Genomic DNA, 57,671 nt, shown 5'->3' on the forward strand with positions numbered 1-57,671 from the left:
GAAGGGATTCACCCCTATGATATCGGAACCATTTTGGACAAGTTGGGAATAGCTGTGCGTACTGGGCACCATTGTGCACAACCCATCATGGATTTTTATCAGATACCAGGTACGGTAAGGGCCAGTTTTAGTTTTTATAATACCAAAGAGGAAGTGGATGTGTTGGTTGAAGGCGTTAAGCGCTCCAAGAATATGCTTGCGTAACAAGAAGTTATCTTTCTCTTAAAGCTTTTGATTGACAATTGTCCGAATCGTACTTTTGAACAAAACGTATAAATGACCATAACAGAAATACAGGAAGAGATTGTAGACGAATTTTCCATGTTTGATGATTGGATGCAGCGTTATGAGTATATGATCGAGCTCGGGAAATCCCTTCCATTGATTGAAGAACAGTATAAAACGGATGACAATATCATAAAAGGGTGTCAGAGTAAAGTGTGGGTACATGCCGAATTGGATAACGACAAATTGGTTTTTACAGCAGATAGCGATGCCATAATCACTAAAGGAATCATAGCCATCTTGATTAGGGCTTTCAGCAACCAAAAACCACAAGATATAATAGACTCCGATACCGAATTTATAGATGAAATTGGGTTAAAAGAGCATTTGTCCCCTACTAGGGCCAATGGTTTGGTAAGTATGGTAAAGCAATTGAAACTTTACGCTATAGCCTATCAGACCCAATTAAATTAACACAATGATGAGCGAAGAAATTACCATAGATACACAGGAACTCGGAGAGAAAATCGTAAGAGTGCTCAAGACCATTTACGACCCGGAAATACCAGTGGATATTTACGAATTGGGATTGATTTACGATGTCTTCGTAAATGAGGATAATGACGTTAAGATTTTAATGACCTTGACATCACCAAACTGTCCAGTAGCCGAAACTTTACCAGTGGAGGTGGAAGAAAAAGTAAAATCTTTGGATGAATTAAAAGATGTTGAGGTAGAAATCACTTTTGACCCTCCTTGGACCCAAGAGTTAATGAGCGAGGAAGCAAAATTGGAATTGGGAATGTTATAAGAGAAATAAGATATCAGACCTCGGATATCAGAAATTAATATTTAATGAATAGGGGGTTTGAACAGATTATTTCTTGGAAGAAAGCAAGAAACTTAAACAAAGAAATCTACGAATTAACCAGACAAGTAGCTTTTTCCAAGGATTTTGCTTTAAGAGATCAGATTAGAAGAGCATCTATTTCAATTTCTTCTAATATCGCGGAAGGTTATGGAAGAAAGACAAATAAAGAGTTTATTTATTTTTTGAATGTTGCCCAAGCTTCTTGCTACGAAGTAAAATCTCAACTTTATTTGGCAATGGATGTTGAATATGTAAATAATGCTGAATTTGAAAAAGTTTATGGAATTTGTGAGGAGATTTCCAAAACCATTTATGGTTTGATTAAACACCTAGAAAGCAAAATCTGACAACTGATATCTGAATTCTTATGTCTGATATAATAAACAGAGTAGCACAAAGTAAACTGATAACCTTTGATCTTGAGGAAATATATCCAGAGGGTCATAGAGAAGAATTGGATATTAAAGGCTGGTTGCAAGAAGGTATAATTCTAAGAGAAAAGGACTTTAGAAATGCTTTAGAAGCACAGGATTGGGCCAGCTATAAAGATACCTATGTTGCTTTAACTTGTTCCACTGATGCCATTGTTCCTGGGTGGGCGTTTATGTTAGTGGCATCCAAACTACAACCCTATGCAAAAAAGGTAGTCGTTGGGAGTCTGGAAGATTTAGAAACATCACTGTACCAAAGTGTGCTCGCAGACCTGGATATTTCCGAATTCAAAGACAAGCCCGTTATCATTAAAGGATGCGCTAACAAACCAGTACCAGAGAATGCTTATATCATGGTTATGGTCAAAATACAAGAGGTTGCAAAAAGCGTGATGTATGGCGAAGCTTGTTCAGCTGTCCCTCTTTTTAAGAAGAAATAATTCTCCTCGAACATAAATGTGACATTTCTTAATTTTGCGTTTCTAAACACAAAACTCCATTCTATGAAAAAACTACTTTATGCAGTTACTGCATTTCTTGCAGTAATAGCGGCGCAAGCTCAAACAGAAGAAGAACTTAAGGCTCAAATTGGCCCAAAAAAAGATTCAATAGCTGCCATTCAAGGTCGCGTAAATGCTCTCCAATCTCAATTGGATGCATTACCAGGTTGGAAAATTGGAGCCTTTGGAACTATTGGAGGAAGTCTTTCCGGATTCAATAATTGGTTTTCGCAAGGTATTCCAAACAACAATTCAGGAACGATTGGCTTTACGGTCAATGCTTTTGCCAACCAACAAGAGGAAAAATTCTTTTGGAGAAACTCGGCCAACGTTAACTTAAATTGGGTTAAACTTGATGACAAAGACGACCCGAATGATGATGATGGGTTTCGGGAGTCAACCGATGTATTCAATATCTCCTCGCTTTATGGGTATAAACTAAGTGATAAGTTCGCTGTTTCTACCCTAGGGGAATACAGGACTACCATCTTGAGCAACTTTAATGATCCCGGGTATTTGGATGTTGGGGTCGGGGGTACCTGGACACCAATTGCAGACCTTGTTGTGGTAATCCACCCCTTGAACTATAATTTTGTATTCAGTGATGAGGATACCATTTTCAACTCTTCTTTGGGAGCAAAAATCGTGGCAGATTATACAAAACAGATTGGTGCAGTAAGTTTTAAAACAAACCTGTCGATGTTCCAAAGCTATGAAAGCGGAGACTTAAGCAATTGGACCTGGACAAACTCTTTTGCCTACACCTTATGGAAGGTCATAGGCGTTGGATTTGATTTTGGATTGCGAAACAACAAACAAGAGACATTGAATTACATCGTCAACAATGCACCAACACCAGATCCAACGGCAACGTTTGACACCATCGACAATGAATTACAAACATATTGGACACTGGGATTGAGCTATTCCTTTTAACAGAATACCAATAAAACTAAAAAAGCCCTCAAGAAATTGAGGGCTTTTTTATGGGGTTATATACGAAATTTGGGGTGTTTTTAAGCCATGTTATAAGTAGGTTAAGTTTATAGCAGATGTGGATGTAACACTATCACTTAAAAACAGTATGAAAGTAATTTTTCTGTGGTTAGGGCCTAAATTTTTGTTGTGAACAGCCAAAAAGATGTGGTAGAAAATGTTAACGATTGTATTTCATCGGGAAACTAAAACACATCGTCTTATGCAACATTAATGTAGATTTTGAGATTCTATCCATCAAATTGTTGTTGTCATGGTTTTTAAGAAGAGATTTTCGGTTTAACCATCGAATCTTTGTTACAATTTGAAACCCTAGTGTTAGTGATATTTTACTTTTTCCATCACATTGTATTGAGCTAAGCTGCCTAAAAAAAAGGTACCTTTAATAACTTAATATTTTGGAGATGAAACAATTGCACCTCCTTTGCTTGTTCTTTTTTACTTCGCTGTTATTTTCGCAATCGAAAATAGATAGCCTGCAACAAGCGTACACCAATACAGCCCATGATACGGTAAGAATAAAGATTCTTCAAGAACTATTTGGAGAGTATAGATACGATTCCATAACAAAAGCAAAAGCCACAATTTTAAGTGCTATTGCGCTTTCAAAAGAAACAGGAAATACCCGTTTGCAAATTGAGGGCCTAAACACATATGCCGATTTTTTAGGTTCCCGGTCAAGTTATGATTCTGCAAGTGTGGCTTATTATAAAGCACTTCAATTATCAGAAAAAATAGATTATCACAGTGGTCTTTTTGAGTCTCTGTCGGGTCTTGGAAACTTGTTTTGGAGAAAAGGAAATTTTGAAAAAGCCACGGAATTTCATGCAAAAAGTTTTGAAAAAGCCCAAGAATCAAAGGGCCAAGAAGATGTTGTCCACTATTATAACAATATGGCAAATATTTATGCAGAGAAAGGTGAATATGTCAAAGCAATGGAGTTATATATCAATGCAGCGGAAGAACATAAAGCAAAAGGGAATATAAAAGATTATGGTATCATTTTGGGAAATATTGCATTGATTCAAAGAAGGCTTGAGGATTACCCAAAGGCTATAGCATACCTTGAACAAAGTGACAGTATTTTCAAGCTGGTTGATTACCTGCCTGGTAAGGCCTTTGTGGAGTACAGTCTTGCAGTGATATATAAGAACAATGGTAAGTTGAACGAGGCTCTAAAATATAATAGGAAAGCACTTAAAAGTTATGAGATATTAGGCAATGTAAAAAGACAGGCTTATGCTCAATACACAATGGGAAGCATTAATTGGGAGCAAAAAAACTATGAGGGAGCACTGGTAGATTACAAAAATGCACATGACCTTTCCCTTGTAATTGAGGACTCTGTCAATGTAGGGTATTGCCTTAAGGCTATTGGAGATGCATATTATAAACTGAATAACAATATTGAGGCCAAAGAGAATTTGATAATGGCATTGGATATAAGCAAAGCCGTTCAACTAAACTTAATAGAGATGGATGCATGCGAATCGCTTGCTGCTATTTATGAAAGTGAAAAAAACTATGTTGAGGCACTGAAATATAAAAACATGTTCATTAAAGTGAAGGATAGTTTTTATGCGAAAGAGAAAAGAGGTTTGGCCGCTGAAATTGAAGCCAAATATCAGAATGAAGAAAAAACAAAGGAAATTTCATTGCTTGAATCGGATAAAAAACTTCAATCTCTTCAACTTGCTAAACGTGTAAATGAGCGCAATGCCATTATCGCATTCACAATTATCTTGCTGCTATTGGCCGGCCTATTGTACAATCAATATCGCATTAAACAGAAAACCAATAAGGAGTTAAGGGAGTTGGACAAATTAAAATCCAATTTCTTTGCCAATATCTCCCATGAGTTTAGAACGCCACTAACCCTTATCAAAGGACCCATTGAGCAATTGGAACAGAATCCATCCGAGGGATTGCAAATGGAGAGTATTAAAATGATTCGAAGAAATACCAATCGCGTACTGCAATTGGTGAATCAGTTGTTGGATCTGTCAAAAATTGATAAAGGCAATCTTAAACTGGAACGAACCGAAGGGGAAGTTTTTAAATGCTTGCGTGGCGCAGCAGCTTCTTTTAACTCACATGCGGCCCAAAGAGGAATTGACTATAAGGTGCAGATTCCACATGAACTTTTATGGGCCTCTTTTGATAGGGATAAATTGGAGAAAATTGTCTACAACCTTTTGGGCAACGCATTTAAGTTTAGTGATGACGGAGGTACAATTTCCATTTCTGTTAATTATTTGATGGATGAATTGAGATTAGTTATTTCAGACACTGGCAAGGGCATTCCTGAAGAAAAACTTCCCTTTATTTTTGATCGTTTTTATCAAGTAAATGGCGGAACAACGAGAGAACAAGAAGGCTCCGGAATAGGACTTTCTTTGTCAAAAGAATTGGTAGAGCTAATGGACGGAACCATAACCGCCACTAGCGAGATCAATAAAGGAACAATTTTTACGGTAGCACTTCCCATCCAAAAAATAAAAACAGGAACCTTAAAAAATACACCTCCTTTTCAAACTGATTCAAGTGAGGTTAAGGATAAGAAACCCTATGAGTTTAATCAGAAAGGTTCGGGGACTTTACCCACACTTTTACTTGTTGAAGATAATCCCGACATGTCTCATTTTATCAAAGAACACATTCAAAACTTGTATAATGTTCAAGAGGCCTCAAATGGAAAAATGGGGTTAGTAGCTGCAAGGAAAAATCCGCCAGACCTAATTATTACAGATGTGATGATGCCCAAAATGGATGGTGTAGAACTTTGTAAGGCCCTGAAATCTGATTTGAACACAAGTCATATTCCCGTAGTCATGTTAACTGCTAAGGCAGGCATTGAAGACAAGATTGAAGGTTTGGAAACAGGAGCGGACGATTATCTTACAAAACCCTTTGAACCAAAAGAGCTATTGGCCAGGGTCAAAAACCTTATTGAGCAAAGAAAAAAGCTTCGAGAACTTTTTGTAAAAAGCGAATCAACTATTGATCCAAAAAAAGTAACCACTACATCACTTGATGAAAAATTCATGGAACAGGTTTTGACCTTGCTTGAGGAGCAACATGTTGATTCTGATTTTGGGGCTTTGCAGATGCAAGAGGCTTTGGCCATGAGCAAGACCCAACTTCATAGAAAACTAAAAGCACTTACCAATGAAGCTCCAGGGGAACTGCTTCGAAATTTTCGATTAAAAAGGGCAGCTCAACTTCTCTCTAGAAAAGCGGACACAGTTACACAAATTGCCTACGCAGTTGGCTTTAACAACCTCTCCTATTTTGCCAAATGCTTTAAGGAACTCTATGGAGTATCTCCTTCATCCTATTAAGTAGCCGTTACCTGCCATCGTTTAAGTTATATCTCCGAAAGTGGAACCTTAGTGTTATCATTTGGCACCCTACTTATAGCACTAACGCACAGTAAAATCTAGTTTTGAAATGTAAAATGTTCCCCAAATTTTTAATATAAAATATGAGCTATGTATGTAAAAGATCATATTCCTTATTGGGGAATCTTAATGCAGTTTTTAAAAGGAGCACTTATTTCCTTTTTGACCCTTACCCTGCAGTCTTGCAGCAGCGGAGATGATGCTAATTCGGGTGGAGAGCCAGGATCTGTAACCGGAATCGTGAAAGATGGAGATGGCAACGTGTATCCTGGTGCCAGAATAACACTTGTAAAGGGTAACGAAACCTCGATTCGATCCACTGGCGTTGATGGAAAGTTTTTGATAAAAGGGAAATCAAATGGAACCCATGACCTTACGCTTGACCTACCTCTTTCCACCAAAGCGGTTTCTAGCGCTTCGGTAACTGTTCAAATATCAGAAAACAATGAATCCAAAGTAGATTTTGTTATTCAACCACAACCCGTCAAAGCCCATTTGAATTTTGGCAGTGTACAGATATTGGAAGAGATTTTGGATGAAAATGGAAATACACCAATAGCCTCTAACGAACCTCTTTATGCCGCAAATATTTTTGATCAGCCTTTGGGATTGCTTACCGCAATTAAAGCTCCTGATGACCATCATGTAACACTTTCCGAATTCAAAATGGCTAAAGGGGAATTAAATGTGCATTGTGAAGGTGATAGCGCTATTATCAATGTTGCTTTAGAAGGCATGATTCCAAATGGCACTTATACATTTTGGCTTGCATATTTGAACAAGACCAGAAAAGTTAGTGAGACTATTGATTTTATGAATGATTTTGTGAATCAAACCAATCCGCCAATTGGTGCTTCAAATGGAACTGAGAATATTGCAGTTGCCGATGCGGGAGGAAATATAAATGTTGTTTTGGAACATACTTCTTGCATTCTTACCGATGAGGTCGCATTGGTCATACCCATTCTGTACCATATAAATGGAAAGACTTTTGGCGGAGGTCATGTGCCAGACCCGGAAGAAATGGTGCATATGCTGGCATATTTTCAATAATGATATAGAAAAGAACACATAAATTTTAAAAAATGAAAAAACTAAAAAACACTTTGTTTTACATAGCACTACTGTTTGTTGGTATTAGCTGCAGCAGTGATGATGAATCGAACCTTTCAATTACGGCAAATGCTCAAAGCTTTCAATTGAATGGAGTAAATAATTGTGACCTTTCAGGTGGTACTGGAAGCACTTTTGTTATGACCATTCCATACACTTCTTCTGATGGTGTTGACATCCAAAAACTTCAAATAAAGACCAAAGTTTCAGATGGAGGTTCAGAGAGTAAAACAAACACACAGTTTACAGACAATGGCACTAGTATTGTCTGGGCTACTTGCTTTCGTTTTGGTTCTCAAACTTGGGTAGAATTCGAAGTGACATTGGAAGGTTCCGGGAATTCTTCAAGCAACACAACAACTGTGCGAATAGACAAACCGGCCGGAGCAAATTAAGGCTTATTCCAAATGTTCTGGATATAAGAAATTATTATATGGAAAACGGGTCACATGAATGTAGCGCACTTCATCATAGACTCGTTTTCTAAAATCATCCAGGTTCTCTTTATTCAATGCTGAAATAAAAAGGGCTCGGTCACCTATTTTGTTGAACCAGGTCTTTTTCCATTCTTCTAAAGTGAAATGAGATTTGGTTCGTTCGGTAACTAAATCATCCTCGTCAATGGTTTCGGGTTGATACTTATCAATTTTATTGAAGACCATAATGGATTTTTTGTCCGAACTTTTGATTTCATCCAAAATTTGGTTTACTGAAGCAATGTGTTCTTCAAAGTTAGGATGGGAGATGTCCACAACATGCAATAGCAAATCTGCTTCCCGAACTTCATCCAAAGTACTTTTAAAACTCTCTACCAACTGGGTGGGTAACTTTCTAATGAATCCAACAGTATCACTCAATAAAAAAGGTAAGTTGCCAATAACAACTTTTCGTACCGTAGTATCCAAGGTTGCAAAAAGTTTATTTTCCGCGAAGACATCACTTTTGCTAATGACATTCATTAGAGTAGATTTACCTACATTGGTATACCCTACCAAGGCAACTCGAACCAACGCACCACGGTTTCCGCGTTGCGTTTCCATTTGACGGTCAATTTTGGTGAGTTTCTTCTTTAGCAATGAAATTCTATCACGAACGATTCGTCTATCCGTTTCAATCTCAGTTTCACCAGGACCTCTCATTCCGATACCCCCTTTTTGTCTTTCCAAGTGTGTCCAAAGACCAGTCAGTCGTGGTAACAAATACTCATATTGAGCCAGCTCTACTTGGGTACGAGCATAGCTGGTTTGCGCCCGTTGCGCAAAAATGTCCAATATTAAGCTTGTTCGATCTATGATTTTACACCGAAGTTGCTTTTCAATATTTCGTTGTTGCGCAGGGGAAAGTTCGTCATCAAAAATCACCGAGCCGATTTCATTTTCTTTTACAAATTTTTCCACCTCTTCCATCTTCCCACTTCCAATCAAGGTCTTGGGATTGGGAACATCCATACGCTGCGTAAATCGGTTGAGAACTTCTCCCCCGGCTGTATAGGTGAGAAATTCCAACTCATCCAAATACTCCTTTACCTTGTGTTCATCCTGGTCCCTATTGATTACCCCAATGAGCACTGCCTTTTCATAATTTGTAGCCTTCTTTTCTAGCATTGAATCAATTAAAGTGCAAATCTAAACAATGTTTACGAAGCTGTTTTGTACATTGGATGTTTATAATTTTATAAATGTATCACTAAACCATATTTACTTTGAGTATTCTTGAAGACCAGTACACTATCGCTTTCTACAACCTGGAGAATTTTTTTGACACTACTGATGACCCACATACTTTAGATGATGACTTTACACCTAAAGGTAGAAAAGGATGGGATGAAGAAAGGTTCAGAAAGAAATCAAAGAAAATGGCCAAGGCCATCTCTCAAATAGGATTGGAAGAAAGTGACTTCCCTCCAGTGCTTATTGGCATTGCAGAGGTGGAAAATAAAAAGGTCATTGATGCCTTATTGGGATCAAAAACATTGCGTGTTGTAGATTATGATTATGTGCATTTCGATTCTCCGGATGAGCGGGGAATAGATACGGCCTTAATATATCTTCATCAACATTTTAAGGTTTTAGATTCGGAAACAATTCCACTTCTAATTGAAAGCGAGAATGGAAATCGAGATTACACTCGAGATATTCTTTATGTGCATGGAGTGTTGCACCAAGAAGAGGTTCATGTTTTTGTAAACCATTGGCCATCTCGAAGGGATGGTGCCGATGAAACTAGCTACAAGAGAATCAAAGCAGCAGAAACCATAATCAGAAAACTAAATACTCTGGATTCGGAAAACCCAAACTGCATCATTATGGGAGACTTTAATGATGACCCCAATTCTGAAAGCATTCAAAAGTTGATGGGAACAGGACTGTTCATCAATCCTATGGAAAAGCTTTTATCACCTGACTCAGGTAGTGCAAATTATAAGGGGGAATGGAGTCTCTTTGACCAAATCTTGATTTCCCATAGTTTTTTGAATTATGAGCAAGGCACGCATAGCTTTAAAAAGGCCAATGTTTTTTCACCTCAGTTTTTAGAAGAATGGAAAGGCAAGTATAAGGGGAATCCATTTAGAACATTTGTTGGGAAAAAATACTTGGGAGGGTATAGCGATCACTTTCCGGTTTATGTTACTTTAAAGGAAAACAGGTAGCATTTAAACGAAGGAAAAATACTACACAACATAATAAGGTATTTTCACAACAGCTCAACTTCGAAAACTACGTAATTCATCGAAATAAAAGGGGTTTTTGTCGATAGATTTTTGATTCGATAATAGATTTGTAGTCCAAATCCTACTTAACCTCTATTATGGATTGCAAAAAATTGACATCGGGCACAGGAGTTTTTTCATCCCTTATTTTATTCTTTTTAAGCAGTTTTGTTGCTTTCGGACAGTCCGATACCAACAAGCGAAATATTAAGTCAGCATATAATAAGCATAGACTATCCACATTGATTTCTGAATTGAAATCCGAGCATAAGATTAAGGAAGTCCAAATTAACAATGTACTTAAAAGCAAAGATTGGAAGCAACTTGAAGTAAGCAAGGATGGTACGGTAGTGGCACTTAAGGATGTTGGAACGGACGGTACACCGCTATTTTATACTACCTTAAATGACCCATCAAACCAAGTTTCAAGGGCGCAGACATTGTATTCAAATGGGCTTTTGAATCTGGGTTTGGATGGAAATGACTTAGAGGTAGGTGTATGGGATGCCGGTAGCGTATTGATTTCCCATCAAGAGTTTGATAGCAGGGCAAGCAGCGTTGACAATTCAAACGAAGTAAGTCTTCATGCCACCCGGGTAGCAGGAAACCTTATCTCATCTGGAATAAAACCTAATGCAAAGGGAGTCGCCTATGCCGCTGAGGTATTGTCACATGATTGGACGAGAGACAAGATTGAAGTAGCTGAAGCCGCTGCAAACGGTTTGTTGTTGAGCAATCATTCTTATGGAATAAAATCAGATAGAGTTCCGGATTGGTATTTTGGATCATATATAAAAGTATCCCAGGATTGGGATAAAATTATGTACAGTGCACCTTACTATCTTATGGTGTCCGCTGCAGGGAATGCGCAAAGGTCATATGATAATGACTTACCTAACTATGGGCAGACCGCTGAAGGATTTGATCTTCTATTGGGATTTGCTACGTCCAAAAATGGACTTACCATTGCTGGGGCAAATACCAAGATTGGAAATAATGGCGAACTTAAAGAAGCCCAGGTTGCCGGCTATAGTAGTTTGGGTCCAATTGATGATGGGCGAATTAAACCTGATTTGGCTGGGGATGGATCTTCCATATTTTCAACAAGCTCTAATAGCAACTCAAGTTATGACACTTCTATGGGGACATCAATGGCTACCCCAGGCGTGACCGGGTCACTGCTTTTGCTGCAACAGTATCATGAGGAATTGTATGATGCATACATGAAAGCAGCAACCTTGAAAGGATTGGCTTTGCACACGGCTGATGACGTTAATGTCAAAGGTCCAGATTACAAAATGGGCTGGGGAGTCATGAATGCTAAAACAGCTGCGGAAGTCATTCAAAACAAAGACTACAGTAGCTTAATAAATGAGGAAAGCCTAAACGAAGGCGAGACCTATGAGATTACAGTTGAGACTAACGGATTGGAGCACCTAATGGTCTCCATTAGCTGGACAGACCCAGAAGGAGAATTCATAAATCGCGGAGATTTGAATAATATGACGCCAGCACTTATCAATGATCTTGATCTTAGGGTTACACAAAATGGGCAAACTTATTTACCATGGAAATTAAATCCTGCAAAGGCAAATGATGCTGCCTTGATAGGCGATAATAACGTTGACCCTTATGAACGGGTAGAGATTGATAATGCCAATGGCGAATATATCATTACCATAAGCCATAAAGGGATGTTGAAGCTGGGAGCACAAGACTTTTCGTTGATTGTGTCCGGAGCACAACTTACCAACTGTACTGCAGACAGTCCATCTGATTTTGGATTACTATCGGCAACAGAAGATTCTGCCACAATTTCATGGAATGGCACTGAAGACACACTTTATGAGGTAGAGTATAAGGCTTTAAATGAGACTGCTTGGCAAAGCAAGATGATTTGGGAAGGTGATTTTACACTTTCAGATTTGAAAGTGGGCACAACCTACCAAACTAAGGTTCGAAGTATCTGTACCGCAAACATAATGTCAGATTTTAGCGATGAGGTGCAGTTCATTTTTAAAGGATTAGAAACCGAAATTTTTGCCTATGAACCACTTTCTTTTAATGAGGAGTTGCAGATTTCTGTATACCCAAATCCCGCAACAGAATGGTTAACTCTGGATGCTAAACTGTCCGCAGATGCAGTGTATTCAATTGTAACTACCTCTGGAAACTCAGTTCAAAGTGGTGGGGCCGATGCATCGATCAATGTTTCTGGCTTATCTTCTGGACTGTATGTTTTGGTTGTTCAAGATTACGCTGGAATCAAAAGCACCAAGTTTTACAAGAATTAAATGAAAACCATTGCAATCGTTCCAATACCCATAAAAGTTTAAAAGCTTGAGTGTTATACTTTTTTGATTTCATCTTCTGCGAGAAGGTCTTCGTTGCGCAAGCGCAGAAACACCTGTGCTGTAGTGACTACATCTAGTTCGCAATAGGTAACTATTCTATCAAGATCATTGTCCTTATAAAAAACGTCTTTTACCATACTTCCATCCATATCTTCTTTTGGGGAAGGAATGCCCAGTACATGGGCCATTAATTTTAGGGAGGTATAATGTTTGAAATCACCAAACTTCCAGAGTTCCATGGTATCTAAATGAGGAACTTCCCAGGGCTTTTTGCCAAATAAGTTCAATTTATAGGGCAATTCAATAGCATTGATAACCATTCTACGTGCAATGTAAGGGAAGTCGAATTCTTTACCATTGTGAGCGCACAAAAGATGTTTTGCTTTACTAAAATGCTCTTCAAGCAATTGTTTGAATTCTTCTAATAATTGTTCTTCTACTCCAGAAAAAGAAGTAACCCGAAAGTTTTTGACATCCCCTTTGAAGGTGAAATAACCAACTGAAATACAGATAATTTTCCCAAATTCAGCCCAAATACCAGCTCGATTATAGAAATCTTCTGCACTGATTTCTTCTTTGCGTTGGTATTGTGATTTTAAATCCCATAACATCTGGGTGTTCTCATCCAGATTATTGAAGTTAGGTTTTTGAGGAACTGTTTCTATATCCAGGAAGAGAATATTTTCTAAAAGTAGTTTTTTGAGCATATTGGAAAATACTAATTTAAGGGATATTGCGATTGCCTGATCTAATAAATTGTATCTTGTAATTGACAAATGCTATGAAATTGAAAACTTGGATAAGGTTGGTATTGGTACTTTCCCTAGCCGGATGTTCTAATGATGACCAACCGCAAGACAGCAACCCAATAGTTGAAAAGGGTAGTTTTGTTGCGGTAGGGGAGGATTTAGATCAAGTCTTTCAATATAATTATAATGCCGTTTCTGAGACGGGAGTTACCTTCGATCTTACGCAAGAACTTGGTGTGGGAGTCGATTTTTTAACCCTGGAACAAGCGGGAGATGTTTTATCTTTTTATACTTTTTCGGAGGGTCGTTTTTCCTTATCGACCAAAAACATACAGTCTGCTCAGATACGAAACTACCCGGATTTTTATACCAATACTGTTGGTCGTTCAATAACTTGGGGAGTAAACAAAGATTCAAAAGCTTTTTTTGGTTATTTGGGACCAGTTGGTTCTAGAAATTTGGGAATTCTCGAGTTGGACCTGGAAAACTCCACTGAAAAGGAAACAACCTTGGATTTTAATGTTAATGATGTTTTTGCGCCCTTATTATATGAGAATATATTGTACGTTTCTTATGTTGACGGACTTGGAAACTATAAATTAACAACATACGATACTGAAACAGGTGCCAGTAACACAATTGACTTTCAAGGTACGCCGATAAGTCTGTTGATTTCGGATGTGGGTGATTTAGTTATTTTTAAAGGACAACCTCAAACCGAATTGGAAAAATACGATGCCAAAACGCTTATATTTTTGGAAAGGATATCGTTTAATACGAGTTTTGGATTCTTGCCTGGACCGCTAGAGGACACTTTTCTTGCTGGAGATAAGCTTTTTTTTAATTTGGCCTATCCACAACCCTCAAGGTTTGTCACAACACCTTCAAGTTATGACCTCATAAGTCAAGAGATGACAAGTGCGGACTTATTTACAATTGTAAATAAGGTGGAAGAAGATATTGGGCAATCATTGCAAATTACTACCCAGGTCTACGATGTTTCTGAACAAGTTTTTTTGCTGGGGTATGGAACTTTTGATGATGCTATAGTTGGAGGAGTGTTCCAGATTTCTTTGGAAGGGGAATTACTAGATAATATTAGCCTTCCATTCTTTCCTTCTTATTTTGTGAGAGATTAGATCAAAAGAGGGATTGCTGTGGCGAGGGACTTTCATGGCCTAGAAGCCATTTCTTTCGGTGGAGTCCACCTGCGTAACCAACCAAATCTCCATTACTCCCGATAATTCTATGACATGGAACGACGATCCATAGCGGATTTTTGCCATTGGCAGCGGCTACAGCACGAATAGCTTTAGGGTCACCCAACCTTTTAGAAAGTGCCAAATATGAAAGGGTTTTTCCGAAAGGGACCTCTTGGAGTGCTGTCCAAACTTTTTGCTGAAACGGAGTGCCCGAAGGATTCAATTTTAAGTCAAATTGTGTGCGGTTGCCCTCAAAATATTCTTGAAATTGGCGAACAGCATCTTCCAAAACTTGTGGAACGGTACCTAAGGGTATTTTTTCTTCTAAAACACTAACAGCAGCTAGCCCATTTTTATCACCTTTGAACTCCGCATAACCTATAGGTGTTTCTAAATAAGCGACTTCCACTATTTTATATCATTTTTAACTTCAATAATCCCTGCACGCTTTGCTCGTAGCTGCCAGTTCTTTCTAGCGAGCATTTGCAGGTCCTCTACATTATCACTTTCGTCCATTATTTCAAGACCAAGCAGTGTTTCAATTACATCTTCCATGGTCACTAAGCCGCTTACAGAGCCATATTCGTCCACTACCAAAGAAACATGATCGCGCTGTTCTACAAATTTTTCAAAAAGCTCTGGAATTGGTTTGTTTCGATTTGTGACCAGAATTTCTCTTTTAATGGTGTTTAGGGTTTCTTTTCCTTTTTTGTTGATGATAGCTTCTAATAATTCGTCTTTTAAGAAGAAACCGGTAATATTATCCATTCGGTCCTTGTAAAGTGGAATTCGCGAAAACCGAAGGGGTCGGTTGGTTTCAAAGAATTCCTGAATTGTAGTGTCTTCGGAAGCGATTTTCATTACTGTTCTTGGTGTCATTACGTCTTTCGCTAGGATTTCATCAAACTTTAAAAGATTTTTAATGACTTTGGACTCTGATTCCTGAAAAACTCCTTCTTCATGGGCAATCTCTGTCATTGCAGTGAAATCTTCGCGGCTCAGTACACTTCCGTGATGCCCTTTTTTACCAATGAGCTTCGTAAACAACTGCAACATCCAAAGTAGTCCCGTCCATTTCAGGATAAACACCATTATTTTTAGTGCTTTAGAAGTAAAATTCGCCAACTTTTTCCAATAGGTAGCCCCAATTGTTTTGGGAATTATCTCGGAAGCTACCAGAATTAAAATGGTCATTATAGTTGAAACTACCCCTACCATCAGGTCTTCCGTAAATTGAATACCGAAAAAGCTCCGAGTTTTGGTGCCGTATAATTCAACATAGGCAACTTTTGCTTGCACCCCCACCAAAATGGCGCCCACGGTATGGGCAATTGTGTTAAGGGTTAAAATGGCAATAAGTGGTTTATCTACATCTTTTTTTAACCCTTCAAGTTCAGCTGCATATTCCTTGCCTTCCTGTTTCTTGACATTAAGGAAGGTTGGTGTAATGCTCAAAAGAACCGCTTCCAAAATGGAGCAGAGAAATGAAAAGAAAATAGAAATGAAGGCGTAAAAAAGGAGAAGTCCCATGCGTTTTATCTAGTTGTACTAAGTTAATGATTACGAATGAATTCTAATTGTTCAATGCTTTATAAAAAACCTGATGCAATGCCGTTCGTATGTTGAGGTCATAAAGTTTTCGATGTTCTCTTGATGGATAAACCCTATTAGACAAGAAAATAAATACCAATTGGTTTTCAGGGTCGGCCCAGACGAAAGTCCCGGTAAATCCAGAATGTCCGAAGCTTGACATACTGGCCAAAGGTGCCGGATATGCATCTTTCAAAGGCAAGGTGTCGTTTCCGATCAACGGTTTGTCAAAACCCAATCCTCTTCGATTTTCGTTTTCTGGGTATTGGATATTTATGAATTCTTGAACGGTCTCTTTAGAAACAATCTGTTTATTATCTGCCGAACCATAGTTTTGATAGAAAAGCATAATTTTAGCCATATCTTCAGCTGAGGCAAACAAACCAGCATTTCCAGAAACTCCCCCCATCAACGAAGCGTTTTCATCATGAACCCATCCTTGTACCAAAGTTTTTCGAAATAGGGTATCCTGTTCCGCAGGAACAATTTTGTTTGGAAAGTTTTTGTTCAGAGGGTTAAAACCAAGTGTCTCACATCCCAAGGGGTTGTAAAATGTTTTTGACAAATAGGTTGCATAATCCATTCCAGTCAATTGAGAAATTAATTCTGGAAAAATTAGAAAAGCAAGGCCAGAGTATTTGTATTTTTTATCCTGTGATACTTCGGATCGATTTATGATGCGATACATCTTTTTTGGAAAACTATTCTTGATGAATAGACCATTATATGCTTGTCGCTGGAATTTTTTACTCTGAGTTGATCGAATGAATCTCTTTTTTACTTTACCGTTTTTCATCACCTTACTCAAAAAGACGATATAAGGAACCAAACCTGCTTGATGGCTCAGAATCTCACGAAGCGTCAAGCTTTTTTTGTTTTTTTGTTTTGCCCAGGGGTTCCAATAGTCACTAAAAGGGGCATCCAAATCCAGTTTTTTCTCATCGACCAATTTCATTAATGCTGGCAAGGGGCCGGTAATTTTGGTCACAGAGGCCAAATCATAAATATCATTCAAAGCTACAGGTTGAACACTATCGTATGTGTGATAGCCATATGCTTTGTGAAAAATGATCTTGTTATCTTTTGCCACTAGTATTTGGCCCCCTGGGAAAGCCTGTTCGTGAATTCCCAATGTCATTATGGAATCCACTTGGTGATTGATGAGCATTTCATTCATTCCCATTTCACCAGGAGTTGCGAATTCTAGATTAGATTGTGAATAGCCCAGCTTTATAAAAGCAAGACATAAAAGAAAATGGATTGGCTTTTTCATTTGAGTTATAAAGTTAACCCAAAACTCGAATAAAATCTTTGGCGAAGTAACTCGCAATGATGTTCGCTCCAGCTCTTTTAATGGCGATTAATTGTTCCATCATTACAGCATCATGATCGAGCCATCCTTTTTCGGCTGCTGCTTTGAGCATGGCGTATTCACCAGATACTTGATAAACTGCTACAGGAACCTCAACCTCATTTTTGATTTCCCGAACAATGTCCAAATAGGCAAGACCCGGTTTTACCATTACAATATCCGCACCTTCGTCGATATCCATTTGGGTTTCGCGAATGGCTTCAAATCTGTTCGCAAAATCCATCTGATAGGTTTTTTTATCCTTAGGCACATTGGCAATATCTACAGGGGCAGAATCCAAAGCATCTCGAAAGGGGCCGTAGAATGCGCTGGCATATTTTGCGGAATAGCTCATGATTCCCGTGTTTTGGAACCCTTCATCTTCCAGAGCTTCGCGAATAGTGAGAATACGGCCATCCATCATATCACTTGGTGCCACAAAATCGGCTCCGGCTTGAGCATGGGAAACACTCATTTCGGCTAAGATCTCTGAAGTTTCATCATTCAAGATTTGACCTTCGGCAACAATGCCGTCGTGTCCATATGAGGAATAGGGGTCAAGGGCAACATCGGTCATGACCAACATTTCAGGACAAGCATTTTTTACTGTTTTGATGGCTCGCTGCATCAATCCATTGGCGTTTAGCGCCTCTGTTCCCACATTGTCTTTGAGATTGTCTGGGACTTTTACAAAAAGCAATACGGCACAAAATCCCATTTGCCATAATTCTTTGATTTCTTTTTCTAAATTGTCCAAACTCAGTCGATAGTAGTTTGGCATCGAAGGAATTTCTTCTTTAATTCCCTTTCCTTCTACAACAAAAAGAGGAACTAAGAAATCATCCGGGGTAATTACAGTTTCACGAACCAAACGTCTAACAGATTCAGATGCGCGAAGTCTTCTATTTCGAATTAATGGATACATAATTTTATATTTCTATTTCACCAACTAGATAGGGCATGGCCCTTCCAGAAATTTTTACTCGTTCGCCTAAAAATTCACAAATCAAATCCCCTCCACGTTGTGAAAGCTGCTTGGCGGTCATTTTAGTCTTACCCAATACATTGGTCCAGTAGGGAGTTAAAGTGGTATGGGCCGAACCGGTAACTGGATCTTCGGGAATACCACATTGAGGGGCAAAAAAGCGGGAAATAAAGTCGACGTTTTTTCCTGGTGCAGAAACTATAACTCCCCGGCAATCCAACTGATCGAGTAGATGAAAATTGGGAGTTATTGCCTCAACTTCTTCCTGGGAATTATAAATCAGCAAATAGTCTGTTTTTCCTTTTATGGTTTTTATTGGTGTTAATCCAATGGCATTATCAATTTCCGAAACGTTCCGAATGGCGATAGTTTCATCGGCAGGAAAATCCAAAGTGAGAAGACCATCTACCGACTTGTCAACAATTAGCTCACCACTTCGTGGTGAATGGAATCTAATGGTATTTTCAGAATGGCCATAATAATTGAAAATGACAAACGCAGTCGCCAAAGTAGCGTGGCCACATAAATCGACTTCCACCTCTGGAGTAAACCACCTAAGTTCATAGCTATCTGCACTTTTTACAGCAAAAGCGGTTTCGGCAAGATTGTTTTCTTGTGCGATTTTTTGCATGCCATCTGAATCGAGCCAATTTTCTAAAATACATACAGCAGCGGGATTACCGCCAAAGACATGATCGGTAAAGGCATCAATTTGATATATTTTTTGTTTCATAGGTCGGTTTGTAACAAAACTACTGATTAAACCCAATCCTTTGGGTTTTGTAATACTTGAATCAACTTTTCTTCATCGCTGCCCTTTTCAGGATGATGATCATACTTCCATTGGACATGGGGTGGCAGGCTCATTAATATGCTTTCTATGCGTCCGTTAGTCTTTAAACCGAACAATGTTCCTTTATCATGGACCAAGTTGAATTCTACATATCTTCCACGTCTGACTTCTTGCCAATCCCTTTGTTTTTGGCCGTAGGAAAGCTCTTTTCTTTTTAGAACAATTGGTATATAAGCTTCTAAAAAACTGTTCCCCACTTCAGTTACAAAGTTATACCAATCTTCCATTTGCATGGAGTCTGATGTTTTGCAATAATCAAAGAATAGTCCGCCGACTCCCCTTGCCTCATTTCTATGTGAATTCCAGAAATACTCATCACAGCGTTTTTTGTAATCGGGATAGAATTCAGAATTGTAGGATTCACAGGAATTTTTACAAATGGAATGGAAGTGTTTTGCATCTTCTTCAAAGAGGTAGTAGGGAGTCAAATCTTGACCGCCGCCAAACCATTGATCTACTATATTTCCTTCTTTATCATACATTTCAAAGTAACGCCAATTAGCATGTACGGTTGGTACCATTGGGCTTTTTGGATGAAGGACCAAACTTAGACCGCAAGCAAAAAAATCGGCGTCAGCTACTCCAAAGTAGTTTCGCATGCTTTGGGGCAAAGCTCCATGAACCGCTGAAATGTTAACTCCACCTTTTTCAAAGACTTTACCATTTTCGATAACTCGAGTTCTGCCACCACCGCCTTCCGGTCTTTTCCATAAATCTTCCTGAAATTTGGCCAATCCGTCTATCTCTTCGAGCTTTGCTGTTATGCTATCCTGAAGTTGCTGTATGTAGTTATAAAACTTATCTTTCATTTATCCTCAATTATATAAACCAATTGGTTTTTTAGTAAAGTTAAATCCGTTCTTGCGTTGATTTTTACAGCGTCTGAGGTCATTTCTCTTAAGGTGTCCACAACCTGACTTTCTATTTTTGTCAAGCACTCTTTGAACATGAATCGACCTACTTCATTGTTGTGTAGGTCCATCATTCTTGACAATTCTCGATTGGGAAAGGCTGCCTCGTGCCAATCCGTTATTTTCTTTGTCCATGTTAAAACTGATTCAACCTTTTTTTTCCAGCTAAAACATTTTTTTGCAATTAAATAATTCCAAAAGGCATGTCTAAAAGCATTGGCCGGACCGTTTTTGTAATGTTCTCGTCCATAGAGCTTGGTTGAGATGGCCATACATTTGTTGGTTGCTGAAATCGTAGGAAACACATAAAGAGGAGATATAAAACATAACTTGACCAAAGTCCAAAAGCTTTTTAAACTTATCCTGTTCCATATTTTCAAAATGTTGGTCATTTTAAATCAGGATTTTCGAGTTCATATAATTCCATGTCCAAAATCTTTCCATTGCCAGTTTCGTGTTCTTTCAATAATGTTCGTCTCCATTGAAACCCATTTTTCACTGCTATTGTTTTACTCCCAATGTTGCCGTCGTGCACTATGATTTGCAATGTCTTCAATGTTATGTCCCCGAAACACCAAGAAATCAAATGTTTTATGCAGGTTGTCATTATTCCTTTGCCCTCATATTGGTAACCAATACAGTAAGCCAACTCACCTTGATTTTGCTGGAAATTCAATTCTTTTACATACATCAACCCAATAATGGTTCTATTTGTATTTTCTTTTAGAGTAAAAAGAAACTCTTCCTTTGCTACAAATTCTTTCACCTTTTTAGAAACAAAAAACTGTGCTAGCGTTGGGTTAAGATTTTGTTCTACGGTTTTTGGAAAATAATCTTTAAGTCTTTCTTCATTGGAAACCACAAAGTCACAGATGCGCCAAGCATCCTTTTCTTGAATGGGGCTTATGCTGTAGTTTTCAAATTGGATTTGCATTGCAAGATGTAAAACTTATTCTGAGTATTCTTTCACAGCATCGATAAAAGCCTTGGCATTTTCTATTGGAATATGAGGTAAAATGCCGTGGCCTAAATTTGCCACGTATTTGTTCTTACCAAACTCACGAATCATTTGAGTGACCATCCTTTTAATTTCCGAAGGAGGAGAGAGCAATCGGGCAGGATCAAAATTTCCTTGCAATGTGATGTTGCCGCCAGTAAGATAACGCGCATTTTTAGGCGAACAAGTCCAATCTACGCCAACAGCGGAAGCACCGGATTGAGCCATTTCACGAAGTGCAAACCAACATCCTTTTCCAAAGACGATTACAGGCGCTTCATCTTTTAAGGCGTCAACTATTTGTTGAATATACTTCCAGGAAAACTCTTGATAATCTATGGGAGAGAGCATTCCTCCCCATGAATCAAACACCTGCACTGCATTAACACCTGCTTTTACTTTCGCTTTTAGATAGGCTATCGTTGTGTCCGTTATCTTTTGAAGTAACTGATGGGCCGCTTCCGGCTCCGTAAAACAAAACCCTCTTGCTTTATCAAAGCTTTTGCTCCCTTGCCCCTCCACACAATAACATAAAATGGTCCAAGGAGAGCCAGCAAAACCAATAAGTGGAATTTCATCTTCCAATTTTTCCTTGGTTTGGGAGATAGCGTCCAATACATAGCCCAAAGATTGTTGGATATCCGGAATGATAACGCTTTCCAAATCTTTTTTAGAGCGAATGGGATTGGGCAAATAGGGTCCAAAATTAGGCTTCATTTGGACTTCGATGTCCATTGCCTGTGGAATCACCAAAATATCACTGAATAAAATGGCAGCGTCCATTCCATACCTTCGAATGGGTTGAACGGTTATTTCTGAGGCTAATTCGGGTGTCTGACAACGGGTGAAAAAATCATATTTTTCCTTTAAAGCCATAAATTCTGGGAGATATCGTCCAGCTTGACGCATCATCCAGACTGGAGGTCTGTCAACGGTTTCACCTTTTAAGGCTCTCAAAAACAAATCGTTTTTAATCATGATGTTTAAAATGTTTTATGACTTGTACCAACACGTTTTCTACCGTTGGTTTGTTAGCAATTATAATTTGATCAGCATGTTTTCTGGCTTCTGCGGAGGTTGTCGCTCCAATGCAAAAGGCCAGGTTTTGCTCAATGTGGTTTTCTTGTGAATAACTGTGAACCCCGCTTGGACTAAAGAAAAGGACCGCATCAAAAGTTCTATTGAATTTTTTTGGCTTGAGATGAGTCTTGTATGTCCGAAGTTCTTTATACCGAACATTATTTTTTTCTAATAATGCTGGCAGCTCATCTCTTCTTAGGTTTCCTGTAAAAAACAAAAAATCATCTTTTCTGCAATTTTCTGCTATAAATTCACCCAATTCTGCTGCATTTTTGGCTGTTTTTATAACTTTTACACCATTTTCTTCTAAAAAGAATTTTGTTTTATCGCCTACACAATAAGCTTTATATTTCGAAAAGTTGGACTCGTTAGAATTACTTAGAAAAGCCTTAACGGAATTTTTGCTTGTGAAGATTAGATTTGAATAATCGGTTGGAATTTCAAAATCGAGGAATTCAAATTCAAGCGCATTGTACTCCACAAAACCGATATCCGAATTCAGTAATAATTCTTTTTGAGACGGTGTGAGTATTTTAGTGGAGAGCACTGTTTTCATTTCGTAAAGCCTCCATTAATTTGTTTCCTCCCTTATCCAAAATTTCATTGGCGCAGGTTTGTCCCAGATCTTTTGCTTTGGACAGTGGAATATTCTTTTCAACACCTATTTTTTCTTTCCCATCCAGGGAAAACAAAACCCCTTTAAAATAAACTGATTGGTCTTTTATGGTTGCTAAGGCCCCAATTGGAGCCGTACATCCACCTTCAAGAGTTCTTAAAAACTCGCGTTCAATTCCTGTTGCAATTTCAGAATCGGAATGATTGAGTTTTTGCAAAGCTTGTTTGGAAAAGTCATCATTTTCCTTAGAAACCACGACCATGGCACCTTGTGCGGGTGCTGGAACCATCCAGTCAAGTACCAAGGCATCTTTTGGAAGTAATTTTATCCGTTGTAAACCAGCTTGTGCGAAAATGGCCCCATTCCAATCGTTCTCAATGAGTTTTAGAAGACGGGTGTTAACGTTCCCTCGTAAATCTACTACTTGATGATTGGGATATTTATGTAACCACTGTGCTTTTCTTCGTAAACTTCCTGTTGCAATTGTGGAAGGTTCATTCGGTTCCAAAAACCCCAACCCTTTATGAACAAGTATATCGTGTGCTATAGCTCTTTCCAAAACTGCCACTTGCACAACCCCCTTTGGTAATTGTGTAGGAACGTCTTTCATAGAGTGCACGGCAATATCAATCTGACCTTTTAGCAATGCAATGTCCAGCGTCTTCGTAAAAATTCCGGTAATCCCAAGTTCATAAAGCGGTTTGTCCAAAACTTGATCTCCTGTCGACTTTATGGGAATCAAAGTGGTGTCATAGCCAAGTTCTTCAAGTTTGCCCTGAACGGTATGCGCCTGCCACAAGGCAAGCTCACTATCGCGAGTGCCGATTCTTATGATTTTGCTCATTGCGAATCGATTTCTAACTTAAACACCTTTTGGATAAGCGCCAAACTATCTTCTGTATCAACCTCCGAACTCTTTAAATGGTTTGCAAATTGTTTGGTGATTTTTTGAATTATGCGCTCAGAAATAATCTCTGCTTGATCTTGATTGAAATCAGATAGCTTTTTAGAATGGAAGTCAATTTCCTCGGCCTTCATGGTCTTCAACTTTTCTTTGAGGGCATTAATAACGGGGGCAAATTTCCTGGTTTCCAGCCATTTCAAAAAATCCTTTTTAACCTGCTCTATTATTGTCTCGGCCTTGGGAATAAATGCCTTTCTTTTGGCCAAAGTATCATCCGTTATCTGGGAAAGTTGATCTAGATGGACAAGCGAAACATTATCGAGTTCCATTACATCATCCGATACATTTTTCGGAACAGACAGATCTAAGATGAGTAGCGGTTTTTTGGGATAAATCAGAGCTTTAGAAACAGTAGGCAATTGCGCACCAGTGGCCACTACCAAAATATCCGTCTTCCGGATTTCTGTTTGAAGGTCGCCATAATCCTTTACCGTAAGTTGAAACTTTCCTGCAATGGCCTCCGCCTTTTCTCGAGTTCTATTGATTAAGGTGATATGGGAATTGTTCGAATGTTTGATGAGATTTTCGCATGTGTTCCTACCTATTTTTCCAGTCCCAAAAAGAAGAATGTTCTTTTCGGAAATATTGGAAACGTTATCCAAAATATATTTTACTGATGCAAAAGCTACCGATGTCGCACCCGAAGACAATTCCGTTTCATTTTTAATACGCTTGCTGGCTTGTATCACAGAATTGCATAAGCGTTCTAAAAACGGATTGGCCATTTGATGTTTTTTAGCTCGATAAAACCCCTGTTTGATCTGGCTAATGATTTCAAAATCTCCCAAAATTTGGCTGTCAAGTCCTGTCCCGACCTTGAACATGTGAGAAATAGCATCATGATTTTTATAAACATATGCCACTTCCTGAAACTCTTCGACACTTCCTTGAGTCTGGTCGCAGAGCATTTTTATAAGTTGAAAGGGATGTTGGGCGAAACCATAGAGTTCAGTGCGATTGCATGTGGAAATGACAAGAAGACCGTCAATGCCCAACGCTTTGGCTTGTATCATTATTCGATCTATGGCCGGAATATCCAAACTGAATTTTCCCCGAACCTCGGCATCAGCTTTTTTATAGCTAAGGCCAACGGCATAAAAAGAATTATGTTTTGAAATATGATAACTCCTCATAAAGGATTAAAAATCGCACCACAAAAATAGACGCACTGTTATACAAAAAATAACGCTAGAGGAACAATTAATAACTGCTCCCGTACTTTTAGATGTGTTTTTAATCAAAAAATTGCATAAACACCGCATTTATTGATATTTTTGATGAGGAATTGTCTAATTTAGAATGGTTACAAATAAATTGTTTTGATTCTTTTGAATAGTATTTAATATGAAAAGTATCGCCAAAGGTTCATATGAGGAATTTTTAATCGAAGATGGATTTTATGTGCTTAAAATTCAGAACGATAGCCAAGAAACAGAGATGGTTGAAAGGGAGATCAATAGCTCTTATATACAGTTTCATTTTTGTTTAAAAGGGAGGGGACAATTTCAATTTAATGAAGGTAATTATCAACTTGAGGTCTCCGAAGAAAACTCCCTCTTGCTCTACAATACCCAAAAAGACCTACCGCTTAACCTTCGAGTTTCACCAAATTCATGGTTATTATCCGTTATTATGACAATACGGCAATTTCACTCACTTTTCTCTTCAGAAGCAAACTATATTCCATTCCTCAGCGATGGGAACAAAGAGAAAAAATACTATTCCCAGGAGGTTGTTACCCCGACCATTGCTGTGGTGTTGAGTCAAATCATGAACTACAACCTACACCCTTCTATCAAAGAATTGTATATAAAGGGGAAGATATATGAATTGATTTCTCTGTACTTTAACAAAACCCCGGATGCCGACCTGGAACAATGTCCATTTTTGGCAGATGAAGATAATGTTAGGCGAATTCGGATGGCCAAGGAAATTATGATTTCTCGAATGGCCGAACCTCCTACGCTGGCTGAGCTTTCCAAAGAAATTGGGCTAAGCTTGAAGAAATTAAAAGAAGGATTTAAACAAATTTATGGAGATTCGGTTTATGGTTTTTTGTTTGACTACAAGATGGAGTATGCCCGAAAAATGTTGGAAACTGGAAACCATAATGTGAATGAGGTAGGACTAAAAGTTGGATACAGCACCGCGAGCCATTTTATCACTTCCTTTAAAAAGAAATATGGCACTACACCCAAAAAATATTTAACTTCAAGCGCTTAAAACCACACCATGCGCCCAATAAAGTTCTCACTGCTAGCCTTTTGTTTCGTTTTGATTGTCAATGCCCAAGAACCTATCAATATACAGGAAGGGGCAAAAATGCCAGACCTTGTATTGGTCTTTACCAAAACAGCAGGTTATCGACACCAAGCTATTGAAAAAGGCGCACGTACATTACGGCAAATAGGCAGAACCAATGGATTTATAGCCCTTCAAAGTGAATCAGCAGAGGATTTTAATGCTTTAAACTTGAGGAATTTTAAACTGGTGATTTTTTTAAATACTACCATGGACGTCCTCAATGCCCAACAGCAAAGGTCTTTTGAAGGCTATATTAAAAATGGCGGAAGCTTTATGGGGATTCATGCTGCAGCAGATACGGAATACGATTGGCCATGGTATGGGAAATTGGTAGGAGGATATTTTGAAAGCCATCCGGAACAGCAAAAGGCCAAAATTGAGGTGGTGAATAAAAACCACCCTGCCACAGCGCATTTAAAGGACGAATGGATACATTTTGATGAATGGTACAACTATAAGAACTTAAACCCAAAGGTAAATGTGCTTATGAAATTGGATGAATCCAGCTATAAGGGAGGAACCAATGGAAGTAACCATCCCATAGCTTGGTATCATGAATTTGATGGCGGAAGAGCTTTTTATACAGGATTGGGTCACACAGAAGCTTGTTATGATGATTCGGATTTTAAGCAACACTTACTTGGAGCCATTGAATGGTGTTTAAGGAGAAAGTAAGGTCGGCCTCGCCACAATAATCCCAATATTGCTTTTAATTTTTTTGAGATAATCCACTAGGGGTTCTTTGGTAATTCTTACCGACCCGGAAATGGAAGCATGGAGTAAATGTATTCTTCCATCAGCTTCACGAATAGCAATTCCTGTGTGGGTTACATCAAGTCCTTTTATGGAAGTGGCTAAGGCAATAATATCTCCTGATTGAATCATGTGTTCGTTACTCGCAATTTGATCTTGAACTAAAATGCAAAGACTTTCTTTAGCCAATTCAGCTTCTGCTTCGAGAATGGCAGCATAGTTTTCTTCCTGTTTTAAAAAAGGGTAGAGATTTCGATGTGTGCCCATAAAATTAATGGCCTTTTTGTGCTCAATACCACCTAGGTCAGTGGTTATATCTTTGACCAATCCTTTTTGTTCGTTATTGCGAATCCAGTCGGTAAAGTAATGTAAGCGAGAAGAGTAGCCATTTAACACGCCATTTCTATACCGAATGGTTTCTAAATTATTCGTGAAGTTAACAAAATCAATCTGTTCTTTTTTTATCATTGACGTAAACGCCAAAGCATTCTCAACAAAGGTGGTGCAATCCAGTCCTCTAAGGTTGATTACCAAGGTTTCGGTTTCACCTACTTCCAAGGTTTTTTCAACATATGGAATATCCAAAAATAATTTGCCAACGAATACTAAACTGTCCCCCAGGTTTTCTCCGTTAATCTGGCGCAACTCATCCATTCTAGAAACGAAAAGTGAAGAATCTAAAGGAGTACACGTTATCTGCGCATTATTGGAGATTGAGAAAGCGAGAAATAGGCAAAATATGATTCTCTGAAGCATCTGACTTTGAATATATCTTTCGAAATTAGGATTATCTATGAAATTATAAGGAAACAAATTAGGGAATCAAATGTTAAATCATATTCAAGTAGTATTTTTATCGCCGCTACTAACAAAACTGTTCTCTCTGCTATGAAAGGAGTATTATTGGTCAATTTAGGTTCCCCTGACAGTCCAACTGCAAAAGATGTAAAACCCTATTTGGATGAATTTTTGATGGATGAACGCGTCATCGATACTCCAAAATGGCTTAGAAACATCATTGTAAGAGGTATTATTCTTCAAACCCGACCTAAAAAATCTGCAGAAGCATATGCCAAAATATGGTGGGAAGAGGGTTCGCCTTTAATTGTTATTTCAGAAAGATTTACAAAAAAGGTCCGCGAACAGACGCACATGCCAGTTGCCCTAGGTATGCGTTATGGTTCCATGAGCATTAAAAATGCACTTCAAGAATTGAAAGATAAAGAGGTTAATGATGTGCTGTTGGTGCCTTTATATCCTCAGTATGCCATGAGCTCTTTTGAGACGGTCGTTGTAAAGACCATGGAGCAGCAACAGGCCCATTTCCCAGAAATGCATCTGACTACATTACCAGCTTTTTATGGCAATTCAGATTATATAAAAGTATTATCTGATAGTATTTCCGAAGGGCTTAAAGACTTTGAATACGATCATATCCTATTTTCATATCACGGTATTCCGGAACGACATATCCGAAAATCAGACCCGACCAAGTTTCATTGTAAAATTGATAACAGTTGCTGCACAACTAATTCTGTGGCCCATCATACCTGCTATAGGCATCAATGTTTTAATACCACGGAAAAGGTAATATCGCATTTGGGATTATCAAAAGACAAGACCAGCATTTCTTTTCAATCCAGATTGCCCAATGACCCCTGGCTAAAACCATTTACTGATTTTGAGTTTGAGCGATTGGCTAAAGAAGGCAAAAAAAGATTGGCTGTTATTACCCCAGCGTTTGTAAGTGATTGTCTGGAAACTTTGGAAGAAATTGCTATGGAAGGCAAAGAACAATTCCAAGAAGCAGGTGGGGAAGATTACATTCACATTCCGTGTTTGAATGATAGTGAAGCTTGGGTTTCACTAATGGTTAAATGGGTCAACGAATGGGAATCCACCGAAACTTTGCCGGTGTAAATGGCAAAAATATCTTCAGATCAATTAGGCGTTGAACCCATCGGAAAATTGCTGATAAAACAGGCAGTACCAGCCTCTATTGGCATTTTGGTCATGTCGCTTAATGTTCTGGTTGATTCAATTTTTGTGGGAAACTGGATAGGTTCAATTGCTATAGCGGCCATTAACGTTGTACTTCCCGTTTCATTCTTTATTGCAGCCCTTGGAATGGCCATTGGCATAGGAGGATCCAGTATTATTTCCCGTGCATTGGGTTCCGGAGAAAAAGAAAAGGCGCTTAAAACATTCGGAAACCAAATTACCCTAACAATTTTGGTGACCACCAGCATGGTGGCATTGGGACTTTACTTTGTAAACGATCTTATTCCTGCTTTTGGAGGTAAGGGCGCAATTTTTGATCCAGCAAAAATCTATTACACGATAATACTTTATGGGGTGCCATTCTTGGCACTTTGTATGATGGGCAATACCGTAATCAGGGCTGAAGGGAAGCCAAAATTTGCGATGATTGCGATGATTATCCCATCCGTCGGCAACTTGTTTTTGGATTATTTGTTCATTTATGTTTTTGATTGGGGAATGCACGGAGCGGCTTGGGCAACCACCGCTGGGTATCTGCTGTGTTTTGGATACATCCTGTACTTCTTCCTTTCAAAAAACTCCGAACTAAAAATTGGAATTCCTCATTTTGGATTGAATGCTTCAATTCTGCAAGAGATAGGAGCACTTGGTTTTGTTACCTTGGCAAGGCAGGCCGTTACCAGCATCACATATCTATTAATGAACAATATATTGTTCAATTTGGGAGGAGAGGCTATGGTTGCAGTGTATGCCATTATAGGAAGAATGTTGATGTTTGCCTTCTTCCCGGTTTTTGGTGTTACCCAAGGATTTTTGCCGATTGCAGGATTCAATTACGGTGCGCTTAAATATGACCGCGTAAAGCAATCTATATACACGGCTATTAAATATGCGGCTTTTGTAGCTACGTTGGTGTTTGTTGTACTTATGATTTTCCCAGACGCTTTTACCTCATTGTTTTTGAGCAGCAGACCAGATTTGCCACCTGAAGAACTGGCCACCAATGCTTTTGTAATGGAACACGCACCTATGGCTATGCGTTTGGTATTTGCGGCCACACCAATTATTGCTTTGCAACTTATAGGAGCAGCATACTTTCAAGCCGTTGGGAAAGCAATTCCCGCCTTGCTTTTGACCTTGACTAGGCAAGGCTTCTTTTTTATCCCACTGATTTTGATACTTCCAAGTTTTATGGGCGAATTGGGAGTCTGGCTTTCATTTCCAATCGCAGATGTAATGGCGACCATTGTGACCGGATTCTATCTCTGGAAAGAAATCAAGACAAAATTGGTGCCCAGGGCGTAAACGGTTTACTGGTCGATTGAAGCAGCAGCCTTGCTTATTATTTTCCATTCGCCTTCCAATTTTTTCAAAAGAAAAATATCAATAAACAACAGATTTTTAGAAGGGATTGAAATTTCTGCCTTAGCACTGGCAATATTGTTGGCGTAGTCCACATTCAAGATTTTTCCGAATCTCCCGTTGAACTTCCCCTTTTCCCTGTTCTTAAAAAGATTGGCGTATTCTTCTGGTGAAAGTACCCAAAGTTCTTGGTCTTTTTTAGAGAGAAACAAATCCGCCTTAGGATAAAATGCTGATACAATCAATTCAAGATCATTATGCGAAGATCCATCAAGATATTTTTGAATAGTTTCTCGTATTGCAACTTCTTCAGATTGGGCTGTTGCAGTTATCAGAGAGCATAAAAGAGCAATTGTTAGCATACGTTTTCGCATAGTTGTTTTGAATTTAATGTAGAGGTGTTATCTGAATTAATTTTCCATTGTCCTCATCGGTGAGGATATATAATTTGCCATCTGGGCTTTGCCGGGCTTTACGAATGCGTACTCTGTCATCTAGGAACAGTTCTTCCGCACTTTTTATAGTATCATTCTCCACTCGGAATCGCCATAGACTACCTCGAGAGAGACCCGGTACAATCAGATTGTTTTTCCAATGTGGGAATTCGTTGCCTGTATAGAAAACGAGTCCGGTTGGGGCCACGGTATGATGCCAAAACCAGACAGGAGGAGTAAAAGTCACATCCTCTAACTTGGGAGGAGTATAATCGGCACTTCGTAATTTTCCAGAAGTGACATTGGGCCAACCATAATTGGCCCCAGCTTCTAGAATATTGATTTCGTCACCTTGAATAGTGCCGTGTTCACTGAACCATATTTTACCCGTTTCTGGCTGAACGGTTATTCCTTGGGCAGCGCGAATTCCCATGGCATAAAGTCCGGGAACTGCATCTTTTCCGAAGTCGGGATTGTCGGTTGGTATACTGCCATCTGGATTTATGCGATAGATTTTCCCTCTTTTATCTCTTATATCCTGTGCTATGGGAATCTCAGGTTCATCCCTTTCCCAAAACAATCGTTCGCCAATGGTCACATAGAGCTTTTCATCTGGCCCAAAAACCATTCCGCCACCATAGTGATAATATTCACGAGTGTAAGGCGCTGCCTCTATCAAGGTCTCATGGGCATAAAGTGCATCGTTTTCGAGCTTGGCCCGAACTACTTTGGTAGTTGTTCCAAAGGCATTGTTTTTGGCTGCATAGCTGAAATAGATCCAAGGTTGTGTTTTAAAATTTGGGTCGATTAAAACCTCGAATATCCCAGAATTGTCACCAAAATGAATAGCACGTATGCTATCTGTTAAATCAGAAGGAAATCCTTTTACAATATGTTTTTCTTTGGAATGCAAGTCAACCCGCACCAGGTTACCGTCCTTTTCAGAAATTAATGCCTCCTTTTCAGATAAAAATGAAATGCTCCATGGATGATTGAGCCCATCCAATACAATTTGCTTTGAAGGGACAAACGAAGTTGGCTTTGTGTTGGAATCTTTTTTATGACTTTGACAACCTATTAAAAGAACAAACAGACAATAAACAAGTTTCTCCATGAGCTATGATTTTCATGCAAATGATGAAAACTTAGGTCTGTTTTTCTTTAATAAACATGATTCTTTAAACGAAAAAGAGCTTATTTTCCCTTAAACTTATTCCTGTATTGAGTGGGAGTCAATTGTGTCTTTGCTTTGAATGCAAGATTGAAAGACGTTACGTTTCCAAAGCCACAATCGTAAGCAATTGCTATTATTTTTTCATTTTGGAGACTTGAATCTGTCAGGAGAACTTTGGCCTTTTCAATACGATAACTGTTTACAAAATCCGAAAAGTTGGTTTGCTCGTTTTCATTGATAACCTGAGATAACTTTCTAGGGGAGATCTCCATTTTTTTGGCTATGCTCTCCAAGGAAATCGTGTTTTCCAAAAAGACTTGTTGGTCAATAAACAAAGTTTTTACCTGCTCCATCAATCGTTCCGAAGCGGATGAATCCAAGGTTGAGGTATTGTACTTGCCCAATTGAAAGGCATGCTTTTGAAGAAAGAGAAAAGAGAAAATATAAATCAAAAGTGAGAAGAACAGAGCACCCCCTATGTAATAGGAAAATATTCCGGCCAAATTGCCCATATAAAATACCCAGATAAGTCCAACACCCAGCACCAAATTCCTGAACCATTTTGCCCGTTGTTGATGCACTTTACCCTGGTATTGATAGAAGATCTTGAAAGACAAGCCAACGTATACCGCTAAATGGCCAAAAACCATCAAATAGATGATATAGGAAGTCAATGAACCAGTGTTGGGAATAAAATCACATAGCAGGGCAAATAGAGCAAAAGGAACCAAATGGAGATAATCCTTTCGTGGAATTGTTTTTAATGGTGATAATAGCACCTTCCCATAAAACCATAAAAATGGACCTGTTAAGAGAATTCCGGAAAGGCCAAGATTTCGTTGCCAAGGCTGTAAATCCATATAGACGTTAAGAACCGACTTGCCGATACGAATGGTCAATCCTAAAATCACAAAAGCAAGAAAAAAAGTTGCATTTCCATCCTTTCTCTTGAGTGTAATAAGGTATATACAGATGAATAGGGCTTGGGCAATTCCCAAGCAGCTTAAAACCAATATTATGGTCTCTTTGTCCATCCTTCAAAAATAGAAAGTTGGAAACAAATAAAATTCGCATTCCATATATAGTTGTTATTTTTAGCAAAAGACAATGTAGCAATGAGATTTTTTAGTTTGATTTTAAGTGTTTTACTAATGGGCTTGGTTGGATGTTCTGAGAAAAAAGTGGAAAAAAAGGAGTATCAACTATTTGTGGGAACCTATACAGATGGGGATAGTGAAGGCATCTATAGATTTACCTTTGATGGAAATACAGGAACATTAAAGAATAAAACCTTGGCCGCTGTTTTGCCTAATCCATCTTTTGTAAAGATTTCCAAGGATAAACAGCATTTGTATGCAGCACAAGAAACAGCTGATTTTGACAGCTTGGGCGGAGGCGTAACGGCATTCAAGCTAATGGATGGTAAGTTAGAGCTTTTGAATAGTATGGGAACGGCAGGGAAACATCCTTGTCATGTAGCACTTTCAGATGATGGATTTCTAGCTGCTTCAAATTACTCTGGCGGGAATGTTTCTATTTTTAAGCTGAAGGAAGATGGATCGTTGAGTTCAGATCCTCAAATTCTGGATCATAAAGTACTTGATACGGCAAAAACTTCTCATGCCCATATGGCAAAATTCAATGGAGATCAGCTTTTGGTTGCTGATCTGGGACTGGATGCAGTCAAGCAATACACAAAGCAGAACGGTTCTTTTGTGCCTTCGGAACAAGCTTCTCTTGATGTGGCGGAAGGCGCAGGCCCAAGACATTTTGTTTTAGGAACCGGGGAACAATTTCTTTACGTCATTAATGAATTAAATTCAACTATTACCGTTTTTCAAAAGGCTGAGAATGGTGCATATTTGGAAGGCGAAACACAAAGTACTCTAGCTTCAGATTTTGAAGGAGAGAGCTTTTGTGCCGACATTCATATTTCAACTGATGGTAAGTTTTTGTATGGATCTAATCGCGGAGAGAATACTATTGTGATTTTTGCTATTGACCAGGGTTCTGGAAAGTTGACCTTAGTGGGAAGAGAATCCGTTCGTGGGGACTGGCCACGTAACTTTACTTTGGACCCTTCTGGGAATTTTCTGTTGGTAGCGAATCAAAGAAGCAATAACATCACCATCTATTCGAGAAATACTGAAAGTGGAACCTTAGAATTCTTAAATGAATTAAAACTTTCAAGTCCAGTTTGCTTGGAATTTTTGGATTAGACCAAGGCATTAATCCAAGTGTTTTTGTTTCATTCTTTGGATAAAATCTGCGGAGGTATAGTAGAGATTTAAATTATTGAAAGAGCTATTTTCATTGTGAACTTTCTTGATCAGGTCCAAGGGGGCTGTTTCCAATTTTCCTGTTGAGCGGCCACTGGCAAAAACAAATAGCTTTCCATCTTGACTTACCCAAGGACACATTTCGTGTGCCTTGGAATTGATAGGTTCTCCAAGATTCTCAGGCTGGGTCCATTCACCATTGATATTGAATGTTATATATAAATCTCCTCTTCCAAGACTTTCATCATACCCCCGGTAAATTAGGTATTCCTCATTTGGGGCTACAAAAGGGTCACCTTTATCCCCTCCTGAATTAATAATGTCCGGTAAAAGCTCAACCTGATAAATGGAATCCGTTGGAATAGCTTTGTAGATGTCTCCTTTAGACCAAATATTGAAATAAAGTGTTCCGTCAGTTGTTAATGAGCTATAATACTCATTGTCCTCTTCCCCAGTTAGTACAACACGAACGGGGTCACTCCAGCCAGAATCTGTTCGTTCCGTATACCAGATTTTACTGTTATCAGTATCTCCTTTTGGACGACTAGAACTAAAATAGATTCGATTTCCATCCGGAGAAAACAGTGGATCATAATCCGAAAACGTACCTGAAAAGGAAGCAATTCTTGGCTCGCTCCAAGTGCTGTCCGGTAACATTTTGGTAAATGTTATATACGCATTTTGAGCAACATCGGTGGTATAATAAAATTCAGTACCATCTGGAGAAAAGGTGCCGTTGTATTCGGTAACAGGGGACATCAATAGTTCTGGTGCCAATAATTGCGGTTGTTCCTGTGGCACTGCACTGAAAAAAGGACCTTTAATAAGATTCGCTGTAGGTTTTTGTTGTTGCCCTTGCTTACAACTTAAAATGAGTAATAACGCAAGGACGGAAAAAGAAAGCTTGTAATTATTCACATTGATATGTTTTTTGATTGAATTCAAAAGAAGTATTGTCGTTTGGCCTTAATGCTCCGTGCCAAGTATCTCTGTACCACTTATTAGGTTCGTCATCAGCTCTGTAATCCGCAGTAAAAAATGAAAAGTTTTCGGTGAAGGTTATGATGATATCTCCTTCTCCATCAGCATCTTGCCAACGACCTGTCATAACATTGTTCTTTAACTTTCCCCAAATTCCTCCCAGTGCATTCTTATGTTTTAAATAATAAGCTCCGGCTATCTCATCTTTGTCAAAAAGAAGGTCGAAACGACCAATTTCGGTGCAATATCTTTTGGAAAATACTTGGTTTTTTTCCTTGGGTTGAACACGACCTTCCAGTTTTGAAATTAAAAGTCGATAGTCTTCCAATTTTGATGCATCCGTAATTTCCATGGTTTCCTGATTCAACAGGTCCATTTGGGAGTCTGTTACGAAATACATCGTGTCTCCATAGATATCAAAAGTGGTTGGAATATCTAATAGTCGGGAAAAGTCCTGCAATTTTTCCGTATTAATGATTTCGATATTTTTTTCATTCAAATGAAAGCGGTAAATACCATTCTGTGCTTTATCTCTTCTGCTATTTACTATTCCGACCAAACTATTGTTATAAAATTTCATTCCATCGATTCCCTTATGTTCGTTGGGTTTATTGATGAGTTCTTTGGAGGCAATATTAAAAATCCGAATCCCGCTGGTATACGAAGCAAAAAAAAGAAACTTGTCATCTTTTGAAATCGCAATTCCGTTGGAGTGTTTAATCTCATCATTGGAGAAAAAGACTTCCAGTTTATCGGTGGATTTGTTGACGGTGTAGATATTATCGCTCTCAGAATCCGTGATATAAACAGCTCCTTTGGAGCTAACTGCAAGATCATTAAGGTAGATAAAATCAGGAACATTCAACCGATAGGATTTAATCAATTTTCCAGAATGAATATTCAACAACAACAGAATGGACTTATTGTTGATTTTTGGAAGACTGTTTCCCAAAGCGAAAAGAGTGTCACCTTTGATGGTCATACCGAACCCAGATAGATAGCCAAATTGGTTATTTGAAATAAAATCTTCTGGATCGGAACCATCAAGATTACATCGAACAATTTTGTTGTGGACAAGACTGTTGAGGTATAGTTTTTTTGATGATTTATGTAGTGCTATACCCTCAGGAACCAAATCTTTTTCGAAGGCAAGCTCAACCGAATTGGTTTGTGCCTGAAATGAAACAGTAACTACCAATAATATCCAGCAGAGTTTTCTCATAAGATTGATTAGGTGCTTCAATTTAAGGGATAAATGCCCCTGTTTTTTTAAAAGATATGTTAAACTAAAATAGCTCAATGCAGGCTGTTAAGTAAAATCAATCCAAAGTTTTAATTCCAGAAACATGCGATGCAACCGCCTTCCATGCATCTTTTCGCTTTATCAGAATATTACTGGATTGGTAAATAGTCTCTGTGCTATCATTGAAAATATGGCCCGTTCCGCAAATTAGTGCAGTTCCATTCGGAAGGATATCCAATCGTTTTATTTCATAAAAGAAGGAATCATTTTCCATGGCATTTTCTTTGATCCATTCCAGCTCTTTGGCTTTATTTGACCATGTACCCCCGGCATCGATCATTTGAAAATCATTTCCTAAAATTCTATCGAGCAATACGGTGTCCTGTTCTCGATATGCTTTCGGCCATTGTACTTCTTTTAGGTTTCTTAATATTTTTTGATCCTCATTATTGATTACCGAGGGTTGAACCAATTCAGGTTCTTGCTGATTGCAGGAAGCGGAAACTGTCAAAACAAATAAAAGTAGCATTAGGTTTTTCATCGTGTATTGATTTAGAAAAAGGTGTATAAATATTTTAAGGTAAAAAGACGGTTGTTAAAACGTGGAAGCGGTAGATCCATCTGAGTGGAATCAATATTATAATCTTGGTTATATACCACATACAGGTTATGGCCATCCCGAAAATTATAGCGCAATCTTGCACTTGTAAAAATTTGATCCTGAATAGAATTGTACTGGGCGGTAAGACTTCCTGAAAGGTGGAGGTCATAGGCCCAATTGATTCTCAGTTGTGGCACATTGATCCATTCGTCAACATTCCGAGTTTTAAAGTTTAGGTAGTTCAGTCTCCAGGAACCTTCCAAAGTAAAATGCTCATTTATACTCCATTCGGGACTTATACGGAACTGAAGATTCTCCCCATCAAAAAAGCTTCCATATTCTGTAGAAATGGGAAGTTTAAATGCGCGCTGAAAACCACTTGAGTAGGATGCCCCATAATAGGTGTAGAAATAATTGCCCTGTGGGATAATGATGTTGTTGGAGAATTGAAGCGGTTCTTGTAGATACTCATACTGGACCTGGCCAAAAACGGTTATTTCATCATTATTGAAAAAACGCCCGGTCCAATGGCTTCGATTGTACCAGGTAAGCACGTCCGAAAAATTGGGGGTAAAATAGAGATCTGAGTTGATGGGCATCCATCTGCGGTATTGAAAGGTATTTTGTTTTTGATTTGTTTTAAATTTTCCATGGTTAAGTCCTAAATAAAAATTATGGTGCTTTTCTCGGAGGAGGAAACCCATGCCGGGCCTAAAATCCTCTCCTGAGAACTCATAGGCCGTTCTATAAAACCATCCATCACGCTTTCTTCTTGCAAATTGGAATGCGAAACGTGAGTTGTCCAATGGGTCATAATCCACATCAGAAAAACTTTCACCCTCCAAAGTGGTGGCCACAGAGGTTATGATGAAGTTTTCATTCCCCACATCTATTACTCCATCAATACCAAGTGCGGTGTTGATATAGTTTTCCCGAACCCGGTTTGTGGCCATAAAACCAATAAAGGACCGGTCGTTAAAAACTTTTCTTCGTAACCGGAGGACTGTAAAGTTTTCGGTTGGCAAGGAAGTATTGTTTATTCTTGTGCCTTCTGTTTGTAATGATAGAAATCCCAGGTCCCAATTTCCAAGTTCCCCAGTGAGTTTTGCTCCACCGATGATAGGTGTCAATTGCCCATTATTGATTCCTATTGTGCGGCTATAAAAAAGTTGGGAGAGGATGCCTGTGTCAAAATCAAAAAGCCCGGATTGTTGCAAAAAGAATTTTCGTCGTTCCGGAAAAAATATGGAGACCCGACCTAGATTCACGATTTGATCATCAATCTCAACTTGCGAAAAGTCGGTGTTCAGGGTAAGGTCCAAAGTCAAATTGGGAGTAATACCATATCGGATATCCAAGCCTACGTCCAATTCGTTAAATGTATCCTTCTCATATTGAAGATTGTTTTGACTAAGTTGATACTGCGTTTGCTTAGACCCTAGAAGATAAGGAGTAATCTGAAGGTCCTTTTTTGGTTGTAGCCCTACAAATCTTACGGGCTTTTTCAAGGAAGGTTTACTATTGGCTCCAGTGATGTTCTGAGGCACTTTTGGGAATGCTAAAAGTTTGTTGTCATAGTTAATGGTTCTTTGGGCAGAAATACCTCCCAGTACTTCTCCATCCCGGATTTCAAACCTTAGATTGGATAATGGAATTTTATATTCGGCCTGCCAGCCTTCATCCGTAATTTGGGTCTTGCCTTTCCAAATCATATCATACGCAGGAGTTGAAGGAGCGTTGCCCAAAGGGACATTATCATTGTAGATGGCATCGTCATACCTACTTCCAGTTGGGTAAATGCTAAAAATGAATGCGTTTTTCCGGGTTCGGTTCGGATCTATCTGAAAGGCAAAATAATCATCTCCATACCAACCATCCCGTACCAGGTTTCTGCCTATGATCTGTTCCGGATTTGGATCTTTGGCATCTAATCCAACATAAAGAAAATCATTGTCGAATGTGATATAAAGTTGGGTAAGGCTATCTTTAGCCCCCCAATCGGGGCGCCATTCCACAAATGGAAAATTCCTGGCTTCTTTCCAGAGGTCTTCGTCCAAAAAACCATCCAATTTAAGTTCCTTGGTAGTCGCATGAATGTTTTCTGTGCTGTTCAAATATTCCTGGGAGACCAAAAATGTTTGGACAAGTAGAAATAAGGTTGCAGCTAGATAGCGCATGGACATAATCAGTTTGGTCAAAACTAATCGTGCACTGTTGTTTAATAAAAATTAACTATGTAAGCCGCGGGAAAAAAAGGGTAAGTCGCTGAATCTAAATATTGATCAATTCTTGAAGATAGGTTCTGCTGAACTTGAGATCATCTCCGGTTTTTAGACGTAGCATTCCATCTCCACTTGTATTTTTCTGGATATGATCAATAAATTCTGAATTGACCAAATAGGATCTATGGATTCGCTTAAATGTGTTGGGACAAACAGATTGGGAAAAAGAACGAAGGCTCTGATACTTAACAAACCTGCCTTTTTGAGTATGAAGAACAATGCAGTTATTACTGGTTTCCACGTACACAATCTCTTGGGGGGCCAAAAGAAACTGTGAACCTTTTTTGGAGACCGATACACGTTTCTTTTCCTGGATTTTTTCGATATCCTCAGGAGTTTTGTCATCCTTTTTTACCTCAACAGAATAGAAGAGCAATGAAAAATAGCAAAGCAAATTCACTGCTACGTTGTTGGTAAGACTCGCATTAAGCATATTGAAACTTGGCGAGGTGCAATTGTATATAGTGGTCATTAGGAAAATCACCAAAACCTGTCCAATTAGAATGTTTATTGCCGAGGCCGAGAGACCGATTCCTCCTTGAATGAAAATGTTTTTTCCTTTGGTATCCACTGCCCATTTACCGGCCCACACCTTAATTTGTTTGGCGGAAACATTCCAAAAGAAAAAGCTAGTAATGGCCAAAATTGAAAGTTCAGAAAAACAGGACATCCCCAAACTTTCTTGGAACATACGCCCTATACCCATGTTCAGAAGCACAAAAATGGAAATTAAGCTTATGCGTTTCGCCATGCTTTAAAAGTAAGAATTCTAATGTTTGATAGCCAAGGTTTTAAGATTTACTTATAGTTATCGGGCTAAATAAAACCGGCTGTCAATTAGATTAACAACCGGCCTCAAGTGTTTATTTGATAATCCCTGATTTATTGTTTTATCTCCGGCTCCACAACTTTTTTGAGTTGCTCGGTCTTTTCTTTTAGCTTTTCTCTTCCTTTTTTAATAGAAACCTCAAGATCATCTAATTTTTCCTCAACCTTTTTGAGTTTTTCTTCTTTTTGGGCTATAATTTCAGGCTCTTCTCCTTTTTCCTTTGCTTCTTCAACTCTTTTCTTAGCATCGTCCAATGATTTTCGACCTCTATTAAGAATTTCCTCATCTTCATTGAGCATGTTTTCAGAGGTCATCAATTTTTCCTTTGCCTGTGAAGCGCGATATTGTCCAAATTCTTTGCCCGACATGTCACCTTTGTTTTTTCCGTAGGCATTTCCTTTGCTTACCTTTTCTCCTTTTTCCTTTGCCTCTTCAATTTCATCTTCCATCTCTTTAATATCTTTCTGCTGATTTTCTTTGATTTTTTCTGCTTTCTCCTTCATTTTCTTACCTTTTTCTTTGGTTTCCTCTTGTACATTTTCAGCAGCGTCTTCAACATCTTTCTTAGCTTTTTTAACCTTTTCAGTCTTTGCCTTTCCTTTTCCTTTTTCTTGGGATTTGCCTTGTGCGTTTACTGATACAACAAGCCCGAACATCATAATTAAAAGCAATACTGGTTTTACTATGTTTTTCATTTTTTCTGGTTTTTGGGATTAAATACTATCCAATTCTTTAATAAGTTCCTCTACCTGCTCCGCCTTTTCGTTTACGACATTGAGTGTTGAGTCAATCGCTGTTTCAACAGCTTCTATTTCCTCCAATTTTTGGTTAAGTTCTTCCTGTTCTTTTTTGGTGTCCTTGCAACCCATGACAATAAAGCCAATCATAAAAATGAAGGCCATTAGTTTCTTAGTCAGCATATTATGTGATTTAATGGTTAATATAATAATATACGGAATAGGACACGGTATGAGACGTTTAGTCACATAATATATACAAGAAGGGGCTGTTGTAAGCGAGCCATCTAAAATGGATGACTTTCTTAGGAGAGACGTGTGAAATAGGATCTAGTCGAACAACGGCCCTACATTTTCAGGGGTCTTACCTCTAACAAACCATGTCATTTTATGTTTTTGGGGCCTTCTTTGCATCAAAGTGTCTGCTTTTCTATCATACCAGACGGCATCAAAATCACTTTTTGTGGTCAAAACTACCCGCCATTCTTGTTGTAAAAGGTTAGCATCTTTGTAATCGGCATTAAGACTGTCCCATTGAATATGTGAAAGAACTTGAGGGTCTAAATGAGCCATAACTTCGTTTTCACTCAAAATAGCCAGCCATATCGGAGAAGAAAGATGTTCTATAGAAAGTCTTTCGTTTTTAGCACCCCACCCAATTTTCAAATCTTGACCACATCGAATAGCGTTGATAAGATTTTGTTTGCTTCCAGAAAGAACTGTACCATCTTTATCTGTTTTTAGCACTACTGTCCAATCATTGGATGAATCTTGGGTTTCTTGACAAGAACATAGGGCAAGTACCCATGCAATCAAGGTAAGTTTTCTCATGATGTTGTTTTTTGTTGATGATTATGCCTTTCCAAAATATACGAAAAGTAAAATCAACAAAAGCCCAAAGACGATGGCTAGGAAGATTTTCCAAAAGCTATAAGGGCGAGTTCCGGATATTTCTCCGTTTTCACCATTTATATAAAAGTTATACTCCTTTCCTTTATAGCGATATGCGCTAACATACACAGGAAGCAAAATATGCTTAAAAGTCTCTTCCGATAACTTCATGTCCATACTGTTTACACGCTGGGTGTCACCTCCAATGTCCTGTCTGCACCACCTCGTTGCAATATCTTTTGCAACATCCTTTGAATGCAGGTGTCCTTCCTTTAAGGGGATGGTATATTTTTCTGTTACGAAACCAGATAGAAAACCACTATCAAAGGGTTGTAGTTTTTTCAAATTCCAACGGGCAATTTTATTGGGAACTCGAACAGAACGCTGTTTTGAAGCCTTGATCAAAGTGTCATCCACAAAACCGGAGACACGACCTGAGGCCGGATACCAACGAGTTTTCCTAACTCGTTGTGAGACCATTTTACCATTGGCATTTCGAACTCTCTTCGTTTCGTAATAATACTCTCCTCTTTGTCCTGTATAGGAAGCGGAGAGTTGAGCATCAAACGTCCAATAGGGTAAATACAATCCTTTGGTAAACTGAGGATCTAAAGCAGCCTTTTTCAATTTATTGGGAGCCCACCACAACTTACTGACCCACTTTTGGAAAATAAGGAATGACTTCTGTTTTTCAATTTGAAAAGGAAGAACTGCTCCTGGCAAAATCCAATCTTCTTTATGGGCATCTTCAATAACCAAGGGCATACTGCAATACACACAGTGTAGGGATTTGTAATTCTCTTCTATATGCTGATTGGCTCCACAGTTCTTGCAATGCAACATGGAAATCTCCTCACTATGTTTCTGCGCACCCATTTCTTGCAAATAGGGATACAGCTCCAATTCCTCAAACCCATTTTCATCAATATTGATCGCCTCATGATGACCGCAATATTCACAACTGATATTTGTGGTTCCAGGTTTGTATTTGAGCTCCGCCCCGCAATTGACACAGGACTTTTTAAGCTCTGTTTTTTGAACTGATGGATCCAAAGATTAGGAATTTGGCAGTGGTGGTGGAGTGTTTCCTCCCAAGAAGGATTTTAATTCTTCTACATCTTTTAAAGCTGTCCAGTTGGCCATACCCTGTTTCCAGACCAAGCTATCTCGATTTATGGTTCTACCCGCGAACAAAGCTTGCAATTGCTCAAATGAAACTGGACCTTGCTGAGCTCCATTAACAGCGTAAAAATATTGAATCGCAGTAGGCATTGGAGGAGGGACAGATGCTCCTGCTTGCTGCATTTGCTGATTTCCACCCATCTGTGGGCTCATCATGCCACCCATTTGTTGGGCCAACACAAATCCCATTCCCATTCCCATTCCTGCTCCAGCAGTACCACCTTCATTTTTGGCAGCTGCTTCAATAGCTTTGGCAGTTTTGAACTTGGTCAACTTGTCCAAATCCAATTTGTCTATTCTGCTGTACTCGAAGATTTCTTTTTTCAAATCCTCGGGCATGGAAACATTTTCGATATAGAATTTCTCCAAGGAAATTCCCACAGATTCGAATTCCGGAGCCATAACTTCTCTACAAGTATCTGAAAGTTCAGAGGTATTGGCTGCGTATAATTCGATGGGAAGATTGGCTTCGCCAACGGTATCCGTGAATCGAGTAGCAATCAAGCTCTTTAGATGTTCATTGATTTCAAAATTGGTGAAATTGTTATCCGTGCCTACTATATCCGTAATAAACTTTCCAGCATCTGAAATTTTGAAGGCATAAGTGCCAAATGCACGTATTTCCACTAAACCAAATCGTTCATCACTTAGGGTGATAGGGTTTTTGGTCCCCCATTTCTCATCAGTAAACAAATGGGTGTTCACAAAATAGACTTCAGCTTTGAACGGAGAATTGAAACCGTATTTCCATCCCTTGAGCGTTGCCAAAATAGGAAGGTTTTTGGTGGTTAGGTCATAAGTGCCCGGGGTAAAGACATCGGCTAATTGTCCCTCGTTGACAAAGACCGCAGTCTGTCCTTCACGAACAATAAGTTTGGCCCCATTCTTAATTTCGTTTTGATAGCGTTCGAAACGATGTGCAATAGTGTCATCTGTGAAATCGAGCCACTCAATTATATCAATAAACTCGTGGGTGAGCTTCTCTTTGATCTTGCTAAAAATGTCCATGGTAATGTGTTTTGTGTTAATGTTTCTAAAGTAAGAAATTGGATGATTACTTCGTTCAATGAATTAGTATAAAATTATCCACATTGTTACAATACACACCAGGAAATGATAGAGGGCATCATTTTTTTCGGAACAAATTCAGAAATCGATTAAATATATTTTGTCTGCGCACGATGACCAGCTCACCCATAATATCCTCTTCCAGTTCTGTACAAGTAATTTCCACAAAGTTTGTTTGAAGCGGAACAACCTTTTCAATGGTTTGATACCCAATGTAAGAGATAACAAGTGTAGTTTCTTTGTATGATGATTTCTTTTCTAGAGCAATTAGAAAATTCCCATCAAAATCTGTTTGGGTCTTGAATTCTGTTCCTTTTACTGCAACTATTGCACCTGGCAATGGGTATTCACTATCCATTACGTTTCCTTTAATTGTAACTGAATCGGCAGCAACGGCCTGCGGAATTATGCGACCCATAATAATTTCTTCTTGGATTACGTGGGTAGTATTAGGAGAAATTTCTTGTGCTGCCAAAGGAGTCCCAATTGTTAAAAGAGAAACATAACCAAGAAGTGCGGCATTTCGTTGAAAATTTGATTGTGTAATCGAAGGCAATGGAGTATTCAATTGTGTGGATTTAAAACGGCCACATAGCTTGTTTCCATTGGAGAGTTTTTGGGATAAAACGACATTGGAAGTTTTGGTGAAATCGATTACTTCTTTTTGACAACTTTTACAAAAAGCACCCTTTTGGGTTGGTGTCATAGCGCTCCAATTTTCGGAACAAGGCTCGGGAATGGTTAGAATTTTACTCATGCTGAATTATTTATTTTAAAACTAATCTTTCAATGAAGTCCTCCAAAGTTGGAATTAGGGAACACGCTATTTGAATGAGTGAACCCTGATAGTGTTGAATATTCGATAAACTTGTATAGTGCTCTCTTACTTTTTCCCTACATTTAATACCGACTAATTCAACATCAAAAAAATGAAACAACTGCTTTCCAAAAAGGGAGTGCTATTGGCTGCATTATGCCTATTTGTTATTCCCACGCAATCCCAAAGAAAAAAGAAAATCCAATCGGTGACCGAGTATCCACAGGAATTGTATTCTAGTCTTGAATATCGTTTGGTTGGACCCTTCCGTGGAGGACGGTCTGCGGCGGTAACTGGAGTTCCGGGCGAACCTAATCTTTTCTATTTTGGAGCCACCGGTGGAGGCGTGTGGAAAACCACTAACGGAGGTCGAACTTGGGAGAACATTTCTGATGGTTATTTTGGAGGAAGCATCGGAGCTGTTGAAGTTGCCAAAAGCGACCCAAATGTTATATATGTTGGTGGAGGTGAAAAAACGCTTCGTGGAAATGTTTCCAGTGGATATGGAGTCTGGAAAACCGAAAACGCAGGAAAGACCTGGTCATTTGCTGGACTTAAGAATAGTCGACATGTTCCAAGAATACGAATTCACCCTACCGATTACAATACGGTTTATGCAGCAGTATTGGGCAACATATACAAACCAACCAAAGAGCGTGGTATTTATAAGAGCACTGATGGAGGTAAAAACTGGAGACAAGTACTTTTTGTAAATGATCAATCAGGAGCTGTTGATTTGACTTTTGACCCAAACAATCCAAGAATTCTATATGCTTCAACCTGGCGTGCAAAAAGAACACCGTATAGTTTAAGTAGCGGAGGAGATGGCTCTGCACTTTGGAAGAGTACCGATAGTGGGGAAACTTGGACCGAGATTTCGAAAAACGAAGGCTTCCCGAAAGACACTTTAGGGATTATAGGTGTGACAGTTTCCCCAAAGAACAGTGATAGAGTTTGGGCCATTGTGGAAAACAAAGCAAAGGGCGGGTTATATCGCTCGGATGATGGTGGAAAAAAATGGACTCAGGTCAATAGTGAACGGAAATTAAGGCAGCGGGCATGGTATTATACGCGTGTATATGCTGACACTGAGGATGAAGATGTCGTTTATGTAATGAATGTGCGTTATCATAAATCCACCGACGGAGGAAAAACTTTTAATACTTTCAATGCGCCTCATGGCGATCACCATGACTTATGGATTTCACCAGAAAACTCCAAGCGGATGATTATTGGTGATGATGGGGGAGCTCAGGTAACTTATGATGGAGGTGAAACATGGAGTACCTATTATAATCAACCAACGGCTCAATTTTATAGGGTGACCACGGATAATGCATTTCCATATCGCATTTATGTGGCTCAACAGGATAATTCCACCATCCGAATAAATCACCGAAGTGATGATGGATCTATTGGAGAAGATGATTGGGAACGAACAGCCGGAGGGGAGTCGGCACATATTGCGGTTGACCCCACAAATAATGATATTGTTTATGGAGGCAGTTACGATGGCTTTTTAACCCGTGTCAACCATAAAAACAACACAGTAAGAGGAGTCAATGTATGGCCGGATAATCCAATGGGGCATGGTGCTGAAGCGATGAAATATCGTTTCCAATGGAACTTCCCCATTATTTTTAGCAAGCATGACCCAAAAAAGCTATACACTTTCTCCAACCATGTGCATTTGAGTACTAATGAAGGTCAAAGTTGGGAAGTGGTGAGTGGAGATTTAACCCGAAACGACCCAACAAAGTTGGTTTCTAGTGGGGGACCTATCACCCAAGACAATACCAGTGTTGAATATTATTGTACCATTTTCGCAGCCAATGAAAGTCCAATTAAAGAAGGACTCCTGTGGGTTGGAAGTGATGATGGGTTGATTCATGTTACCAAAGATGGAGTTAATACTTGGGAAAACGTTACTCCACCGAATATGCCAGAATGGAGTATGGTCAATAGTATTGAACCTTCAGCTTTTGATGAAGGAACTTGTTATGTTGCAGCAACACGATATAAGTTAGGGGATTTTCAACCTTATTTATACAAAACCACGGATTTTGGAAAAACCTGGACCAAAATTACCAACGGCATAAACAACGAACATTTTACGCGAGTCCTTCGGGAAGACCCTAAGCGAAAAGGGTTGTTGTATGCTGGAACGGAAACAGGAATGTATATTTCTTTTAATGATGGAAGAAAATGGCAAAAATTCCAATTGAATCTACCCATTGTACCTATTACTGATTTGGTGATTAAGGATGACAATTTAGTAGTAGCTACTCAAGGGCGCAGCGTGTGGGTGATTGATGATTTAACCATACTTCATCAGCAAAATACCTCAAATAGAAGTTCCTCAGCTTTATTGTATCAGCCTAAAGATAGTTATAGAACCAAGGGAAGTGCAGCCAAAGAACCTTCAAAAACCGAGGGGCAGAACCATCCGAATGGGGTGATTACACATTTCTATCTCAAAGATGTTTCTGAGAAGGATAGCATTAGCCTTACCTACACAAAAATGAATGGGGATACCTTAGCTAGTTATAGCAACTTCACTATCAAAAAAGATAAAAAACTCAAAGTTAAAAAGGGAGGGAACACCCATGTTTGGGATACCCGTGGAAAAGGTGCGGAAAAGCTAGAAGGAATGATTCTTTGGTGGGCCAACCTGAGCGGAGCTAAGGCTGTACCAGGAAATTATAAAGTTCATCTGAATGTAAATGGCTTAAGCCAATCTGAAGAATTCAAAATCCTTCCGGACCCAAGAGCAGAGGTTTCAGTGGCCGATATGCAAAAGCAATATGATTTCATTTCTGATATCAACGGGACTATTGACAGGGCTCATCAATCCATCAAGAAAATCAGAAAAATCAATGCGCAATTAGATGCTTTTACCAAACAGTATAAAGACAATGAGCAGACCAAAGATTTGGTTGAAAAAGCTAAAAAGATGAAAGAAGGTTTTGAAAGTGTTGAGAAGGCATTATATCAAACAAAGAATAGAAGTAACCAAGATCCTTTGAACTTCCCAATTCGCTTAACGAACAAACTTGGGCATTTAAATAGCTTGGTCTCTATTGATGATTTTCCTCCGACGGCTCAAGATATTGCAGTAAAAAACGAACTTTCGGCAAAAATTAAATCCCAGTTGGACACTTTTGATAAGTTGGCAAGTGAAGAATTGCAGGCATTCAATAACGAATTCAACAATCTGAAATTGGATTATTTATTTATTGAAGAGTAGCTAGGTGAAAGGTAAAGGGAATACGGTTATTCCATATATGAATCAAACCCTTTACCTTTAGCCTTTCAACCAAAAGGATGGAAATTTATAATTACATTAAATCCCTACATCTCATTTTTGTGATTACCTGGTTTGCAGGTTTATTCTACATACCTCGGTTGTTTATTTATCACATCGAAGCTTGGCAAAAACCCTCTCCAGATAAGGAAATTCTGTCAGAGCAGTTAAAATTGATGTCCAAAAGATTGTGGTATATCATAACCTGGCCATCTGCTATTTTGTGCACCATATTTGCTATTTGGCTATTGGTGTTGATGCCTGGTTGGTTACAACAATCTTGGATGCACGTAAAATTGGCCTTTGTTGGACTTTTGTTTGTTTATCATTTTAAATGCCATCAGATTTTTAAACAATTACAACGGGATGAGGTGAAATATACTTCACGATTTATGCGCATTTGGAATGAAGTCGCCACTTTGATTCTTTTTGCTGTTGTGTTTTTAGTGATTCTGAAAAATGCCTTCAATTGGATCTATGGTGTTGTTGGAATATTTGTTCTTGCGATTTTATTGATGTTGGGCATTCGATTGTACAAACGTATCCGTGACAAAAACCCTAATGCCTAGGAAAGCCCAAGTTCATTTTCTTCCTTGAGTTTAATATTTGAACCTGAAATGGTCCGATTATTGCTAACTTTAATCCCAAATCCTTCAAGAGATTGTTCAAAAAACTATCACTTCGTTCGCGCATCTTCATAGCCATGATTCTCTTGGTGGTTATTGCGTCGCTCTTGATTGCCGCAGTAACCATTTATCAAAGTAGGGAACAGAGCAAGGACTACCATGAAAACAGGTTGGAACGTAAGGAGCAGCAAATCCATCAAAGTATTTCTTATGTTTTAAAAGAAACTACTTACCCTGTTATTACAGAAAATCTGGAATTCATTTTTCAAGATGAGATATACAAAATCGCGGATGTTCAAAATGTGAACTTCAATATCTATGACCTAGAAGGGCAGTTAATAAAGAGTTCAAGGCGCTCCTTTGAGTTAGATTCCATCTCCAATTGTTTGGATGCTGAAGTATTGAATAATCTAAAAGCAATTCCCAACAAACGCTATATAGAGAAAAAGAAAGCTGCAGGAGATAATTACCAAGCTTCGTATACCTATATCAATGACAGTAAGTTTAAGCCTATTGGCATTATGAACCTTCCTTATTTTGAGGATAATACCTTCAACAATATGGAACTACGCGAATTCCTTTTCCGATTGGGTGGGGTATACTTGATTATGCTTCTTTCGGCCATAGTTTTGGCTTATTTTATTTCCAAATATATTACCCGGTCCCTGCAAACTATTTCCGATAAGATAACCCAGACCGACCTGACCAAAAGGAATGAGAAAATCTATATTGAAAACCCAAGTCATGAAATCGAGAGATTGGTCGATTCCTATAATGGAATGATAGATGAATTGGAAGCGAGTGCGGTTAAACTGGCTCGAAGCGAAAGAGAGCAAGCCTGGAGAGAGATGGCGAAACAAGTGGCTCATGAAATCAAAAATCCATTAACGCCACTGCGATTGACGGTACAAAGTTTTGAGCGTAAGTTTAATCCCGAAGACCCAAAAGCTGAAACCAAGATGAAGGAATTCTCCAAAACTTTGATTCAGCAGATAGACACGTTGAGTAATATAGCATCTGCATTCTCGAATTTTGCTGATATGCCAGCGCAGCAAAAAGAGACGCTGAATGTGGTTAAGATTGTGAAGTTAGCCTTGGAGATTTTTACGGAAGACTACATCCATTTTATTTCAGATGAAAAAGAGATAATTGCAAAATTAGACCGCACACAGCTTATAAGGGTAGTGACGAATTTGGTTAAAAATGCAATTCAGGCGGTACCTGAAGTAGATTCACCTAGGATTCTGGTCACTGTTTCATCAGAACAAAATAATGTGAAGATTTCGGTGGCAGATAATGGTATTGGAATAACCGATGATTATACGGACAAAATATTTGAACCAAAGTTTACCACCAAATCGAGCGGAATGGGTCTTGGTTTGGGTATGGTAAAGAATATTGTCGAAAATTACAATGGCACCATAGATTTTACCTCCCAAGAGGGTAAGGGAACTGTATTTACCGTCAAATTTCCAAAAGAATAAACAAAATTGCTAGCATGAATTACGAGAATATTTATATAGAAGAGGAAAACAATATCGCAACGATTACCATTAATAGACCCAAAAAGCTAAATGCCCTTAACAAAAGAACTATCGCCGAACTTCATACAGCTTTCAAGGAGCTGGATAGGGATAGCGAAACCAAAGTTATAATTATTACTGGCAGCGGAGAGAAAGCTTTTGTCGCTGGTGCTGATATTTCCGAGTTTGCACATTTTTCTGTCAAAGAAGGAAGACAGCTTGCTGCTGAAGGTCAAAAAACACTCTTTGATTTTGTCGAAAACCTGACAACTCCTGTCATAGCTGCAATCAATGGTTTTGCTTTGGGGGGTGGACTGGAATTGGCCATGTCCAGTCATTTTAGAATTGCTAGTGATAATGCTAAAATGGGTCTTCCCGAGGTTTCTCTTGGTGTAATTCCCGGTTATGGTGGCACCCAGCGTCTTCCGCAGCTTATTGGAAAGGGGCGTGCCATGGAAATGATTATGACCGCCGGAATGATGGATGCACACAAAGCCTTGGAGTGCGGATTGGTCAATTATGTAGTGTCGCAAGACGAATTATTGCCACTTTGTCTTAAAATTGCGAGCAGGATATCGAATAACTCCTCGATTGCCATAAAACATGCAATAAATGCCATAAATGCAGGTTTTAAGTATGATGTAAATGGTTATGCTTCAGAAATCGATGCTTTTGGTGATTGCTTCGGCACAGAGGACTTCAAAGAAGGAACCTCAGCCTTCTTGGAAAAACGAAAAGCTGACTTTCCAGGATCATAGCCTTTGGTCTAACCAAACCAGACTATGATGAAAAAGCAATTTATACTGCTTTGCCTTCTTGCGGTAGGTGCATTAATGAGCGCCCAAGAGAAAATGCCAGTTTCCTATGACTTTGGCGAAAAATTTAGTGATAGATACCGATATTCCAATCTTTTGACCATCTCCAATGATGGTTCAGGAGGATATATTTTGGTAAGGGCATACTTTCAAGGCTTAATTCTAAAGCCAAAGGGATATTTGATAGAACAATACAACAGCGATTTAGAACTGGTTTCTGAATACAACTACAAACTTAAGGGGCTAAATTTTGTTGATGGATTTTTTAAAAATGGTCAGCTAAATCTTTTGTTCCTGAATTACAACTACGAACGAGGTCAATATGAATATTGGGTGCACAGCAGTCCCATAATTGCTTTTAATTTTAAGCAAGAAAAATTATTGACCATAGCATCGGAGGAAGTTAGAAATCCAGTAGGTAAAAACTATTACAATCGTAATTTTTCAAGCGGGTTTTCAACGGCAATTCTTTTTAATGAAGAGAAAACTGGCTTTGTTATCAGTACACATCATAAAAAAGGCAAACAGAATAAACATGTCATTCACCTCTATGATACAGCTTTGAACAAACGTTTTGAGCATGATTTTTCACATGAGATCGAGGAAAAGAACTACGCTTTTGAGAATTTAGCCATTAGTGCTGATATGCAAACAGCCTATATCGTTGGGAAAGCCTACTTCAAAAAGAAACGTTTTCGTGTTGAGGAACGTAAATTTCAATATGAATTGATTAAAGTTTCCCAGAATGGAAGCCAAACCCAGTCGTTTGTTGACCCAGGAAAGTACGCAGAGGCGTTATATCCTATAATATTTAAAGACAGACTGGTCTGTGCAGGTTTTTATGCCGATAGAAAAGATAATCGATATAACGGAATTGCCTATTTTGATGTCAATCCAGTTTCCTTAACCATCAATTCCAGAAAATACAATCCATTTTCACAACAGTTTATGGAAGATAAGTTCGGTAGGGATGAAGAAAAAGTAATCAAGAATCTTGTTTTCAAAAGTGTTGAGGTAACCCCCTCAGAAGAAATATTTTTCAATGCAGAGGAATATTTTGTTACCAATAGCATTCAGGTTACCGGTGCGGGACAACGTGTGAAAATAGATCGTTATCACCATAACGATATTGTAAGTGCAAAACTGAACCCAGAAGGAGGTTTAGCCTGGGCCAGAAACATAAATAAGGCAGAGGTTACACAAGGTGACGGTGCTTATGCTTCCTATAGTTCGTATTGCAAGGATGGAAAAACCTATTTCTTCATATGCACCGCTGCGGACAACCCCCAACTGATCAATAATGAACGTCTAATATTTAAACAAGGCTTAAGTAGAAATCGAAATGTCTTTATGATCTCACTGGATGAAAAAGGGATTATGGATTACGAAAAGATTATTGATAATCAAGAAGCCCGATTGCCGCTGATGGTTTCCAAACCTCTTAAAAATTCTGGAGGTGACAATATGCTTTTTTATGCGAAAAGAGGCAGTAAAAAGCAATTAGTGAAAGTGACTTTTGGACAATAATCTTCTAGCGCATAATTCATTACACTTAAAAGTCAAACATTTTTCGGGTAATTTTCTTACAAAGAATCCTTCAAAACCAGTTTTTATCAATTCGGCAAAGCCATACATCCAACAGCAAGGCATAATGATCAAATACACATTAAAACTGCATACACGCATATATAATTTTGCCTCATAACCCATAAAAATCAATATTATGAGACTTTTAAAATTATTTAATGCAGCCTTGCTTTGCGCGGCAATTACACTTACATCCTGTTCTGGAGAAGACGGTACGGATGGCTTGGATGGGGGCCCAGGTGCCCCAGGCTTAAATGGAACCCCAGGAACAAATGGCGACGATGGTGTTAACTGTTGGGACCTTAATGGAGATGGTTTAGCTACCATTACAACTGATGATGATACCAATGAGGATCGCAATGGCGATAATGAAGTTAACAGCTTGGATTGCCAAGGAGAAACTGGTGAAACGGGCCCAACAGGAGAAGTTGGGAATGCAAACGTTCAAGCTTTTGTTTATCACGTAAACGATTTGGTAAATGCAGATTATGACACTCTTAATATTCCGTTAGATGTTTACATCGATGTTGAGAATGATGACATCTCAAACTATGCCTATCTTGTTTATTTGGAAACTACAAATGGTCTAATCTATTCCATACCAGGCCACGGCAGTAACAACACCCATTATGCTAGGGTATTTGTGGACCCATCAAATGTCCAAATTGTTGTTCAATTCTATAATCTAGATGATAATGACTTCCTAGTTCCTCAAAATTTATACGAAAACATAATTGTTGTGGCTGTAGAGGTTACTAATAATTTTAACAATGGAGGAGGGCAAACCGTAAAAGGGAGCTCAGAGGGAATCGAGGAAGCCTTAAAAGCAGCGGGTGTAGATGCCAATGATTATGATGCGGTTGCAACATATTACGGACTGTAATTTCAACAATTTTTTTGGCTCAATGAGTTAGCATACTTGACCCCAAATATTGTGAAGCCGAGCTTTCGCTCGGCTTTGCGTTTTTATATGAATATAAGTTTTCAACAGTATCTCTTATATTGGAATAAATCCATAATTTTGGAATAAATCCAATATATGAAATCAGAAAACCTACTCAAGGGCCGTGGAGCTCAGAAGAATACCCCCAACAAATTCTTACAACATGTCTATGAAATGCGAGAGGATTTTTTGGAATTTTGCAGATTAGAGGGAGAAGAGGCTGAAAAGAATAAAACAGAATACATTCCCATTTTCCCAAAGACCATTGTAAACAAGGTGGACAGCCCTGATGTTGGAATGATGTTTTCAATGAATCCTTATCAAGGCTGCGAACATGGGTGTATTTATTGTTATGCCCGAAACGCCCATGAATATTGGGGATATAGCGCTGGTTTGGATTTTGAGCGTAAAATATTGGTTAAAAAGTCTGCTCCTGAGCTGCTGGAAACCAAAATCAAGCACAAAAATTGGAAGGCTCAAACTATTGTCATGTCCGGCAATACCGATTGCTATCAACCGGCGGAAAAAAAGTTTGAAATTACCCGTAAGTGCTTGGAAGTATTTTTAAAATACAGACATCCAGTAGGAATAATCACCAAGAATGCACTGATCCTTCGTGACCTTGACATTTTAAAAGAACTTAATTCCTATCAATTGATAGGAGTGAACATATCGGTTACCTCACTTTCAGAAAAAACAAGACGAAAGTTAGAGCCGAGGACTGCTTCGATTCAAAAGAGATTGAAGACCATTCAGGTGTTGTCAGAAAACAATATTCCCGTTAACGCCATGTTGGCTCCGATGATTCCAGGAATCAATACTCACGAACTCTTAAAACTGGCTAAAGCGGTCTCGGATAACGGAGCTCTGTCGTTTGCCATAACGGTGGTAAGACTGAACGGAGCGATAGGCCAAATTTTTTCGGACTGGATCAAAAAAGCGATGCCCGACCGAGCAGAAAAAGTGCTGCATTTGATTCAAGATTGTCATGGTGGTTCTATCAATGATAGCCGATTTGGACTCAGAAATAGAGGTGAAGGAAAAATAGCCACACAAATACATGATATGGCACGTCTTGCGCGACTTCGTTATTTTAAGGGAAAAAGTTTTCCCAAACTCAACAAGGAATTGCACGAGCCCTATAAAGATGGGCAAATGAAATTATTTTGAATAAATTTATAGAAGTTGTCCAATGCATACTTTGATTTTCGTCATAAAGGCGTAAACAAAATGTAAATCAGTTTGTCATGGACGAACATAAAACTAAAACCAATGAGCAATTTTTTGTATTTATTCCGTGGAGGAGACGAAAACTTCAACCAATTATCACAAGAAGAGAAACAGGCACATATGCAGGTTTGGGGTCAATGGATGGGTGGTCTAAAAGAAAAAGGCCAACTATTGGATGGACTCCCGTTGGGCGCGGATGGAAAAGTAGTACATAATAGGGGAGAAGTAGTTACCAACGGACCTTTTGCTGAAGGAGCTGAGGTGGTAGGAGGTTATCTTATTGTTTCTGCAAAAGACATGGCGGAAGCAGTGGAGATTTCTAAAGGATGTCCCATTTTTGACTATGAGGGAAGTAATGTTGAGGTGCGCGAAATAATGTCTATGGACACACATTAATAATTTAAAACAAAAATCAAAGGCCTGATTTATATCAGGCTTTTTTAGTTTTGCCCATGACCCAAAATAATCTTGCAAGTACAATTGACCACCTGTTTCGGAACGAATATGGTAAAGTAGTTGCAGTCTTGACCAGCAAATATGGGATTTCTCACCTGGAACAAATCGAAGATGTGACACAAGACACCTTTTTAAAGGCTATGCAGGTTTGGGCCTTTAAATCGATACCGGATAATCCAACGGCTTGGTTGTATCGGGTTGCCAACAACGCACTTATTGATGTGCTTAGGCGAGGCAAAAAGATGGACTTTCTTGGAGAAAAACACCTCAATAACGAGGGAGCTTCCTCAGAAAAGGATATTTCTTTAGATGATACGATATCCGATAGTCAACTTAAGATGATATTTGCTTGTTGCCATCCTTCCTTGACCGAGGAACATCAGTTAATACTTAGTCTAAAACTTATAGGAGGTTTTAGTAACAAGGAATTGGCCGAGGCACTTTTAAAGAAGGAAGAAACAGTTGCCAAATCCTTTACGCGGGCTAAAAAAAAGTTTAGGGAAGAAGTCCAGTTTTTACAAATTCCTGTCCAAATGGGATTGCAATCCCGGTTGTTCCGTGTGTTGCAAGTTATCTATTTGTTGTTTACCGAAGGATATGCTGCAACAACCGGTTCAAACGTGCTAAAAAAAGATATTTGTTATGAAGCATTACGTTTGGCTTTGTTGCTTAGAGATAACCAATATTGTAAACATCCGAACCTGGATGCATTGATTGCCTTAATGTGTTTTCACGCTTCTCGTTTTGATGCCCGATTGGATGACCAAGGTGAGTTGGTGACTTTAGAGCATCAAGACCGGTCAAAATATAACCTCGAGCTTTTCCAGATAGGGACTCGGCATTTAGAGCAGGCAGGAACTGAGGACAAGTTGCCATCAAGCTACCATTTAGAAGCGGCAAGATCCTATTACCACTGTGTAGCAGAAACATTTCAGCAGACCGATTGGAACAGTATTCTTTACTTATATGACCTGCAATTAAAACAGCAGTATTCTTCAATGCTAGCTTTAAACAGGATAGTGCCTTATGCAAAGATTCATGGAGCGGAAAAAGCACTTTCCGAGTTAAATAATCTGGAAAACAAAACAGACTTCAGTAAAACAGGATTGTTTTATGCTATAAAAGCTGAACTGCTATTGGAGATAGGAAGTGAAGAATACCATTCCATATTACAAAAGGCGATTGATTTCAGCGAAAACGAGCTGGTTAAAAGGCATTTGAAGAAAAAGTTTAGGAAAAACCTTTAGCCCTTTAAAACTATAACTCCTGAAAAATATTTACTCCAGATTGGCCATCTCTGGATTTCCATTCAAAATTTTCTACCAACCTAATCTTACCATTGGCATTTAAACTCAATTCAGATGTGGAAAAACCATAGTCCAATTGACCGTCCGTTTGCAACTGACAATAACTAAATTCTAAAATAGTTCCGTGGATTTTGCCCACAAGAAACCCTTTGGTGATTCTTCCTCCAGAGTAGTTAGCTTGAACTACATTTTCTATTTGGCTAAAATTGAAAATGGTTTGTTCGTTAACAACTCCGTTTGCTGAGGTTTGAACCACATTCATTCGTATGTTGTTCAAACTGATGTGTTCCATGATAAAATCGATTTCAGATGTAACGAATGTATAATTTTTGACTCTTCAATTAAAACATATGATTAATAAATAATGATACATAATTCAATTCAATTACAGATACTCATATTTATTTTGATGACTTTTTCCATTAATGGACAGGTACAGGAAAAAATTAAATCGCACACAATATTCCTTTCTTCTGATATGATGGAGGGTCGTGGTCAGGGTAGCAAAGGAATCAAACATGCCGCTGCATATATCGCAAATCAGTTTAAAATGAACAACCTTAAATCCTATACAAGCCAATCCTATTTTCAAAAGTTTACTGTTCCTGGACAAATTGAATATGAATCCAATGTTATAGGTTATGTTGAAGCGGATGAACCTAGCAATAAATCCATTGTATTTATGGCACATTATGATGCTTATGGGATAAGGGAAGATTCAGGCCACAAAGATGTAATCTATAATGGAGCAAGGGATAATGCGGTTGGGGTTGCTGCTCTTATCGAGTTGGCAAGAATATTTAGTAATGGAAGAGCTCCGAAACACAATGTTGTATTTGTCGCTGCGGCGGCTGAGGAATTCGGACTTAAGGGGAGCAAATTTTATGTTGAGAATTCCCTGTTTCCAAGTGATGAAATCATTATTTGCCTTAACATTGATGGATTCAATGTTTCCGGAATCCGGGAAGACTATTTCCTTTTACCAAGACAGGGCATAGATTTTATCTCAAAAATCGAATCTATCCTGAAACCAATAGGATGGT

The 57,671-nt window shown here is 38.7% G+C and carries 57 protein-coding genes (2 of these 57 running past the window's edge); 27 read left to right on the forward strand and 30 right to left on the reverse strand.

Going from position 1 to position 57,671, the window contains the following annotated elements; translation table 11 throughout:
* From ACOKFG_RS03675 to ACOKFG_RS03715, 9 genes are all read left to right on the forward strand, one after another.
* Positions 1 to 204 carry the final stretch of a cysteine desulfurase gene (locus tag ACOKFG_RS03675; protein WP_298793045.1) on the forward strand. 1,023 nt of this gene lie to the left of the window's left edge, so 204 of the gene's 1,227 nt are visible here — the last part of the coding sequence; its start codon lies off the left edge, out of view; its stop codon occupies positions 202 to 204.
* Between the two features lie 72 nt (positions 205 to 276).
* The gene (locus tag ACOKFG_RS03680) at positions 277 to 699 is read left to right on the forward strand and encodes a SufE family protein (protein WP_298793047.1); all 423 of its coding nucleotides are present in this window, start codon (positions 277 to 279) and stop codon (positions 697 to 699) included.
* A gap of 7 nt (positions 700 to 706) precedes the next feature.
* The gene (locus ACOKFG_RS03685) at positions 707 to 1,036 is read left to right on the forward strand and encodes an SUF system Fe-S cluster assembly protein (protein ID WP_190810868.1); all 330 of its coding nucleotides are present in this window, start codon (positions 707 to 709) and stop codon (positions 1,034 to 1,036) included.
* A gap of 44 nt (positions 1,037 to 1,080) precedes the next feature.
* Positions 1,081 to 1,443: a four helix bundle protein gene (locus ACOKFG_RS03690; protein ID WP_298793049.1), complete on the forward strand. Its 363-nt coding sequence runs from the start codon at positions 1,081 to 1,083 to the stop codon at positions 1,441 to 1,443.
* Between the two features lie 20 nt (positions 1,444 to 1,463).
* Complete coding sequence (locus ACOKFG_RS03695) at positions 1,464 to 1,967, forward strand: DUF2480 family protein (RefSeq protein ID WP_299486890.1); 504 nt, start codon at positions 1,464 to 1,466, stop codon at positions 1,965 to 1,967.
* A gap of 63 nt (positions 1,968 to 2,030) precedes the next feature.
* Positions 2,031 to 2,963, forward strand: coding sequence for a DUF3078 domain-containing protein (locus tag ACOKFG_RS03700; protein ID WP_298793052.1), 933 nt, complete (start codon positions 2,031 to 2,033; stop codon positions 2,961 to 2,963).
* Positions 2,964 to 3,427: 464 nt separating this feature from the next.
* Complete coding sequence (locus ACOKFG_RS03705; protein WP_298793053.1) at positions 3,428 to 6,364, forward strand: ATP-binding protein; 2,937 nt, start codon at positions 3,428 to 3,430, stop codon at positions 6,362 to 6,364.
* Positions 6,365 to 6,514: 150 nt separating this feature from the next.
* Positions 6,515 to 7,477, forward strand: a complete 963-nt coding sequence (locus ACOKFG_RS03710; protein ID WP_298793054.1) for a carboxypeptidase-like regulatory domain-containing protein — start codon at positions 6,515 to 6,517, stop codon at positions 7,475 to 7,477.
* Positions 7,478 to 7,509: 32 nt separating this feature from the next.
* Positions 7,510 to 7,932: a hypothetical protein gene (locus tag ACOKFG_RS03715; RefSeq protein WP_298793057.1), complete on the forward strand. Its 423-nt coding sequence runs from the start codon at positions 7,510 to 7,512 to the stop codon at positions 7,930 to 7,932.
* A 3-nt stretch (positions 7,933 to 7,935) separates the two neighbouring features.
* Here the strand turns inward: ACOKFG_RS03715 and hflX are convergent, their stop codons facing one another.
* Positions 7,936 to 9,141, reverse strand: a complete 1,206-nt coding sequence (gene hflX / locus ACOKFG_RS03720; RefSeq protein ID WP_298793059.1) for a GTPase HflX — start codon at positions 9,139 to 9,141, stop codon at positions 7,936 to 7,938.
* A 98-nt stretch (positions 9,142 to 9,239) separates the two neighbouring features.
* Here hflX and ACOKFG_RS03725 point away from each other — a divergent pair, with 98 nt between their 5' ends.
* Together ACOKFG_RS03725 and ACOKFG_RS03730 are read left to right on the forward strand one after the other, a co-directional pair.
* The gene (locus ACOKFG_RS03725; protein WP_298793061.1) at positions 9,240 to 10,187 is read left to right on the forward strand and encodes an endonuclease/exonuclease/phosphatase family protein; all 948 of its coding nucleotides are present in this window, start codon (positions 9,240 to 9,242) and stop codon (positions 10,185 to 10,187) included.
* Between the two features lie 158 nt (positions 10,188 to 10,345).
* Positions 10,346 to 12,541: a S8 family serine peptidase gene (locus tag ACOKFG_RS03730; RefSeq protein WP_299486883.1), complete on the forward strand. Its 2,196-nt coding sequence runs from the start codon at positions 10,346 to 10,348 to the stop codon at positions 12,539 to 12,541.
* 53 nt (positions 12,542 to 12,594) lie between these two features.
* Here ACOKFG_RS03730 and ACOKFG_RS03735 read toward each other — a convergent pair whose 3' ends face one another.
* Positions 12,595 to 13,308 (reverse strand): 3'-5' exonuclease, encoded by a 714-nt coding sequence (locus ACOKFG_RS03735; protein WP_299486880.1) that lies wholly within the window; start codon positions 13,306 to 13,308, stop codon positions 12,595 to 12,597.
* A 74-nt stretch (positions 13,309 to 13,382) separates the two neighbouring features.
* Between ACOKFG_RS03735 and ACOKFG_RS03740 the strand changes: the two genes are divergently transcribed.
* Positions 13,383 to 14,489 carry a hypothetical protein gene (locus ACOKFG_RS03740; protein WP_422861867.1) on the forward strand — a complete coding sequence of 369 codons (1,107 nt, stop codon included), beginning with the start codon at positions 13,383 to 13,385 and terminating at the stop codon, positions 14,487 to 14,489.
* Between the two features lies 1 nt (position 14,490).
* Here the strand turns inward: ACOKFG_RS03740 and ACOKFG_RS03745 are convergent, their stop codons facing one another.
* From ACOKFG_RS03745 to hemA, 12 genes are read right to left on the reverse strand one after another with little or no spacing between them, the layout of a single operon-like run.
* On the reverse strand, positions 14,491 to 14,961 hold the full coding sequence (locus tag ACOKFG_RS03745; protein ID WP_422861868.1) for a methylated-DNA--[protein]-cysteine S-methyltransferase: 471 nt from the start codon (positions 14,959 to 14,961) through the stop codon (positions 14,491 to 14,493).
* On the reverse strand, positions 14,961 to 16,082 hold the full coding sequence (locus tag ACOKFG_RS03750) for a CNNM domain-containing protein (RefSeq protein ID WP_422861869.1): 1,122 nt from the start codon (positions 16,080 to 16,082) through the stop codon (positions 14,961 to 14,963). Before ACOKFG_RS03750 ends, ACOKFG_RS03745 begins: the two co-directional genes overlap by 1 nt.
* A 43-nt stretch (positions 16,083 to 16,125) precedes the next feature.
* Complete coding sequence (locus tag ACOKFG_RS03755; RefSeq protein ID WP_422861870.1) at positions 16,126 to 17,415, reverse strand: serine hydrolase domain-containing protein; 1,290 nt, start codon at positions 17,413 to 17,415, stop codon at positions 16,126 to 16,128.
* Positions 17,416 to 17,428: 13 nt separating this feature from the next.
* Positions 17,429 to 18,418 carry a porphobilinogen synthase gene (gene hemB / locus ACOKFG_RS03760; protein WP_422861871.1) on the reverse strand — a complete coding sequence of 330 codons (990 nt, stop codon included), beginning with the start codon at positions 18,416 to 18,418 and terminating at the stop codon, positions 17,429 to 17,431.
* Positions 18,419 to 18,422: 4 nt separating this feature from the next.
* On the reverse strand, positions 18,423 to 19,211 hold the full coding sequence (locus tag ACOKFG_RS03765) for a PhzF family phenazine biosynthesis protein (protein WP_422861872.1): 789 nt from the start codon (positions 19,209 to 19,211) through the stop codon (positions 18,423 to 18,425).
* 26 nt (positions 19,212 to 19,237) lie between these two features.
* Positions 19,238 to 20,140, reverse strand: a complete 903-nt coding sequence (gene hemF / locus ACOKFG_RS03770) for an oxygen-dependent coproporphyrinogen oxidase (RefSeq protein ID WP_299171323.1) — start codon at positions 20,138 to 20,140, stop codon at positions 19,238 to 19,240.
* Positions 20,137 to 20,634, reverse strand: coding sequence for a DUF6973 domain-containing protein (locus ACOKFG_RS03775; protein ID WP_422861873.1), 498 nt, complete (start codon positions 20,632 to 20,634; stop codon positions 20,137 to 20,139). The genes hemF and ACOKFG_RS03775 overlap by 4 nt, the downstream gene beginning before the upstream one ends.
* The gene (locus ACOKFG_RS03780; protein WP_298793085.1) at positions 20,631 to 21,176 is read right to left on the reverse strand and encodes a GNAT family N-acetyltransferase; all 546 of its coding nucleotides are present in this window, start codon (positions 21,174 to 21,176) and stop codon (positions 20,631 to 20,633) included. Before ACOKFG_RS03780 ends, ACOKFG_RS03775 begins: the two co-directional genes overlap by 4 nt.
* A gap of 15 nt (positions 21,177 to 21,191) precedes the next feature.
* Complete coding sequence (gene hemE / locus ACOKFG_RS03785) at positions 21,192 to 22,217, reverse strand: uroporphyrinogen decarboxylase (RefSeq protein ID WP_298793087.1); 1,026 nt, start codon at positions 22,215 to 22,217, stop codon at positions 21,192 to 21,194.
* Positions 22,210 to 22,875, reverse strand: coding sequence for a uroporphyrinogen-III synthase (locus ACOKFG_RS03790; RefSeq protein WP_298793088.1), 666 nt, complete (start codon positions 22,873 to 22,875; stop codon positions 22,210 to 22,212). The genes hemE and ACOKFG_RS03790 overlap by 8 nt, the downstream gene beginning before the upstream one ends.
* A complete protein-coding gene (hemC, locus tag ACOKFG_RS03795; protein ID WP_298793089.1) occupies positions 22,853 to 23,779 on the reverse strand; it encodes a hydroxymethylbilane synthase in 927 nt (308 codons plus the stop codon). The genes ACOKFG_RS03790 and hemC overlap by 23 nt, the downstream gene beginning before the upstream one ends.
* Positions 23,776 to 25,032: a glutamyl-tRNA reductase gene (gene hemA / locus ACOKFG_RS03800; RefSeq protein WP_422861874.1), complete on the reverse strand. Its 1,257-nt coding sequence runs from the start codon at positions 25,030 to 25,032 to the stop codon at positions 23,776 to 23,778. The genes hemC and hemA overlap by 4 nt, the downstream gene beginning before the upstream one ends.
* Positions 25,033 to 25,243: 211 nt before the next feature.
* Between hemA and ACOKFG_RS03805 the strand changes: the two genes are divergently transcribed.
* Together ACOKFG_RS03805 and ACOKFG_RS03810 are read left to right on the forward strand one after the other, a co-directional pair.
* Positions 25,244 to 26,122: an AraC family transcriptional regulator gene (locus tag ACOKFG_RS03805; RefSeq protein WP_298793092.1), complete on the forward strand. Its 879-nt coding sequence runs from the start codon at positions 25,244 to 25,246 to the stop codon at positions 26,120 to 26,122.
* A 9-nt stretch (positions 26,123 to 26,131) separates the two neighbouring features.
* Positions 26,132 to 26,878: a ThuA domain-containing protein gene (locus ACOKFG_RS03810; RefSeq protein WP_298793094.1), complete on the forward strand. Its 747-nt coding sequence runs from the start codon at positions 26,132 to 26,134 to the stop codon at positions 26,876 to 26,878.
* Here ACOKFG_RS03810 and ACOKFG_RS03815 read toward each other — a convergent pair.
* On the reverse strand, positions 26,864 to 27,610 hold the full coding sequence (locus ACOKFG_RS03815; RefSeq protein ID WP_422861875.1) for an N-acetylmuramoyl-L-alanine amidase-like domain-containing protein: 747 nt from the start codon (positions 27,608 to 27,610) through the stop codon (positions 26,864 to 26,866). The two genes, ACOKFG_RS03810 and ACOKFG_RS03815, sit on opposite strands and share 15 nt — an antisense overlap.
* A gap of 234 nt (positions 27,611 to 27,844) precedes the next feature.
* Between ACOKFG_RS03815 and hemH the strand changes: the two genes are divergently transcribed.
* A complete protein-coding gene (gene hemH / locus ACOKFG_RS03820; protein ID WP_299486850.1) occupies positions 27,845 to 28,876 on the forward strand; it encodes a ferrochelatase in 1,032 nt (343 codons plus the stop codon).
* Positions 28,877 to 30,262: an MATE family efflux transporter gene (locus ACOKFG_RS03825; protein ID WP_299171348.1), complete on the forward strand. Its 1,386-nt coding sequence runs from the start codon at positions 28,877 to 28,879 to the stop codon at positions 30,260 to 30,262.
* A 5-nt stretch (positions 30,263 to 30,267) separates the two neighbouring features.
* On the opposite strand, the gene ACOKFG_RS03830 is transcribed toward ACOKFG_RS03825, so the two are convergent.
* The 3 genes from ACOKFG_RS03830 to ACOKFG_RS03840 all read right to left on the reverse strand — a co-directional run bounded on the left by ACOKFG_RS03830 (position 30,268) and on the right by ACOKFG_RS03840 (position 32,961).
* On the reverse strand, positions 30,268 to 30,693 hold the full coding sequence (locus tag ACOKFG_RS03830) for a nuclear transport factor 2 family protein (RefSeq protein WP_299486848.1): 426 nt from the start codon (positions 30,691 to 30,693) through the stop codon (positions 30,268 to 30,270).
* 13 nt (positions 30,694 to 30,706) lie between these two features.
* On the reverse strand, positions 30,707 to 31,867 hold the full coding sequence (locus tag ACOKFG_RS03835; protein ID WP_299486845.1) for a PQQ-dependent sugar dehydrogenase: 1,161 nt from the start codon (positions 31,865 to 31,867) through the stop codon (positions 30,707 to 30,709).
* A gap of 80 nt (positions 31,868 to 31,947) precedes the next feature.
* A complete protein-coding gene (locus ACOKFG_RS03840; protein ID WP_299486842.1) occupies positions 31,948 to 32,961 on the reverse strand; it encodes a helix-turn-helix domain-containing protein in 1,014 nt (337 codons plus the stop codon).
* A gap of 81 nt (positions 32,962 to 33,042) precedes the next feature.
* Between ACOKFG_RS03840 and ACOKFG_RS03845 the strand changes: the two genes are divergently transcribed.
* On the forward strand, positions 33,043 to 34,146 hold the full coding sequence (locus ACOKFG_RS03845; protein WP_422861876.1) for a lactonase family protein: 1,104 nt from the start codon (positions 33,043 to 33,045) through the stop codon (positions 34,144 to 34,146).
* A 9-nt stretch (positions 34,147 to 34,155) separates the two neighbouring features.
* Here ACOKFG_RS03845 and ACOKFG_RS03850 read toward each other — a convergent pair whose 3' ends face one another.
* From ACOKFG_RS03850 to ACOKFG_RS03900, 11 genes are all read right to left on the reverse strand, one after another.
* On the reverse strand, positions 34,156 to 35,124 hold the full coding sequence (locus ACOKFG_RS03850) for a hypothetical protein (RefSeq protein WP_422861877.1): 969 nt from the start codon (positions 35,122 to 35,124) through the stop codon (positions 34,156 to 34,158).
* Complete coding sequence (locus ACOKFG_RS03855; protein WP_422861878.1) at positions 35,117 to 36,409, reverse strand: SMP-30/gluconolactonase/LRE family protein; 1,293 nt, start codon at positions 36,407 to 36,409, stop codon at positions 35,117 to 35,119. Before ACOKFG_RS03855 ends, ACOKFG_RS03850 begins: the two co-directional genes overlap by 8 nt.
* A 97-nt stretch (positions 36,410 to 36,506) precedes the next feature.
* The gene (locus ACOKFG_RS03860; protein WP_422861879.1) at positions 36,507 to 36,971 is read right to left on the reverse strand and encodes a nuclear transport factor 2 family protein; all 465 of its coding nucleotides are present in this window, start codon (positions 36,969 to 36,971) and stop codon (positions 36,507 to 36,509) included.
* Positions 36,972 to 36,982: 11 nt separating this feature from the next.
* Positions 36,983 to 39,229, reverse strand: coding sequence for a DUF5916 domain-containing protein (locus ACOKFG_RS03865; RefSeq protein WP_422861880.1), 2,247 nt, complete (start codon positions 39,227 to 39,229; stop codon positions 36,983 to 36,985).
* A 73-nt stretch (positions 39,230 to 39,302) separates the two neighbouring features.
* Complete coding sequence (locus ACOKFG_RS03870) at positions 39,303 to 40,064, reverse strand: LytTR family DNA-binding domain-containing protein (protein ID WP_299486826.1); 762 nt, start codon at positions 40,062 to 40,064, stop codon at positions 39,303 to 39,305.
* 131 nt (positions 40,065 to 40,195) lie between these two features.
* Entirely contained in the window at positions 40,196 to 40,837 is a 642-nt protein-coding gene (locus tag ACOKFG_RS03875; RefSeq protein WP_299486824.1) for a hypothetical protein, read from the reverse strand.
* Positions 40,838 to 40,855: 18 nt separating this feature from the next.
* The gene (locus ACOKFG_RS03880) at positions 40,856 to 41,062 is read right to left on the reverse strand and encodes a hypothetical protein (RefSeq protein ID WP_298793120.1); all 207 of its coding nucleotides are present in this window, start codon (positions 41,060 to 41,062) and stop codon (positions 40,856 to 40,858) included.
* A gap of 147 nt (positions 41,063 to 41,209) precedes the next feature.
* Positions 41,210 to 41,710 (reverse strand): hypothetical protein, encoded by a 501-nt coding sequence (locus tag ACOKFG_RS03885; protein WP_299171365.1) that lies wholly within the window; start codon positions 41,708 to 41,710, stop codon positions 41,210 to 41,212.
* A gap of 21 nt (positions 41,711 to 41,731) precedes the next feature.
* A complete protein-coding gene (locus tag ACOKFG_RS03890) occupies positions 41,732 to 42,823 on the reverse strand; it encodes a DNA helicase PriA (protein ID WP_299486822.1) in 1,092 nt (363 codons plus the stop codon).
* 3 nt (positions 42,824 to 42,826) lie between these two features.
* Complete coding sequence (locus ACOKFG_RS03895; RefSeq protein ID WP_299486820.1) at positions 42,827 to 43,960, reverse strand: SPFH domain-containing protein; 1,134 nt, start codon at positions 43,958 to 43,960, stop codon at positions 42,827 to 42,829.
* A 118-nt stretch (positions 43,961 to 44,078) separates the two neighbouring features.
* Complete coding sequence (locus tag ACOKFG_RS03900) at positions 44,079 to 44,777, reverse strand: carboxypeptidase-like regulatory domain-containing protein (RefSeq protein ID WP_298793126.1); 699 nt, start codon at positions 44,775 to 44,777, stop codon at positions 44,079 to 44,081.
* A 172-nt stretch (positions 44,778 to 44,949) separates the two neighbouring features.
* Between ACOKFG_RS03900 and ACOKFG_RS03905 the strand changes: the two genes are divergently transcribed.
* The 9 genes from ACOKFG_RS03905 to ACOKFG_RS03945 all read left to right on the forward strand — a co-directional run bounded on the left by ACOKFG_RS03905 (position 44,950) and on the right by ACOKFG_RS03945 (position 56,568).
* Positions 44,950 to 48,084: a WD40/YVTN/BNR-like repeat-containing protein gene (locus ACOKFG_RS03905; protein WP_422861881.1), complete on the forward strand. Its 3,135-nt coding sequence runs from the start codon at positions 44,950 to 44,952 to the stop codon at positions 48,082 to 48,084.
* A 77-nt stretch (positions 48,085 to 48,161) separates the two neighbouring features.
* Complete coding sequence (locus ACOKFG_RS03910) at positions 48,162 to 48,710, forward strand: CopD family protein (RefSeq protein WP_298793129.1); 549 nt, start codon at positions 48,162 to 48,164, stop codon at positions 48,708 to 48,710.
* 134 nt (positions 48,711 to 48,844) lie between these two features.
* Positions 48,845 to 50,251, forward strand: coding sequence for a HAMP domain-containing sensor histidine kinase (locus tag ACOKFG_RS03915; RefSeq protein ID WP_298793539.1), 1,407 nt, complete (start codon positions 48,845 to 48,847; stop codon positions 50,249 to 50,251).
* A 14-nt stretch (positions 50,252 to 50,265) separates the two neighbouring features.
* Positions 50,266 to 51,048, forward strand: coding sequence for an enoyl-CoA hydratase-related protein (locus ACOKFG_RS03920; RefSeq protein WP_298793131.1), 783 nt, complete (start codon positions 50,266 to 50,268; stop codon positions 51,046 to 51,048).
* A gap of 24 nt (positions 51,049 to 51,072) precedes the next feature.
* Positions 51,073 to 52,632 (forward strand): hypothetical protein, encoded by a 1,560-nt coding sequence (locus ACOKFG_RS03925; protein WP_422861882.1) that lies wholly within the window; start codon positions 51,073 to 51,075, stop codon positions 52,630 to 52,632.
* Between the two features lie 196 nt (positions 52,633 to 52,828).
* Positions 52,829 to 53,575, forward strand: a complete 747-nt coding sequence (locus ACOKFG_RS03930; RefSeq protein ID WP_422861883.1) for a collagen-like triple helix repeat-containing protein — start codon at positions 52,829 to 52,831, stop codon at positions 53,573 to 53,575.
* A 156-nt stretch (positions 53,576 to 53,731) separates the two neighbouring features.
* Positions 53,732 to 54,805: a PA0069 family radical SAM protein gene (locus tag ACOKFG_RS03935; RefSeq protein WP_298793136.1), complete on the forward strand. Its 1,074-nt coding sequence runs from the start codon at positions 53,732 to 53,734 to the stop codon at positions 54,803 to 54,805.
* Between the two features lie 102 nt (positions 54,806 to 54,907).
* Positions 54,908 to 55,261 (forward strand): YciI family protein, encoded by a 354-nt coding sequence (locus ACOKFG_RS03940; protein WP_298793138.1) that lies wholly within the window; start codon positions 54,908 to 54,910, stop codon positions 55,259 to 55,261.
* Between the two features lie 56 nt (positions 55,262 to 55,317).
* A complete protein-coding gene (locus tag ACOKFG_RS03945; protein ID WP_298793139.1) occupies positions 55,318 to 56,568 on the forward strand; it encodes a sigma-70 family RNA polymerase sigma factor in 1,251 nt (416 codons plus the stop codon).
* A 10-nt stretch (positions 56,569 to 56,578) separates the two neighbouring features.
* Here ACOKFG_RS03945 and ACOKFG_RS03950 read toward each other — a convergent pair whose 3' ends face one another.
* Positions 56,579 to 56,920 carry a hypothetical protein gene (locus ACOKFG_RS03950; protein WP_298793140.1) on the reverse strand — a complete coding sequence of 114 codons (342 nt, stop codon included), beginning with the start codon at positions 56,918 to 56,920 and terminating at the stop codon, positions 56,579 to 56,581.
* A 117-nt stretch (positions 56,921 to 57,037) separates the two neighbouring features.
* Between ACOKFG_RS03950 and ACOKFG_RS03955 the strand changes: the two genes are divergently transcribed.
* On the forward strand, positions 57,038 to 57,671 hold the 5' portion of the coding sequence (locus ACOKFG_RS03955; protein ID WP_298793142.1) for a M28 family peptidase. Its footprint extends 296 nt past the window's final position; only the first 634 of its 930 coding nucleotides appear in the window; it begins with the start codon at positions 57,038 to 57,040; its stop codon lies beyond the right edge, outside the window.

The organism is Flagellimonas rhodophyticola (genome assembly GCF_049332665.1).
Classification (GTDB): Bacteria; Bacteroidota; Bacteroidia; order Flavobacteriales; family Flavobacteriaceae; genus Flagellimonas.

Bases quoted from the DNA above. Each gene is read 5' to 3' on its own strand.
- ACOKFG_RS03680 (WP_298793047.1), top strand. From the start codon at position 277: ATGACCATAACAGAAATACAGGAAGAGATTGTAGACGAATTTTCCATG.
- ACOKFG_RS03685 (WP_190810868.1), top strand. From the start codon at position 707: ATGAGCGAAGAAATTACCATAGATACACAGGAACTCGGAGAGAAAATC.
- ACOKFG_RS03690 (WP_298793049.1), top strand. From the start codon at position 1,081: ATGAATAGGGGGTTTGAACAGATTATTTCTTGGAAGAAAGCAAGAAAC.
- ACOKFG_RS03695 (WP_299486890.1), top strand. From the start codon at position 1,464: ATGTCTGATATAATAAACAGAGTAGCACAAAGTAAACTGATAACCTTT.
- ACOKFG_RS03700 (WP_298793052.1), top strand. From the start codon at position 2,031: ATGAAAAAACTACTTTATGCAGTTACTGCATTTCTTGCAGTAATAGCG.
- ACOKFG_RS03705 (WP_298793053.1), top strand. From the start codon at position 3,428: ATGAAACAATTGCACCTCCTTTGCTTGTTCTTTTTTACTTCGCTGTTA.
- ACOKFG_RS03710 (WP_298793054.1), top strand. From the start codon at position 6,515: ATGTATGTAAAAGATCATATTCCTTATTGGGGAATCTTAATGCAGTTT.
- ACOKFG_RS03715 (WP_298793057.1), top strand. From the start codon at position 7,510: ATGAAAAAACTAAAAAACACTTTGTTTTACATAGCACTACTGTTTGTT.
- hflX (WP_298793059.1), bottom strand. From the start codon at position 9,141: ATGCTAGAAAAGAAGGCTACAAATTATGAAAAGGCAGTGCTCATTGGG.
- ACOKFG_RS03730 (WP_299486883.1), top strand. From the start codon at position 10,346: ATGGATTGCAAAAAATTGACATCGGGCACAGGAGTTTTTTCATCCCTT.
- ACOKFG_RS03735 (WP_299486880.1), bottom strand. From the start codon at position 13,308: ATGCTCAAAAAACTACTTTTAGAAAATATTCTCTTCCTGGATATAGAA.
- ACOKFG_RS03740 (WP_422861867.1), top strand. From the start codon at position 13,383: ATGAAATTGAAAACTTGGATAAGGTTGGTATTGGTACTTTCCCTAGCC.
- ACOKFG_RS03750 (WP_422861869.1), bottom strand. From the start codon at position 16,082: ATGGGACTTCTCCTTTTTTACGCCTTCATTTCTATTTTCTTTTCATTT.
- ACOKFG_RS03755 (WP_422861870.1), bottom strand. From the start codon at position 17,415: ATGAAAAAGCCAATCCATTTTCTTTTATGTCTTGCTTTTATAAAGCTG.
- hemB (WP_422861871.1), bottom strand. From the start codon at position 18,418: ATGTATCCATTAATTCGAAATAGAAGACTTCGCGCATCTGAATCTGTT.
- ACOKFG_RS03765 (WP_422861872.1), bottom strand. From the start codon at position 19,211: ATGAAACAAAAAATATATCAAATTGATGCCTTTACCGATCATGTCTTT.
- hemF (WP_299171323.1), bottom strand. From the start codon at position 20,140: ATGAAAGATAAGTTTTATAACTACATACAGCAACTTCAGGATAGCATA.
- ACOKFG_RS03775 (WP_422861873.1), bottom strand. From the start codon at position 20,634: ATGACCAACATTTTGAAAATATGGAACAGGATAAGTTTAAAAAGCTTT.
- ACOKFG_RS03780 (WP_298793085.1), bottom strand. From the start codon at position 21,176: ATGCAAATCCAATTTGAAAACTACAGCATAAGCCCCATTCAAGAAAAG.
- hemE (WP_298793087.1), bottom strand. From the start codon at position 22,217: ATGATTAAAAACGATTTGTTTTTGAGAGCCTTAAAAGGTGAAACCGTT.
- ACOKFG_RS03790 (WP_298793088.1), bottom strand. From the start codon at position 22,875: ATGAAAACAGTGCTCTCCACTAAAATACTCACACCGTCTCAAAAAGAA.
- hemC (WP_298793089.1), bottom strand. From the start codon at position 23,779: ATGAGCAAAATCATAAGAATCGGCACTCGCGATAGTGAGCTTGCCTTG.
- hemA (WP_422861874.1), bottom strand. From the start codon at position 25,032: ATGAGGAGTTATCATATTTCAAAACATAATTCTTTTTATGCCGTTGGC.
- ACOKFG_RS03805 (WP_298793092.1), top strand. From the start codon at position 25,244: ATGAAAAGTATCGCCAAAGGTTCATATGAGGAATTTTTAATCGAAGAT.
- ACOKFG_RS03810 (WP_298793094.1), top strand. From the start codon at position 26,132: ATGCGCCCAATAAAGTTCTCACTGCTAGCCTTTTGTTTCGTTTTGATT.
- ACOKFG_RS03815 (WP_422861875.1), bottom strand. From the start codon at position 27,610: ATGGATGAGTTGCGCCAGATTAACGGAGAAAACCTGGGGGACAGTTTA.
- hemH (WP_299486850.1), top strand. From the start codon at position 27,845: ATGAAAGGAGTATTATTGGTCAATTTAGGTTCCCCTGACAGTCCAACT.
- ACOKFG_RS03825 (WP_299171348.1), top strand. From the start codon at position 28,877: ATGGCAAAAATATCTTCAGATCAATTAGGCGTTGAACCCATCGGAAAA.
- ACOKFG_RS03830 (WP_299486848.1), bottom strand. From the start codon at position 30,693: ATGCGAAAACGTATGCTAACAATTGCTCTTTTATGCTCTCTGATAACT.
- ACOKFG_RS03835 (WP_299486845.1), bottom strand. From the start codon at position 31,867: ATGGAGAAACTTGTTTATTGTCTGTTTGTTCTTTTAATAGGTTGTCAA.
- ACOKFG_RS03840 (WP_299486842.1), bottom strand. From the start codon at position 32,961: ATGGACAAAGAGACCATAATATTGGTTTTAAGCTGCTTGGGAATTGCC.
- ACOKFG_RS03845 (WP_422861876.1), top strand. From the start codon at position 33,043: ATGAGATTTTTTAGTTTGATTTTAAGTGTTTTACTAATGGGCTTGGTT.
- ACOKFG_RS03855 (WP_422861878.1), bottom strand. From the start codon at position 36,409: ATGAGAAAACTCTGCTGGATATTATTGGTAGTTACTGTTTCATTTCAG.
- ACOKFG_RS03860 (WP_422861879.1), bottom strand. From the start codon at position 36,971: ATGAAAAACCTAATGCTACTTTTATTTGTTTTGACAGTTTCCGCTTCC.
- ACOKFG_RS03870 (WP_299486826.1), bottom strand. From the start codon at position 40,064: ATGGCGAAACGCATAAGCTTAATTTCCATTTTTGTGCTTCTGAACATG.
- ACOKFG_RS03875 (WP_299486824.1), bottom strand. From the start codon at position 40,837: ATGAAAAACATAGTAAAACCAGTATTGCTTTTAATTATGATGTTCGGG.
- ACOKFG_RS03880 (WP_298793120.1), bottom strand. From the start codon at position 41,062: ATGCTGACTAAGAAACTAATGGCCTTCATTTTTATGATTGGCTTTATT.
- ACOKFG_RS03885 (WP_299171365.1), bottom strand. From the start codon at position 41,710: ATGAGAAAACTTACCTTGATTGCATGGGTACTTGCCCTATGTTCTTGT.
- ACOKFG_RS03895 (WP_299486820.1), bottom strand. From the start codon at position 43,960: ATGGACATTTTTAGCAAGATCAAAGAGAAGCTCACCCACGAGTTTATT.
- ACOKFG_RS03900 (WP_298793126.1), bottom strand. From the start codon at position 44,777: ATGAGTAAAATTCTAACCATTCCCGAGCCTTGTTCCGAAAATTGGAGC.
- ACOKFG_RS03905 (WP_422861881.1), top strand. From the start codon at position 44,950: ATGAAACAACTGCTTTCCAAAAAGGGAGTGCTATTGGCTGCATTATGC.
- ACOKFG_RS03910 (WP_298793129.1), top strand. From the start codon at position 48,162: ATGGAAATTTATAATTACATTAAATCCCTACATCTCATTTTTGTGATT.
- ACOKFG_RS03915 (WP_298793539.1), top strand. From the start codon at position 48,845: ATGATTCTCTTGGTGGTTATTGCGTCGCTCTTGATTGCCGCAGTAACC.
- ACOKFG_RS03920 (WP_298793131.1), top strand. From the start codon at position 50,266: ATGAATTACGAGAATATTTATATAGAAGAGGAAAACAATATCGCAACG.
- ACOKFG_RS03925 (WP_422861882.1), top strand. From the start codon at position 51,073: ATGATGAAAAAGCAATTTATACTGCTTTGCCTTCTTGCGGTAGGTGCA.
- ACOKFG_RS03930 (WP_422861883.1), top strand. From the start codon at position 52,829: ATGAGACTTTTAAAATTATTTAATGCAGCCTTGCTTTGCGCGGCAATT.
- ACOKFG_RS03935 (WP_298793136.1), top strand. From the start codon at position 53,732: ATGAAATCAGAAAACCTACTCAAGGGCCGTGGAGCTCAGAAGAATACC.
- ACOKFG_RS03940 (WP_298793138.1), top strand. From the start codon at position 54,908: ATGAGCAATTTTTTGTATTTATTCCGTGGAGGAGACGAAAACTTCAAC.
- ACOKFG_RS03945 (WP_298793139.1), top strand. From the start codon at position 55,318: ATGACCCAAAATAATCTTGCAAGTACAATTGACCACCTGTTTCGGAAC.
- ACOKFG_RS03950 (WP_298793140.1), bottom strand. From the start codon at position 56,920: ATGGAACACATCAGTTTGAACAACATACGAATGAATGTGGTTCAAACC.